Source organism: Bradyrhizobium sp. NC92 (assembly GCF_025200865.1).
GTDB lineage: Bacteria > Pseudomonadota > Alphaproteobacteria > Rhizobiales > Xanthobacteraceae > Bradyrhizobium.
Genome location: NZ_CP104171.1, coordinates 3,806,317 through 3,861,560 on the forward strand (window position 1 = coordinate 3,806,317; position 55,244 = coordinate 3,861,560).

Below are 55,244 nucleotides of genomic sequence, written 5' to 3' on the forward strand. Positions count from 1 at the left end.
CCGGAGCAGCTCGTCACGCTGGCGTCCATCATCGAGAAGGAAACCGGCAAGCCCGACGAGCGCAGCCGCGTCGCTGCGGTGTTCGTCAACCGGCTGAAGCAGCGGATCAAGCTGCAGTCCGATCCGACCATCATCTACGGCCTCGTCGGCGGCAAGGGCACGCTGGGCCGGCCGATCAAGCGCAGCGAGATCACACAGCCCTCGCCCTACAACACCTATGTGATCGAGGGCCTGCCGCCGGGCCCGATCGCCAACCCCGGCCGCGCGTCGCTGGAAGCCGCCGCCAATCCGGCCCGCACCCGCGACCTGTTCTTCGTCGCCGACGGCACCGGCGGGCATGCCTTCACCGAGACCTACGACGCGCACCAGAAGAACGTCGCCAAGCTGCGCGCGATGGAGAAGCAGATCCAGAACGACACGGTCGAGCCGGCCGAGGACGCGCAGCCGCCGGCGGCTGCCGGGTCCGGCGCTGCCGACGCGCCGACCGCGACCACGCCAGCGCGGCCCAATCAGCAGAAGAAGCCGCCGGCGGCACGCCCGGCTGGCCCAGCCAATCCCGCACCGGCCCGACAGGGCGCAGTGCAGGGCTCGCCGCCGGTGGTCCAGCGCTAAAGCCCGCGCGCAGACCAGCTGCCGGGCATTGCTGATTCCACTTTCCGGCAAAATAGTCTTAAGATTCGCGTGGCTTGATGGCCTCGCGAATCCCGTGTTCGTGGAGAATCTGAACTGATGGCGCTGTCGTCCATGACCGGCTTTGCGAGATGCCACGGCACGAGCGGGCCGTATACGTTCGAATGGGAGTTGAAGTCGGTCAACGCCAAGGGCTTCGACTTGCGCGTGCGGCTGCCGCAGGGCTTTGACGAGCTCGAGGCCCATGCCAAGAAGCGCGCCGGCGAGCTGCTCTCGCGCGGCACCGTCTACGCCAATCTCAACGTCAAGCGCACCAACGCCGCCGCCACGGTGCGCGTCAACGAGGACGTGCTCAACGCCGTGCTGAAGGCCGCCGCGCTGATCTCGGGGAAGGTCGACGCGGTGGCGCCGAGCATCGATGGCCTGCTCGCCATCAAGGGCGTCGTCGAGGTCGCCGAGCCCGAGGGCGACGAGGAGGAGGACAAGGCCGCGCGCGCCGCGGCCGCCGAGGCCTTCGACAAGGCGCTCGACGAGCTCGTCGCGATGCGCAAGCGCGAGGGTACCTCGCTCGGCCAGATCCTGACCCAGCGCGTCGACGAGATCGAGCAGCTGGCGAGAAGAGCGGAAGCTGCGCCCGGCCGCAAGCCGGAGGCGATCAAGGCGAAGCTCACTGAACAGATCGCAGCGCTGCTCGACACCTCCGACCGTTTCGATTCCGACCGCCTGATGCAGGAGGCGATCCTGATCGCGACCAAGGCCGACATCCGCGAGGAGCTCGACCGGATCGCCTCGCACATCGCGCAGGCGCGCGAGCTGATCGGCAAGGGCGGCCCGATCGGCCGCAAGCTCGATTTCCTGGCGCAGGAGTTTCACCGCGAGGTCAACACCTGCTGCTCGAAGTCGAACGACATCGAGCTGACCAATACGGGCCTCGCCATGAAGAACGTGGTCGAGCAGTTCCGCGAGCAGGTCCAGAATCTGGAGTGATCGATGACGACGGGCGGTCACGGAACTGACGGTGTCGAACGGCGCGGATTGATGTTCGTGCTGTCCTCGCCATCAGGCGCGGGCAAGACGACGCTGTCGCGTCTTTTGATCGAGCGGATGCCCGGCCTGAAAATGTCGGTCTCGGCGACCACGCGGCCGATGCGCCCCGGTGAGGTCAACGGCAAGGATTACACGTTCGTCGACAAGGCGACGTTCGATGCGATGGTCAAGGCCGACGAACTGCTGGAATGGGCGACCGTGTTCGACAACAGCTACGGCACGCCGCGCGGCCCTGTCGAGGCGGCTCTGTCGGCAGGCCAGGATGTGCTGTTCGACATCGACTGGCAAGGGACTCAGCAGTTGAAGCAGAAGGCGCGCGCCGACGTCGTCAGCGTCTTCATCCTGCCGCCCTCGGCGGCCGATCTCGAGAAGCGCCTGCACTCGCGCGCGCAGGATTCCGACGAGGTGATCCGCAAGCGCATGAGTCGCGCCAGCGACGAGATGAGTCACTGGGCCGAGTACGACTACATCGTGATCAACCACGCGGTCGACGAGGCGTTCGCGGAGGTGCAGTCGATCCTGAAGGCCGAGCGCCTCAAGCGCGAGCGGCGGATCGGCCTCGTAGGCTTCGTTCGAAGTTTGCAAGGTCAGCTTCAAGGTTAGGCCGCGACAGTCGCGGCCCTTGCTTGGCCAGCTGTTCCAGCATCGTCGTGATGCCGTCGACGTCGACGGCATCGGCGTCACGACCTGCCGACGCGTCATCGTGATCCTTGCCGATCTCGCCAGCGGCGAGCTTGGGCGCTGCGGCGACGGGCTGGAATATCTTCTCGACCATCTCGACCTTGTTGCTTCTGGTCTCGACGGGTTCTGCGGCCGGAGCGGCGGCACGTTGTCTGCGCGCGTCGATCAGCTCGATCTCGCGGCCGATCGCGGCAAGCTTCGTCGCTTGTCTTGTCGGTTGCGGACGTGCCGCATCGAAGTCGATCGGGCGCGGCGGCTGGGCGGCGGCCGGCGGTGAATCGCGCCAGGGCGCACGGCTTCCCTCCTGGGTCTGCGCCTGCCAATCGTCCCAACGCCCGTGACGGTCCGCCGACCGGAGCCGGACGCGCGCGCCGGCGAAGCGGTAGATGAGGCTGGCCAGGATTCCAGCGAGCGCGAGCGCGCCGCCGATCACGAGCAGCAGCATCTGCAGCGAGCCGGTCGGCTTCTCAGTCGTGCTGTTGTCTGCCGCAGCGAGCGCCACGGGCGAGGAGGATTTCGACGGCTTTGCGCTCGGCTGCGCGGCTGCCGCGACAGCGGTCGGTGCCGGCGACGACGCGGGGGGAGCGGATGCAGTGGAGACATCGGGCCAGGGTGCGGCGCCAGCGGGTTGCTGCGCGTTGCCGTCAGCGGCCTGGTCCGCGGATTGTTGCACCGGCGCCGCAGCGGCGGCTTGCATCGGCACGTTCGCCGTCTTGGCAGCAGCAGTTCCGCGCGGCGTCGGATATTCGGCGCGCGCGTCCTGCACCGGGTTCTGCTGCGGCGCCGGCGCGTCCGCGGTCGATGGATCGCTCACGGCCGGGGCGGCCTGCGCGGTCCTTGCGCTCTCCTTCTCACCGGCGGCGCGCAGATACCAGCATTTCCGCTTCGTCGTGCGATCCAGGCGATAGTACCAGTGCTGGCCCTGCGGCGCGGCATCCTTCGGCGAAGCCAGGCAGTCGGGGGCCGCGTTGGCGGTGCTCGATGGTGCAGGCGCGTTCTGCGACACGGCGGCTAATGGCGCGCCGGCAAGGATGCTGCCAACCAGCGCGGATACGAACTTTGCGGTGCGGTTGCCCATCCTGGTCTCCCGGTTACGCATGACGCAACTCTTAACCACCCCTTTGTCATCAAAGACTTGGGTGGCAATGAGCCGCAAATCCGGAGAGGATGTGGCTTGAATCGGGCCTGCGCGGCGTTCGTTCCGCCGCCGGATGAGACTCTTCAACACCAGGATCAGAGTTCCACGCCCGCGACCCCAGCCGGTTGACTTGATAATTAGTTTATACTAATCATTAGTCACGGCTTATTATGTGGCGAACAGGCGTGGCATCGGGCGGCGAGTTTCTATGGCTAAAGACAGCGCACAACTGGCTGCTCTCGGCGATCCGACCCGCAGGCGGATATTCGAGCTCGTGGGTGCACGGCCACGCACCGTCGCTGAGATCACGCGACAGCTGACCGTGTCCCAGTCGGCCGTCTCACAACATCTCAAGGTGCTGCGCGAATCTCGCTTGGTTCGTGCAGAGCCGAAGGGTGCCAGCAACGTCTATCACGTCGATCCAGCAGGGCTCGGCCAGATGCGCGCGTGGCTCGACCGGTTCTGGAGCGACACGCTGGCAGCCTACAAATTAGCCGTCGAAAAACCATCGGAGGGATCCAAATGAACACACGTGTATCGGCTGCGCCCGTAAAACATTCCATCGTCGTCGAGGCGCCGATCGAGCGCGCGTTCAAGGTCTTCACCGAAGACTTCGGCAGCTTCAAGCCGCGCGAGCACACTCTACTCGCCGTTCCCATTGCGGAGACTGTATTCGAGCCTCGCGTGGGCGGAAGCATCTATGATCGGGGGATCGACGGCAGCGAATGCCGCTGGGCACGCGTGTTGGCGTTTGAACCACCCAACCGAGTCCTCTTGAGCTGGGACATCAGCCCGCGCTGGCAAATCGAAACAGATCCCGCCAAGACGAGTGAATGGGAGGTCCGGTTCATTGCCGAGACACCAAGCCGGACCCGCTTGGAGCTGGAGCACCGTCACCTCGATCGGCATGGCGAGGGCTGGGAAGGCGTCCGCAGCGGCGTTGACAGTGATCAGGGTTGGCCGCTCTATCTGCGGCAGTTTGCCGAGCTGATGGCCGGCAAGGGTTGACGCGCCTTTCCAACGCCGCGTCATGATGAGCTGGCGAGGCCCTATCGAGCCTTGCTCCCGATTGGGCCTGGAAACTTCTCACCTCCGCAGCCGTTATGTCGCGGCTGAGGAGACGTCATGCCGGTCAAGGATCAGATCAAGAATTTCGCCAAGAAGCTGGTGGAGGAGCAGCCCGATGCGGCGACCCTGCGGGCGGTGGTGCGTGCCCGAAAGCCGACCGCCATGCACTTTCGCGACGACGGCATCGTGCCGAACAATCCGCGCTTCCCGGCGCTGCTCTATCGCCGGGCGGTGAAGCTGAACGGCCGGCGCTTTCCGCCGGAGGTCGTCATCGACACGCTGTTCGACACGAACGGCTGGGGCCGGTCGTGGCGCGACACCGTGTACGACTTCGTCCACTATCATTCGCAGATCCATGAAGTGATGGGGGTGGCGCGCGGTGCGGCGCGGATCGAGTGCGGCGGGATCAAGGGCCGCATCCTGAATGTGAAAGCCGGCGACGTTCTGGTCCTGCCCGCGGGCACCGGCCACCGGCTGATCGAGTCCAGCCGGGACTTTCTGGTCGTCGGAGCCTACCCGCAGGACGGCACCTATGACGAGTGCACCGACACGCGCCAGCGTCCTGACGCGGTCAAGCGCATCGCCAAGGTCCGCAAGCCGAAGACGGATCCCGTGCTGGGGAGCGACGGGCCGCTGCTCGCCGCGTGGCGGAGCGCTCAGCTCAGATAATCCGGCGTGAAATCCGCCAGTCTGCGCAACTCGTCGGGCTGCAGCAGCTCGATCTCGCTGCCTTCCCAGGCGATGAACCCGCGATGCCTCAGCTCCTGGATGGTACGATTGACGTGGACGATCGACAGTCCGCAGGCGTCCGCGACGTGCCGTTGCGTCATCGGCATCTGGAAACCGTTCCCTTTGACGAGGCCGACGACCGCCAGCCTTGCGGCCAGCTCGCAGATGAGGTGCGCAACCTTGGGCAACGCCGCCTGCGCGCCGAGGCGGGCGATCCATTGCCGGGAGATCGCCGCGTCGACCAGCGTCTCGCGCCAGAAGGCGCGGGTCAGGTGGATCGAGCTGTCGAGCAGCTGGCGGAGCTGGCTGTGGGCGACGGTGCCGACGATGGTCGGGCCGAGCCCCACCAGGTCCGCGTCCGTCGGCGAGACCAGCAGCGTGTGCAGGCACGGCATGTCGCCGGGAACATGGAAGGCGAGGGTCTGGCTGCGATCGCCGACGATGCGCGACTGGTACAGGAAGCCGCTGACGACGAAGACGCAGCGGGTCGCGGCCTCGCCCTGGTGCAGCACGATCTCGCCATCCGAGACCTGGCGCAGCGTGGACGGCAAGCCCGCGATCTGTCGGCGCTCGTCCTCGGACAGGCCTTCGATCGCTTGCAGACGGGCGATGAACTTCGGATGCGGCATGGGCCTCGCGTGCCGCTTCAGCCGTCCCGCGGCCCCGGCGCCTCGGCCAAGCGACGCGACAGTTTCGCAAGTGTCCCGTCGGAAACCGGCGCGGATCGGAACTCGAGGATGGCGCGGGCGAGCTCCTGATCCGACATCGGCCGGACCGGCTCCTTCAGCCCCTTCAGCAAGGCATCGTTGATGCTGTCCAGATGCTCGCCCGCCTCGGATGCGAACAGGCGGCGGATGCGCTCCAGCAGAGTGGTACTTTTCATAAGGCCGGCTCGTCCGAAATCGGGGGGATTGGCGTGGCTGCGATCGGTGCGTCGCAAGCCGGTTAGCAACCTGTGCTTCCGATCTGCGTTCTAGTCCGCTGAACGCAAGCCGGACGTATCATTTGATAGAACCGGCGCGATTATTGGCGGCCCCATGGAAAAAGCTCACGACGTGCTGATACGGAACCTCGGCGAGCACACCGCGCTCGCAGATGAGGATATGGCCGAGATTCGCGCGCTGACCTTGTTGCTGCGCGATTTCGCGCCCAACGAGGATTTCATCCGCCAAGGCGACGAACCCGAGCATTCCGCTTTGGTCGTCTCCGGCATGGTCGCCCGCTACCACCTGCTCGGCAGCGGGCGGCGGCAATATCTGGCGTTCCATCTCACCGGCGATCTCCCGGACGCGCAGGGGCTGTTCATCGACCAGATGGATCACGGGCTCAGTGCGCTCGGGCCGGCGTCGGTCGCGTTCATCCCGCACCGCGAATTGTTCATCGCGTTCCGGCGGCGGCCGACCTTCAGCCTCGCCGTCTGGCGCGAGACTCTGCGCGATGCCGCGATCTTTCGCGAGGCCATCACCAACAACAGCGCCCGGCCGATGCAGGCGCGCATGGCGCACCTGTTTTGCGAGCTGTTCTACCGCGCCCGCGCGGCGCAGCTGGTGCGCGGCAATCGTTGCCGCGTGCCGATCAGCCTCGCGCAACTCGGCGAGACGCTCGGCATGGCGATCGCGACCGTGAACCGGACCCTCGGCGATCTCAGGCGCAGCGGAGCGATGGATCTTCGTGACGGCGAACTGATCGTGCTGAAATGGCGCGAGCTGCAGCGGCTCGGCGATTTCAGTCCGGCCTATCTGCATCTGAAGCGGCAGTCGCCGCCGCTTGGGTGAGTCGGAGGCGTCAACCCTCCGCGGTTGCCGCTCCACCGCGCACCTCGTCAAAATGCTTCTTCACCCAATCGTTGCAGCAGCAGGCCCTTGCTTCGAGCGCTGCTGCATCGAGGATCAGGATGGCGCCGCGGCGGGTCGCGAGGATGCGCCGCGCCTTGAACATCTGGATGACGCGGCTGGCATAGCTGCGGGAGACGCCCAGCATGCCGGCGAGCTGCTCGTGCGTGAGGGGAATCTCAGCTCCGCCGATATGTTCATGCGCGGAGATGATCCACTTGGCGGCACGCTGCTCGATCGAATGTGCAGCGTTGCAGGCCGCGGTCTGCAGCAGCTGCGCGAACTGGCAGTCGGCATAGCGCGCGAAGGCCTCCTGGAGTGTCGCCGACCTCTGCTGCGCCTGCTCGAGCGCGCGCAGCGGCAGCCGCACCAGGGTGCCGCCAAGCTTCACGATCATGCGCGAATAGGCGAGCGAAGGGCTGCGACCGGCGGCGATCCCCACCGCGCCCTCGCGCCCGACCAGCAGGCTTTCCACCTCGCGATCGTCCTCGACCGGCACGGCGAACGACACCAGCGCGGGCCCGCATGGAAAATGGACCGCGGCGACATCGTCGCCGGCGTGATGCAGGACGTGGCTCGCCTCGAGTTCGACCGGCTGGAGGTGAGGCGCGAGCAGCTCGAAATCCGGATCATTGAGCTGCCGGAGCAGATCGTTCTGGGGCCGACCGGTCACATCGTGTTCTCTTGGGCGGGCCGGGAATCGGCGCCAGCGGCAAACCTACGTTTCCGCGGCGGAACCGACGGTTCCAAAGTGCACACAACGGGCGGTCGGGCGTTGAAAACTACAGCACGACGTCGTGTGCTTCAGCTGGCTGGACGGCAGCGAGGATCGTCAGCCGCAGCGGACTTCGCGATCCCCCGCCAGTCGGCCTTGTGCCGCAGCCGCGCGGTAAGCGTCGATCGCCTTGTTGGCGAGCATCAATTGCCGGCGCTCACCGGTTCGAAGCTGGGCCTCGATGGCGTCGAGCAGGAAGTTCGCGCTCGCGTCCGGCGGCCCGAGCTCGCCGCTCTTCTCCAGGCAGCTCCAGGCGATGAAGAACGCGCTTTCGACGGTGCAACGGATCGACATGCGCAGCCAACGCGGCGCGGCCGCAGGCGTTCCGTGCGGCGGGCGAGACTTGCGTCGGACCCGCCGCGCTGTTGTCAGTTCTTCAGCACGATGCGGCCGACGACCTTGCCGGCGCGCAATTCGTCGATCCATTTCTGCACGTCGCCCATCGGCTCCTCGCGCATCGGCGTCGGCTTGATCTTGCCGGCGCGGGCGAGCGCCATCAGCTCGTGGGCTTCGGAGAGCGTGCCGACCATGAAACCTTCGATGGTCATGCGCTTGTACACCCATTGCACCATCGGCAGCGTGAACTGGCCGCCCATCAGGCCGGACACCACGATCTTGCCGCCGCGCGCGGCAACCGCGACGGCAAAGGCCATCGACTTCTCGTTGCCGGCGAAATCGACGATCTCGTCGAAGCCGCCCTCGGTCTCCTTCAGGATGCGCTTGATGACGTCGGGCTCGGCCGGATCGTAGGCCACCGCGGCACCGTTCTTGAGTGCGGTCTCGCGCGCGGCCGGCGAGAGGTCGGCGACCGTGATCGGCTGCTTGAACATCGCCTGCGCGAACGACAGGCCCATCATGCCGACGCCGCCGAGGCCGATCAGCAGCAAATTGCGTTGGCGTGGCCGGTCGACCAGGCGCTTGAGCGCGCCATAGGCGGTGACGCCGGAGCACATCAAGGTCGCGGCCTGGTTGACGGGCAGGGGATCGTAGTCGAGCAGGTACTTTGCGTCGGGGACCAGAACGTGGGTGGCGAAGCCGCCGTCGATGGAGACGCCGAGGAAGCGTTGCTTCACACAAAGGTTCTCGTCGCCATTGGCGCAATCGCGGCACTGACCGCAGCCGATCCACGGAAACACCGCCTTCCTGGCGCCGACGAGGCTGGAGGGAACATCGGGGCCGACCTCGTCCACGACGCCGGCGATCTCGTGGCCGAGCGTGAAGGGCAGCGTTATGCCGCGCGTGGTGTCGAGCTTCCTGCCGCCGCCGAGATCGGCATAGCCGTCCTGGATGTGGAGATCGGAGTGGCAGAGGCCGCAGCGCTCGATGCGGACCAGAACCTCGGCGCCTTTCGGCTTCGGCGTGTCGACGATGGTCTCGCACAAGGGCGCATCGAACTTGACCAGGGACTGCCGACGCATCAACGCCATTTTCTTTCCTCCGGAATTCTTGGTTACTCGGCTTCGCTGCGTATATCCGCCAATTCACGGGCCATGGCAACAAAGCCGGAGATGGGAATGGTCTCGGCGCGCCGCGTCGCATCGACGCCGGCGGCCTGCGCAAGCCGTGCCGGATCGACGCCGAGCGATTTGAGGCTTTGCCGCAGCATCTTCCGGCGCTGGCCGAACGCGGCGGCGGCGACCTGCTCGAGCAGCCTGCGATCACACGGCAGCGGCTCCGGCCGCGGCTTGAGGCGCACGACGGAGGAGGTGACCTTCGGCGGCGGCACGAAGGCCGACGGCGCAATGTCGAACAGGATCTTGGTCTCGCAGCGCCAATTGGCGAGCACGCCGAGCCGGCCATAGGCCTCCTCGTCCTCGCGCGCGACGATGCGCTCGCCGACCTCGCGCTGGAACATCAGCACCATCATCTCGTACCAGGGCGGCCAAGGATCGGTAATGAGCCAGTTGATCAGAAGCTGGGTCGCGATGTTGTAGGGCAGGTTGGCCACGATCTTGGCGCGTTCGCCCGCTAGCAGCGGACGCGGGTCGAAGGTCATGGCATCGCCATGCACGATTTCGAGCCTGTCGGGATAGCGCGCGGCAATATCCTGCAAGGCCGGGATCGCGCGCTCGTCGTGCTCGATGGCGATGACGCGCCTCGCGCCGAGTGCGAGCAGCGCGCGCGTCAGCCCGCCAGGACCCGGGCCGATCTCGACGATGGTGGAATCTTCCAGCGGTGCCGCCGCACGCGCGATGCGGGCGGTGAGATTGAGGTCGAGCAGAAAGTTCTGGCCGAGCGATTTGCGCGCCGATAGCGCGTGCTGGCGAATGACCTCGCGCAGCGGCGGGAGGTCGTCGATCGCGCTCATCAGCTTTGCGAGGCCGCCATGCGGCGCGCAAGCTTGAGCGCGGCGATCAGGCTCGCCGGATTGGCCTTGCCGGTGCCGGCAATGTCGAAGGCGGTGCCGTGATCGGGCGAGGTGCGGATGAAGGGCAGGCCGAGCGTGACGTTCACCGCGTCGTCGAAGGCGACGGTCTTGATCGGGATCAGCGCCTGGTCGTGATACATGCAGACCGCGCAATCATAGGTCCGTCGCGCCGCCTCGTGGAACATGGTGTCGGCAGGCAGTGGGCCTCTGGCCTCGATGCCGTCGTTGCGCAGCATTTTCAGCGCCGGGGCGATGACGGTCTGCTCCTCGTGGCCGAGCGAGCCGTCCTCGCCGGCATGGGGATTTAGTCCGGAGACCGCGATGCGCGGCGTTGCGATGCCGAAGCGCGACTTCAGCTCGGCAGCGACGATGCGGACGGTCGAGACGATCAGCTCGCTGGTGAGCTCTCCCAGCGCATCGCGGAGCGAGACGTGGATGGTCACCGGCACGACGGCGAGCTGCGGCGACCACAGCATCATCACCGGCTGCGGCACGCGGCCGCTCTCCGCGGCGAGCTCGGCGAGGAATTCGGTGTGGCCGGGATGACGGAAGCCGGCGCGGTAGAGCACGCTCTTGGCGATCGGGTTGGTGACGACGGCGCCGGCACGGCCTGCGCGCACGTCGATGACCGCCTGCCGGATCGAGGCGAGTGCGGCCGGCGCGCTGGATGAATCGGGCTTGCCGGGCTCGGCGGTGGCGCGCTCGCCGGTCGCGACCACGGGCAGGGCATCCTTGAAGGCGGACGTCGCCTCTCCGGGGCTCACCGTGGCGATCCTGATGTCGGTGCCGAGTGCCTTGGCGCGGCGCGCGATCAGCGCCTCGTCGCCGAGCAGATAGAAGGCGGGCAGGTTCAGCTCGCCCCGGCTGCGCCAGGCTGCGATCGTGATGTCGGGACCGATGCCGGCGGGCTCTCCCAGGGTGAGGGCAAGGGGCTTGGCTGCGGACCTGGTGGAGGGCTCTGGGTGGGGCTTGGCCATCAGCGGTTGCGATATTCGATCATCGCCGCCTTGCGGAGCTCGTCGAGATAGGCCTTCTGCGTCTTCTCGTACTTCTCCTGATACATCTTCTCGCGGACCTCACGCTTCTTCGGCGTGTCGATCATGGTCGGCTTGCGCGAGCACAGCACCACCATCTCGATGCCGTTCTTGGTCATCTCGGGCGCGGTCAGGTGGCCGATCGCGGTGTCGTCGAGCACCTTGCGCAGCGGCTCGGGCAGCTCGGCGGTGGTCTTGGTGACGGCGTCGCGGATGGTGGCGTTCGGGGTCGAGCGGAACAGCGAATTGGCCTCCTCGCAGCTCCCGACGCGGGCGCGATAGGACTCGGCTTCTTTCTTCCGAGTTTCCAGGAACGCCGCCGACGAGCCGCGCGGCACGATCAGCACGATCGGCTGCATCTTGTACTCGATGCCCTCGACCTGCAGCTTATCGCCGGTCTGCGCCTGCACGGCCTGCGCGACGTCGCGCTCGCCGACCAGCAGCTTCTCCTTGAAGCGGCCGCGCACGAGGCTGCCCCAGACCATCTCGGCCCTCATGCGGCTCTTCAGCGTCTCCGAGCGGACACCCTTGGTTTCGAGCGTCTTGGTGAGCTGGTCCGGTGTGATGCGCATGCGCTGCGCCATGCCGTCATAGGACTGGTTGATGTCGGACACGCCGGGATCGACGCCGTACTTCTTGCCTTCCTTGATCTTCACCTTGTCGTCGATCAGCTCGTTGATGACCTCCTGCCGGCTCGGGGTCTTCTGCGTCGTCAGCTGGTCGAGCTTGGTGCGCTGCTCGATGTCGAAATCGGTGATGGGATCGCCGTTGACCATCACGACGATGTTTTGCGCGCGCGACGGTGAGGGCAGGGCGGCCAACATCAGTCCGGCACCGATGGCGAGAAGGAGGCGGAAGATAGGCAATGGCGTCGTCATGATGTCGCTCGCATGTCGACCGCGTTGAGATAGGGCAAACGCGGCCGACACTTTAAACTGTTCACTGGAGGCCGGCGGAACTGCTGCTCGTCGACGAGTTCGCCAGCGTGCGCAGGCCGATTTGGAACATGAACGCGTGGCTCAGCGTGGGCGGTGCGGTGCCCGCGGAATAGCTATACGAAGTTACGTAATTGGCCGCCAGCACGAAGCAATCGTCGACATAGCCGGCACCGAGCACATATTGGTTGATCTTGTTGGCCTCGAGGTCCCAGCGCGCCGAGCCCGACACCACCCAGTTGGTCGCGACCTTCAGCGAGCCCGTCGTCAGGATGCCCTCGCGGCGGGTCAGATAGCCCAATTCCGGCTGGGCTGCGTAATTGCCGTACAGCACGCTGACCGACCAGCGATTGAAGTTGGCGCGGCCTTCCGCCTCGAAGCGCTGCACGTTCCAGGTTTGCTCGTCCATGCGGGAGCGGACGCTGAACGTGTAGGTGCTGTTCGGCGAGTAGCTGGCGCTGGTGACGTAATCGGACCGCGGCTTGTCCAGGCCGGAGTTCAGGCCGGTGTTGATGGCATCCTGGACCGCGAAGGAGTTCAGGCCGAACAGGTGGTAGGACTGGCCGAACAGCACCTTGACGGCGCCGCCCCTGTCGAACTGCGTGGTGGACTGCACGCCGACATTGGCGCGGCCGCCGCCCTCGACACGGTCGTAGCCGGAGAACTTGTCGACGTTGAACAGGTTCGCGGCGTCGAACACCAGGCTCTGGGCGTCCTCGTTCGGCAGCCTGCCGGCATAGGTCTCGTTCGGGCGGATGATGATCTGCGCGATCGGCTCGAGCGTGGTCGAGCCCCAGGGCTGAACGTTGATGAACGGATAGCGGTACTCGAGGCCCACGGTCGGCATCAGGCGGAACGCCTCGGTGTCGCCGACGGGCAGGTAGTTCGACACGCCGGGCTGGTTGGAGACCGAGGATTTGATCGCGTCGGCGCGCAGGCTCGCGAACGGCGTCCAGATCTGGCCGAACGGGTCGGTGAAGGACTTGCGCCACTGCGCTTCCGCCGAGAGGCGGGTGTAGGTGCCGGGGAAGCCGCGCAACAGGCACTGCGAGGGCATCCGCGCCAGCGGATCCGCCGATGCCGTGGTGCACAGGCCGTTGGTGTTGGCGAGCGTCGTGATCGGGTCGAACACCGCATCGTCGCGCGACAGGTTCACGAAATTGGTCTTGTAGCTGAACTCGCCGCCGAAGACGGGATAGTTGAGCACGTTGGAGTAGTCGATCACCGGGTAGACGATCGGCACCTGGCTCTGGTTGCCCGAATAGCTCAGCCAGTACATCGTGCGCGCATCGAAGAAGCTGCGGTTGCCGACGCCGGTCAGATAGAGCTGCGACAGCGCTTCCGTCGGCAGCAACAGGAACGAGCCGAGCGGATCGCGGTATTGATAGAGCCGATAGTCCGAGAAGAAATAATAGTCGGACATCAGGACGCCGTCCCAGCCCCAGACCCATTTGTCGTTCAGCGCGAACTGACCCTTGGTGTCGATGGCGCCGCGGAACTCGCGGTCGCCGGGCTGCCCGGCGAATGCTCCGGGATCGAGCTGGTAGATGCCGTAGGCGCGGATCTGGTAGGCGCCGTCGATCAGGCGCTGGCGGAATTCGCCCTGCAGCAGCGCGCCTTGCCGCGACAAGAAGCGCGGGGTGATGGTTGCGTCCATGTCGGGCGCGATCGCCCAGTAATAGGGAACCTCGACGCCATAGCCCGTGTTCGTCGTGCCGGAAATATAACCCGGCATCAGGAAGCCGGATTTACGCTTCACGGTGGGGTCGGGGGTCGAGAAATAGGGCATGTAGGCGAGCGGCACGCCGAAGAATTCGAGCTGCGCCGTCTCGAAATACAGCATCTTCTCCTGCTGATCGTGGATGATGCGGGCACCCTTGACCTGCCACAGCGGCGGCTTCTTCGGATCCTCCTTACACGGCGCGCAGGCCGTGTAGACGCCGTTCTCGAACACCGTGTAATTGCCGCTGGAGCGGTCGGCGCGGCTCGCGGCCATACGGGTTTGATCGGCCGTGTCCACGCGCAGCGAATCGACGAAACCGTCGCGGTAATCGTCGGAGAGATCCATGATCTCGGCATAGGTGATCTTGCCGTCGGCATCCGTCATGCGGATGTTGCCTTCGGCATGCAGCCGCTTGGTCTTCTGGTCGTAGATGACCCGGTCGGCCTCGACGCTCGTGCCGTTGTAGAACAGCTGCACGTTACCGACGGCGGAGACGCGCGAATTGTTGTAGTCGTAGTCGACCTCGGTGGCCTGAACCAGCATCTGGTTGTCGTTGGGGGCCCTCGGCGGCTTCGGACGCGGCGGCAGCGGATTGTAGGTGAAGCTCTGGGCCTTAGCCGGCGCCACGGCAGCGTCGATCAAGCCGCCCAGCGAGGCAGCCGCGACGACGGCAAGCAGGAGCCTGCGGACGGACAAGCCGCACCCGTTCGCGCGCACCCATGTGCGCCGCGTCAAACGAGACACGAGCCCTCGGCGGACGGCAGTCACTATCCGTCCTCCTGATAGAGCAAGGCCAAAAAGCCGGTGAGGCCGCCCACCACAACGGGCAACCACGCCGCAGCGATCGGATGCATCAACTCAGCCTTGCTCAAGTCCTCAGTTACTTTCGACAGAACGTAGAGCAGAAAGCCTGCGCCCACGCCACTCAAAACCATCTTCTGCACGCCGCCCATCCGGAAGAAGCGCAACGACACGGAGGCCGCGAGCATCACCATGGCTGCGAGCAAAAACGGCTGTGCCAGAAGCTTCTGATACTGGAGTCGGTATCCGGCTGTCGCGAAGCCCGAGCTCTCGGAGGAGCGGATGTAGCTCGGTAGTTGCCAAAAGGACACAGTCTCGGGGGTGGAAAAGCTGTTGCGGACCTGCGCCTCGGTCAGCGTGGTCGGTATCTCAAGAACGGGCTGGTCGATCGGCGGTCCGTCCAGCGAGAAGCGGCGGACGCTCTTGAACAGCCAGCGGCCCGACTCCAGCGTCGCCTCGCGCGCCTCGACCCGCTCCTTGAAGTGCTGGTCCTGGTCGAACCGGAACAGCGTCAGCCCGGTGAGCCGGATGCCCTGCTGCTCGCTGCGCGCCGCATTGATGATGGTCTGGCCGTCGTTGGTGAGCTGGTTGAGCCAGAAGCCAGAGGCGTCCTGAATGCCGCCGCCGGGCGCCGAGCCGAACAGCTCGGCCTCCATGCGCTTGGACAGCTCGCGCAAATTGGCCGACATCGGATTGTAGGCGACGGTGGCGATCACCCCGATCAGCAGCGCACTGCCGAGCGCCGGCGAGATGAACTGCCAGGCGGAGATGCCCGCCGCGCGCGCCACCACGAGCTCGAGCCGGCGGGAGAGGGCGAGATAGCAGGTCATGGCGCCGATCAGCATGCAGAACGGCGTCAGCTTCTCCAAAAGCTGTGGTACCCGGAACAGCGAGGTCTCGGCCACCATGATCGCGGAGGCCGAGGCAAGGCCCGAGGTCTTGCGCACCATCTCGATGTAGTCGACCAGCACCAGCAGCAGGAAAATGCCGCCGAAGACGCCGAGCGCGGCGACCACGAAGCGGCCGGCGAAATAGCGCCCGAGTGTGTTGGTGAGCATGCTCATGCGGTGGCCGGACGTCCGAACAGCCGCGCGATCCGTGCGTTCGACCTGTTGATGGCCTCCATCAGGCCGGGAGGCGCTTCGACCACGACGCCGCCGATGATCATCCACAGCCCAGCGCCGATCGCGCCGAAGACCATCGCATATTGGACCAGCACCGGGCTCGGCGACTTCACCGCCATCACCGAGCAGGCAAAGCCGGCCATGCGCAGGCCGAACACCGCGACGATCGACGAGGCGATCGAGAAGTTGCGGCTCTGGCGGGTGGTGCGCGGCGCTCCGAGGAAGGCAAAGGTCAGCACCGCAAAGGCGAAGGGATAGATCGGCGCCAGCAGGCTGTCGTGCAGGGCCGCGCGGAACTGCCCGGGAATCTCCTTGTAGACGGGATCGGTCTCGGATGGCCAGAGCAGCTCCCAGAGATAACGCTCGCGGATGCCGAGGGTGACGTCGCGGCCCTTCGAGAATTTCGACATGTCGAAGCCGTAGCGGCCGAAGGCCACCAGCGCCGGATCGCGCTTGCCCGCCTCGAAGCGCTGGAGATTGCCGGTCTCCAGCACCAGGAACGAGCCGGTCTCGTTCTTCACGACCTCGCCGCGCTCGGCGACGATCGAGACGCGCTCGTTCCGATCGCGCCGGTCGTCGATAAAGATGCCGGCAAGGATGCCGCCCGGCTGGCGTTCGCGAATCCGGATCGTGAGGTTCTCGTCGAGCCGGGCGAAGCGGCCGGGCTGCAGGATGTTGGTGAGCACGTCGGCGGTGATCTCGGCATCCCACTGCTTGATCCGCCGCATGCCGTCCGGGGCGAGATAGGCCGCGATGAAGGCGACCAGCAGGGCCACCACGCAGGTGGCGTAGAAGAACGGATAGAACAGCCGGAACGGCGAGAAGCCGGCGGCATTCATCACGATGATCTCGGAATCGGTCGCGAGCTTGTTCAGCGTGTGCGAGATCGCGATCATCAGCGCGATCGGCGAGATGATCAGGACCAGGGCCGGGATCACGAGGCTGGTGATGCCGAGGAAGGTGAGAATGGTCTGACCCTGGCTCGTCATCAGGTCGATGCCGCGCAACGCCTGCGTAATCCAGATCACGCCGGTGAGGCTGACCAGGACCAGCGCAAACGACGCCAGCGTCGTGCGGAAGATATACCTATCGATCGACCCCATGCGCTACCGCACGAACCCACCCAAGTCCCCAATGTCGACCAGAATTCCGGCGGTCCAACCAATCCCCGTCAGGGGATCCCCAAGGTCGGCCGACAGCTCTTCCGGCGGTTCATTCTCTCACTACCATCCCTTTGATCCGTCAACAAAATGGCTGCCCCGTGGCACCCTCATTATATGGTTAATATTTCGGGCGTTGTGGCCCCGCGGCCACGGCGGCGCTTGGCATCGGGCTGGCCGCTGGCCCATAGTGGGGGAAGCCTCAGTGAATCGCCGTTCAGCTCCGGCTTGTGCTCGGACCCCCGAACGACGAAAAACCCCATGTTTTGGAGGAGTTATCCATGTCCGATGCCATCAAGGTCGGCTTTGTCCCGTTGTCTGCCGCCCCCCGTGGCATCCTGGTCGTGTTTTGCGACGACGGCCTGAAGCTCGGCCCGGCGACGGCCAAGGCGCTGGGTGGCGCTGCCGACATCGTGAAGCGCGCGGCGGCCGCGGCCGCCTTCAAGGGCAAAAGCGGGGCCGCGTTGGACATTCTGGCACCGGAGGGGGTGAAGGCGACCCGGCTGATCGTGATCGGCGCCGGCAAGGCGACCGGCCTCAAGGCGAATGATTTCCTCAAGTTCGGCGGGGTGGCCGCCAGCAAGCTGCCCGTCGGCACCAGCGCCATGACCGTCCTCGCGGAACTGCCGGGTGGCTCTATGACGAGCGAGCAGGCGGTTGCGATCGCCTCGGGCCTGCGCTTACGCGCTTACAAGTTCGATCGCTACAAGACCAGGAAGAAGGATGGCGAGGAGGGCGGCGCGCGCGCCGACGTCTCGGTTGCGGTCGGCGATGCCGGTGCGGCGAAAAAGGCGTTCGCTGCGGCCGGCCACGTCGTCGACGGCGTGATCATCGCTCGCGACCTCGTCAACGAGCCGCCGAACGTGCTTTTCCCGGAGGAATTCGCCCGCAGAGCCGGTCAGCTGCGCAAGCTCGGCGTCAAGGTCGAGGTGCTCGACGTCAAGGCGATGCAGAAGCTCGGCATGGGCGCGCTGCTCGGCGTCGGCCAGGGCTCGGCGCGGCCGAGCCGCACCGTGGTCATGCGCTGGGACGGAGCCAAGAAGGGCGAGGCCCCGGTCGCCTTCGTCGGCAAGGGCGTCTGCTTCGACACCGGCGGCATCTCGATCAAGCCGGCCGGCAGCATGGAGGACATGAAGGGCGACATGGGCGGGGCGGCCTGCGTCGTCGGCCTGATGCATGCGCTCGCGGCGCGCAAGGCGAAGGTCAACGCGGTCGGCGCCATCGGCCTGGTCGAGAACATGCCCGACGGCAACGCGCAGCGGCCGGGCGACATCGTCACCTCGATGTCCGGCCAGACCATCGAGATCATCAACACCGATGCGGAGGGCCGCCTCGTGCTCGCCGACGTGCTCTGGTACGTCGCCAAGAAGGTGAAGCCTAAATTCATGGTGGATCTGGCGACGCTGACCGGCGCGATCATGGTGGCGCTCGGCACCGAGCATGCCGGCATGTTCTCCAACAACGACGAATTGGCCGACCGGCTGCTCACGGCCGGCATCGAGAGCGGGGAGAAGGTCTGGCGCATGCCGCTCGGCCCCGAATACGACAAGCTGATCGATTCCCAGTTTGCCGACATGAAGAACACCGGCGGCCGCCATGGCGGCTCGATAACCGCCGCGCAATTCCTGCAGCGCTTCGTCGACGGTGTGCCCTGGGCCCATCTCGACATCGCCGGCACCGCGATGGGCGCGCCGAAGACCGACATCAACCAGAGCTGGGGAAGCGGCTACGGAGTCCGCCTGCTCGACCGCCTGGTCGCCGACCATTACGAGCGCAAATGATCCGACATGACTGAAGTGCTGTTCTACCATCTGCAAAACATGACGGTGGAGAATGTGTTGCCGCCGTTGCTCGAGAAGTCGCTCGAGCGCGGCTGGCGCGTCGTGGTGCAGTCGACCTCGGAGGAGCGCGCCGACGCGCTCGACTCGCATTTGTGGACCTATCGCGACGATTCATTCCTGCCGCACGCGACATGGCGGGTGAACGATGTTGCCGACCAGCCGATCGTGCTGGCGATCGAGGGCGGCAATCCCAATGGGGCCAATGTCCGCTTCCTGATCGACAACGCCGCGCTGCCGGAGGACGCACAGGGCTACGAGCGCATGGTCCTGCTGTTCAACGGCGACGATCCCGACGCGCTCGCGCTCGCCCGCACGGCCTGGACGGATTGCAAGGCGCGGGGATTTGATGTCACCTATTGGCAGGCCGACGACCGGGGCCGGTGGCAGAAACGCAATTAGCCGCAATTAATGATAATTTGCACTTTTCGGGCGATGCTGGCTTCGGCCACCTTCGTGCCGCAAAGGGATGTTGGGACAAACGCTTAGGGCTGGTCCTTCACGCGGGGAATTAGTTTATCGTGCGACATCAAAAGCTTCCCGGCTCGCTCATGATTGCGCTCGTTGCCGTAGCACCGCTGGTCGCGGGCTGCTCGGGCGGCACCGACCTGCTGTCGAAGGACGCCGAATGGTTCCAGAAACCCGGCCGTCTCTTCATCAAGAACATCTCGATCGAATCGCCGCCGCTGACCCCGGACAAGCCGGTCGGAGCTGAGGATCTCGTCAGCGCCGACGGCGCCTGTCCCGGCATGGCGCCGCCGCCCGGACCGGCCGATGCCAATGCCTCGACGACCGCGCCGATGGGCGGCACGGTCGCGCTCGGCCACACCGAATGCGACGTGGTGCGCGGCATCGGCGCGCCCTCGAGCATCAATCTCTCCAACGATGCCGCCGGCCGCCGCGTCGCCGTGGTCACGTGGACGACTGGTCCGCGCGCGGGCGTCTACACGTTCACCGCTGGACGTCTGTCCTCGATCGAAGGCAATCCGGACCCGCAGCCGATGCCGAGGGCGGCCAAGCCGAAGAAGAAGCACGCGTAGTCGGGGATCGCCTGCGCCGCAGTGAAACGGAAGAGTCTCCGATCCAGGAGGTGAGCGGGGCGGACCCGATGCAAAGCAGGCTTGGCGGCGCGCTCAGAGGATCGGCTTGGTGTTGGAGCGATCGGGCTGGCGAGCGCGGAAACGGCCCTTCATCTTGAAGCCGTCGCGCATATTGAGGCCGAGAAGGGCGATGTTCATCGCGCCGGCAAACAATTCGAGAGTCTGCACCGCGTAGAACGTGGTGTCGAACTCCGCGGCCTTCGCCTTGGAGGCAAGAAACAACGCGGCGGGAATCAGAACCAGGATGCCGTTGCCGGCGATGAACGGCATGCGCTTGATCTTCGCACCGATCAGGCCGGCGAGCCGCTCCTGTGCCAAGACGAATCCCGAACCTCCCGTCGCCGCGAGCATCGGAATGAGCAACAGGAAGCCCCACGGTATGGCGGTCTTCACCATGGCGATGGTCTGGTGTGACGCAAATAGCTCGGTGAGAGCCGTGGAAAGCCAGAAGGTCGCAATGGTCGTCAGTGCGACCGCTCCCGCGATTGGGTGGATGATCCTGGTCATCGGGTCTGCCGTTCTCGAAGCGAGCTACGCGACGCAAATGCCGGGCACCGCGACCTTCTCGAAAAGGTGCGGGGAGGCGACGGCGGATGCGGGGTAGGCCGAGATCTTCGACCTGAACTCGGGGTGCGTGAACGCAGCCCGGAAGTCGGCGGTCGTCTGCCAAACCGCATAGTTCAGATACGTGGGGCTTTCGCCAATTGCTCGGTGAAGCTGGGTGGAGATGAAGCCCGGCTGCCGCTTCATGAAGGCGGCATCGTCTTGCCAGATCCGGAGAAAGCTTTGTTCATCGGCCTTGTCGAGCGTGAACAGATTCACCAGCACCACGGGGCCGGTGTCGATGCCGAGCTGGCGCTCGATGGGACAGTCAGGGTCCAGTGGGCGTAGGCGCGCCATGACGAACTCCGTCGAGATGGTTTTATGATGTCAATCTGGTACTATGGATAATCTAGCGATTTGACATCATGATGTCAATAACTGTCTATGGTGACGGATGCGAAAATCCCAACGAACGCCGGCCGGCGATGCTCTGACCGACCTCATGCTTGACTTGTTCCGGCTGAACAGCCTGCTCTTGACCGCTGGCGACCGCTTGGTGGCCCGGCTCGGGCTCACCAGCGCCCGCTGGCAGATTCTCGGCGCCATCGTGCAGGCGGAGCGGCCCCAGCCGGTGGCCTGGCTCGCCCGCGATCTGGGCGGCAATCGTCAAAACGTGCAGCGGATCGTCAACGACCTCCACGGGGAAGGCCTCGTTGCTTTCGAGGCCAATCCGCACCACCGCCGAGCGCAGCTCGTCGTCCTGACCGACAAGGGGCGCCGTGCTTTCGATGCCGCCATGGCCCTGCAGATGCCGTGGGTCAACAGCCTTTCCGAAGGGGTTGCGGTCAAGGATCTGCAAACGGTTCATCGCATCGTCGCGGCACTAAGGACGAAGCTCGAGAGCGAAGCCGAGGCGCAGACGTAGTGCTGGGCAAGCGCCAAGGTCACGCGCGGTCGCACCGAATGCGATGTGCTCGGCCTCGGCGCGCGCTCGACCGCTGCAAGGTTCCTGCTGACGTCGCTTTCGTGATGGCCGCGCGCCCCTGAATGCGCTTTGATGGCGCAAACAACAATCCGGAGGAAACTATGCGGTTCATTGCCCTCGTATCGGCGCTGCTTCTGACGCTCAGTGCGGCATTCGCCCAGGACTATCCGACCAGGCCCATCACCATGCTGGTGCCATTCGCTGCGGGCGGGCCGACCGACACCATCGCCCGGCTGACCGCGGCGGGCATGGCGAAATCCCTGGGACAGCAGGTCATCGTCGAGAACGCGACCGGCGCCGGCGGCACCATCGGCACGACCCGGGCCGCGCGCGCCCAGCCGGACGGCTACACGCTGCTGATCCATCATGTCGGCATCTCGACCGCCGCGACGCTCTACCGCAATCTCAGCTACGACACCAAGACGGCCTTTGCGCCGATCGGGCTCGTCACCAACGCGCCGATGACCATCATCGCGCGGCCCGATTTTCCGGCCGACACGCTCAAGGACCTGGTCGCCTACGCCCAGCAGCAGGGCGACAAGCTGACCTATGCCAATGCCGGCCTGGGTGCGGCCTCGCATCTGTGCGGCATGCTGTTCATGACCGCGATCCAGAAGCAGCTCACCACGGTGCCTTACAAGGGTAACGGCCCGATCATGAACGATCTGCTCGGCAAGCAGATCGATCTCACCTGCGATCAGGCGACCAACACCACGGGGCCGATCACGGCCAAGCAGGTCAAGGCCTACGCGATCACCACCAAGGAACGGCTGAAGAGTCTGCCGGATCTGCCGACCGCCGACGAGGCCGGCCTCAAGGGTTTCGAGCTTGGTGTCTGGCACGGCATCTATGCGCCCAAGGGCACGCCGCCGGCGATCGTTCAGAAGCTGACCGCGGCGCTGCAGACCGCGCTTAAGGATCCCGCGCTGATCGCCCGGTTCAACGACATCAACACCGAGCCGGTGCCGCAGGACAAGGCGACGCCGGAGGCGTTAGGTGCGATGCTGACGAGTGAGATCGACCGCTGGGCCCCGATCATCAAGGCGGCCGGGCAATACGCCGATTGAGCTTTTGCGCCCCGCGAGGCTTGCCGCCGAGCGGGTAAAAAGCAGCTTGTTCAAAGGCTAGTTCGCCGGTGCCATAATGCCGGTACTGTGCATGGGGTTGTTTTACACGTTTGGCTGGAGCGCGGTGGAGGCGCTAACCCGCCGCCTCGTCGAATTGCGCGCTCGCCTCCAGCCATTGCTCCTCGGCGCGCGTCAGCGCGTCGGCAGCATTGGCGCGCGCCTTTGACAGCTGCGCCGCCTGCTTGGGATCGCGCGTGAAGATGTCGGGCAGGGCCAGCGCCGTGTCGATCTTGGCGATGATGTCGCTGACGCGCGCGATCTCGGCCTCGGCTTCGGCGATGCGCTTCTTCAGCGAGCCGCGATTGTCCGATTTCGGGCGCTGCAGTTTCTCGCTTGGCGCGCTGCGCTCGCGCGGGGCTTCGGCGTTGCGCGTCGACAGCACCAGGCGGCGATACTCGTCGAGATCGCCGTCGTAATTGGTGACGGTGCGATCGGCGACGATCCAGAGCCGATCGGCGCAGGCCTCGATCAGATAGCGGTCGTGCGAGACCATGATCACCGCGCCGGGAAACTCGTTGATCGCTTCCGCAAGCGCCCCGCGGCTGTCGATGTCGAGATGGTTGGTCGGCTCGTCCAGGATGATCATGTTGGGGCCGAAGAAGGTCGCAAGCCCCAGGAGGAGGCGCGCCTTCTCGCCGCCTGACAATTGGCCGGCCTTGGTGTCGGCGGCCTTGCCGGAGAAGCCGATCGCGCCGGCGCGGGCGCGCACCTTGGCCTCGGGCGCATCGCCCATCAGCTTGCGGACGTGATCGTAGGCGGAAGCGTCTTCATTGAGCTCATCGAGCTGATGCTGCGCGAAATAGGCGATCGACAGCTTGTCGGCGCGCGTCACTTTTCCCGAGAAAGGCGCGAGCCGTCCGGCGAGCAGTTTCACCAGCGTCGACTTGCCGTTGCCGTTGGCACCCAGCAGCGCGATGCGGTCGTCATTGTCGATGCGCAAGGTGACGCGGCCCAGCACCGGGCTCGCCGGATCGTAGCCGACCGAGGCGTTGTCGACGGCAATGATCGGCGGCGACAAGATCTTCTCCGGCGTCGGGAAGCTGATCTCCCGCACGTCCTCGGTGACCAGCGCCGTGATCGGCTTCAGCCGCTCCAGCATTTTCACGCGAGACTGTGCCTGCCGGGCTTTCGATGCCTTGGCCTTGAAGCGGTCGACGAAGGCCTGGAGGCGGGCGCGCTCGGCCTCCTGGCGCTTGACCGCCTTGGCATCGAGCAGCTCGCGCGCGGCGCGCTGCTCCTCGAACGAGGAATAAGACCCCTTGTAGAGCGTGAGCTTGCCGCGCTCCAGATGCAGGATCTGGTCGACCGAGCTTTCCAGGAGGTCGCGGTCGTGGCTGATCACGATCACCGTGCGCGGATAATGCGCGAGGTGATCCTCTAGCCACAGCGTGCCTTCGAGGTCGAGATAGTTGGTGGGCTCGTCGAGCAGCAGAAGGTCGGGCGCCGCGAACAGCGTTGCGGCGAGCGCGACGCGCATGCGCCAGCCGCCGGAGAATTCGGCACAGGGGCGGAGCTGATCGGCGGCGGAGAAGCCGAGGCCGGAGAGAATCGCGGCCGCCCGGCTCGGCGCCGAGTGGGCGTCGATGTCGACGAGGCGGGTCTGGATCTCGGCGATGCGGTGCGGATCGGTCGCGTGCTCGGCCTCGGTGAGCAGCGCGTCGCGTTCGAGGTCGGCCTTGAGCACGACCGAGATCAGGCTTTCGGGGCCGTTCGGCGCTTCCTGCGCCAGGCTGCCGATGCGCCAGCGCGGCGGCAGGGTCACCGAGCCGTGCTCGGCCGCAAGTCCGCCGCGGATCACCTTGAACAACGTCGACTTGCCGGTGCCGTTGCGTCCGACCAGGCCGACGCGCGATCCGGGCGTGATCTGCACGGAACTCTGGTCGATCAAAAGGCGTCCGGCGAGGCGGATGGAGAGGTCGTTGATGGCGAGCATGCGGCCTTGTCACCGCAAGGCGCGTCGAACGCAACCCGTTTTTCCGTCAGTGCGTCTCGCGTTCACGCCGCCGCAGCTCGTTCAGGAGCTGCTCGAGATGGGTCGGAAGGCGCGGCTCGGGCCGGAGGCTCTGCTGCAGCCGTTCGCCCACGGCATCGCAAATCGAGCGGCTGGTGCGCCGGTCGATCTGTTCGCTGTCACTGGCAAAAGGCCCAGCCATCGCAAGGTTCCGTGTTCTCGAAGTAAAGACACGGTACCAAGTCATTGCCGGCGAAATGGTTTCGCCGGCTGCAGGGAATGCCGGACATTCTCGTAAAAATTGTATGAGCTGCGCATTGTCCGCTCAAGGCAAAGCCCCGGCGAGGGGGCGCCGGGGCTTCTCTTGGCAGGTACCTTGGGGGGCTTAGGTACCCTTCGAAAGGTGCTGACGGGTTCAGTAGCAGCGGTTGATCAGCCGCCAGCGGGGTCCCCAGGGGGTCGGGACCAGCCGGCGCACATAGCAGCCGCCATAACCGTAGGAGACGGGGGCATAGTAGCGCGGACCGCCCCAGCGGTAGCCGCCGTGCCAGCCGCCACCGCCATGCCAGCCCGGGCCGCCGCCATGCCAATGAGCGGAGGCCGAGGTCGGCGCCAGCGCGGCACCGAGCGCAACCGCGGCGACAGCGGCAAGCGAAAGTTTCCTCAACATGGTGATCTCCTCAAAACTGCCCGGCGCGGGGGAATCCGCGTCGATGGAAAGGCCTCCGAAACGGTCCGCCTGACGATCAGGCTTCGGTTTCGATGGAGCCACCCTACGCTGGCGAAGCTGAACCGGACCCTCACGGCGGTTTCAGATTGGGTTCATCTGGGTGAAATTGTTGTCATCCAAGCCGAAATCGGACGCCGGCCGCCTGCGGCGAAGCGCCTGTGAGGCCGTTTCGGCGGTCGCTTGCCGTCCGGCAAAGGCGCCGATATAAGCCCCGCAACTCGACAACCACCCGCCTTCTTCCCCAAGGACAATATTATGGCCATCGAACGCACGTTCTCGATCATCAAGCCCGACGCGACCGAGCGTAACCTGACCGGCGCGGTCAATGCCGTGATCGAGAAGGCCGGCCTGCGCATCGTGGCGCAGAAGCGCATCCGCATGACCAAGGAGCAGGCCGAGACCTTCTACGCCGTCCACAAGGCGCGCCCCTTCTTCGGCGAGCTCGTGGCGTTCATGACCTCCGGCCCGGTCGTGGTTCAGGTCCTGGAAGGCGAAGGCGCGATCGCCAAGTACCGCGAGGTGATGGGCGCGACCGATCCGTCCAAGGCCGCCGAGGGCACCGTGCGCAAGCTCTATGCCAAGTCGATCGGCGAGAACTCGGTGCACGGTTCGGATGCGCCGGAGACCGCCGCGATCGAGATCGCGCAGTTCTTCTCGGGCAACGAGATCGTCGGCTGATCCAGCCGGCAGGTTAGAAATAACGGGCGAAAGGACTCATTGTGGACTGGCTCTGGCAGATCTTCGATCCCGCTACGATCGGGGCATTCTTCACCCAGTTCCGCAACGAGATGGCTGCGCCGACCTTCTGGATCGCGGTCGGCAAGATCATCTGGATCAACATCCTGCTCTCCGGCGACAATGCGCTGGTGATCGCGCTCGCGTGCCGCGGCCTCTCGCCGCGGCATCGGCTGTGGGGCATGATCTTCGGTGCCGGCGCAGCGGTGATGCTGCGGATCATCTTCACCGGCATCGTCGCCACGCTGATGGAGTTGCCGTATCTCAAGCTGGTCGGCGGCCTTGCGCTGATCGTGATCGCGGCCAAGCTTCTGGTGCCGGAACACGATGACGATGACGACGTCGACGCTGCCGCGCATCTGTGGCAGGCGATCCAGATCGTCGTGGTCGCCGACATCGTCATGAGTCTCGACAACGTCATTGCGGTCGCCGCCGCGGCCAATGGCAGCGTGCCTCTGCTGATCCTCGGCCTTGCCATCAGCGTGCCGCTGATCGTCGCCGGCGCGGCGCTGATCATGGCGCTGCTGGAAAAGCTGCCGGTCCTGGTCTGGGCTGGCGCGGCATTGCTCGGCTGGATCTCGGGCGAGGTGATCGCGACCGATCCCGGCGTCGCGCCGCGACTGCACGCGCTGTTCGAGGGCCCGTTCGGCGCCTCGCTCGACGCCATGCTCGGGGTATTCCGCATCCCGCCGCAATTCGGCCATGGCGGGGCCGGCCCCGAATTTCTCTGCGCCGCACTCGGCGTCCTCGTCGTGCTGGTGGTCGGCACCATCTGGCGCCGGCGCAGGCTGACCGCCGTCGCGCTGGCATCCTCCGAGCAGCACGCCAAGGCTTCAGCGGAATAGAGTTTTCCGAGGATTGCTGTTCAGCTCTCCCGCAGGGAGAGGCGAGCACTCGCCGCCATTGTCAGCGCCGCACGATCGATCCCGAGCGGCCGATCAGGCGGGCGAGCTGACGGAAGCGGCTGCCGACGCGATCGGCGACGAGGTCGCCGAGCCGGTGCTCGAACACCAGCATCAATTTGCGGCCCTGGCTGCGGAAATGCGTGGCGGGCAGCACGCCGGGACGTGCAGCCGAGATCAGATGCGCGACGCGGAATGCAGCGCCCAGGAGGCGCGCGCGTTCGAGTTGCGCCGGCGTCAGCAGCTCCTGCATGGTGGCCGGCGGCTGGTTCTCCTCGCTGAGGCCGGCATAGCGATAGAACACCGACAGGCCGACGAAGGCGCGTTCGGTGTGGGTGATCGCGCCGAAATTGCCGTTGACGACGAGGCTGAGCGTCTGTTCGCCGCGATGATCGGGATGCACGCGCCAGCCGATGTCGGAGAGCAGGCAAGCGGTGTGGCGGAGGCGACGGTCCTCTTCCGTCTCGCGCAGCTTGACGACGCGCACCAGGCGGTCGGTCCAGGCGATCAGCTCCCGCGCGTGTTTGGCTGAACGCGACAGCAGCTGGTTCAGCTCCTCGGCCGCGCAGATCAGCCCGTCCTTGGTCCGTTCGGACTCCGACAGCTTCTCGTGCAACAGGCCCTCGCGCACGCCGAAGGTCGAGAACACGATCGTCTTGGGTTTTGCGACCCGGATGATGTGCTCGAGCACCAGCGCCGCATAGGTGAGGAGAGGGCGCCGCGCATCGGCGACGATCTCGATGTCGGCAAGCATGTTGGCGGCGGCGAGGCGCCGCAGGCGGCGCGAGAAGTCGAGCGCTTCAGCAGCCGGGATGGAATAGCCGTGCATCACCTGGAGCGGATAGCCGCTCTGGATGATGTGGATGCGCGCGAGCGCGCGCCAGGTGCCGCCGACGGCGTAGAAGGTGCGGCCGCGGCCTGCCGTCAGCTGCGGCACCTCGTCGATCTCCTCGCGCACGATGCGATCGGCACGCTTGAGCGATTTGTGCGCGAGATCCTGGAGCGCGAGACCGCCGAGCGGCAACGTCACGCCGCTGCGCACCGCGTTCCTGCGCACGTCGATCAGCTCCAGCGAGCCGCCGCCGAGGTCGCCGACGATGCCGTCGGGGAGGTGGATGCCGGAGATCACGCCGAGCGCCGAGAGCCGCGCCTCCCGCGGGCCCGACAGGATCTCGATCTTCACCGCGCAGATGCGCTCGGTCTTGGCGATGAAATCGGGACCGTTGGAGGCGTCGCGGCACGCCGCGGTCGCGATCGCGAACACGCGTCCGACCTGCATCACCCGGCAGAGCGCGCGAAACCGTTTCAGCGAGGTCAGGGCCTTGTCGACGGCGTCGGGCGCAAGCAGGCCCGTGCTCTGCACCTCGCGTCCGAGGCCGCACAGCGTCTTCTCGTTGAAGATCGGGATGAGGCTGCGCGCCAGCGCCTCGTAGACGACGAGGCGGACCGAGTTGGAGCCGATGTCGATAACCGCGACGCTCGAGCCGCGCTTGCGCGGCCGCTTCACGTCGCAAATCCCCGATCAGGATTGATGGCGTTCGTTCCGGCGCGTGAGACGACGCGGCGAGGATTCCTTGAGCGACTTTCCACGGCCAGACAGACTCGGATTCGTCATGAAGTAGTTGTGGACGTTGAAAGGCTCCTCGCCCTTCGCGGTCTTCATACGCGTTGAAGACCCATCCGGCAACAACTGCCAGCTCTGCTCATTGTCCTTCAGGTTCGCGACCATGATCTGTTCGAGAACCTGCTGATGCACCGTCGGATTTTGCAGCGGACACAGCACCTCGACGCGGCGGTCGAGGTTTCGCGGCATCATGTCGGCAGAGGAGATATACACAGCCGCTTTCGCGCTCGGCAGGCCCTGGCCCATGCCGAAGCAGTAGATTCGGCCATGTTCCAGGAAGCGGCCGATGATCGACTTGACGCGGATGTTCTCCGACAGGCCGGGAATGCCGGGCCTGAGGCAGCAGATACCGCGCACCACGAGCTCGACCTGGACGCCGGCCTGGGACGCCTCGTAGAGCGCATCGATGATGTCGGGGTCGACCAGCGCATTCATCTTCATCCAGACCGCGCCCGGACGGCCGTGCCGCGCATGCGCGGTCTCGCCCTGGATGTGCTCGATGATGCGCTTGCGCAAGGTCAGCGGCGACACGGCCATCTTTTCCAGATCGCTCGGCGCGGCATAGCCGGTGATGAAATTGAACACGCGCGCGGCATCGCGGCCGATGGTCGGGTCCGAGGTGAAGTAGGAAAGGTCGGTGTAGATGCGCGCGGTGACCGGGTGATAGTTGCCGGTGCCGGTGTGGACGTAGGTCGTCAGGCTGCCGCCCTCGCGGCGCACCACCATCGAGAGCTTTGCGTGCGTCTTCAGTTCGAGGAAGCCATAGACGACCTGCACGCCGGCGCGTTCGAGATCGCGCGCCCAGCGGATGTTGGCTTCCTCGTCGAACCGCGCTTTCAGCTCGATCAGTGCCGTGACGGATTTGCCGGCTTCGGCCGCTTCGGCGAGCGCGCGCACGATCGGTGAGTTGTTGGAGGTCCGGTAGAGGGTCTGCTTGATCGCGACGACATCAGGGTCGCGCGTGGCCTGCTGCAGGAACTGCACGACGACGTCGAACGACTCATAGGGATGATGGACGATCAGGTCCTTCTGCCGGATCGCGGCAAAGATGTCGCCGCCATGCTCGCGCACGCGTTCGGGATGGCGCGGCACGTAAGGGGTGAATTCGAGGTCGGGGCGGTCGAGCCGGGTCAGCTGCGAGAGCTCGTTCATCGCCTGCACGCCGTCGACCAGGAACACCTCGTCGTCGGCGGCCGAGAGCGCGTGCTGCACGAAGCTGCGCAGCTCCTCCGGCATCTTGGCGTCGATCTCGAGCCGGATCACCGATCCGCGGCGGCGGCGCTTCAGCGCGGTCTCGAACAGGCGGACGAGGTCTTCGGCCTCTTCCTCGATTTCGAGCTCGGAGTCGCGAATGATCCGGAAGGCGCCATGGCCGTGCAGATTGTAGCCGGGGAACAAGCGGTTGATAAACAGGGCGGTGGCCTGTTCCAGCGAGATCAGGCGCACCGTGCCCTCCGCCGGCAGGCGGATGAAACGGTCGATCTTGCCGGGCATGCGGATCAGCGCGTTCATCTGCTTGCCGTCGGCGGCGCGCGTGAGGTGCAGCGCGATGGTGAAGCCGAGGCTCGGAATGAACGGGAAGGGGTGGGCCGGATCGATCGCCAGCGGCGTCAGCAGCGGGAACACGTTGTTGAGGAAGTAGTCCTCGATCCAGGTCCGTTCAGCCTTGGTGACGTCCTTGCCGTCGACCAGCACGATGCCGACATCGGCCAGCGTGCCGCGCAGGTCGCGCCAGATCGCCTGCTGGTCGGAGGCGAGCTGGGAGACGGTGCGGTTGATCAGCGCGAGCTGCTCGGACGGCGTCAGGCCGTCGGGGCTGCGTTCGGCAATGCCCTCGCGCACCTGGGCCTTGATGCCGGCAACGCGGACCATGAAGAACTCGTCGAGGTTATTCGCCGAAATCGACAGGAATCGCACCCGCTCCAGCACGGGGTGGCTGGGGTTGACCGATTCCTCCAGGACGCGGCGGTTGAAATGCAGCCAGGACAGCTCGCGGTTGATGAACCGCTCGGGGCTGGACGCGATTGCCGGGAGGCCCTCGGTTTCCGGGGCTTTCTCTTTGGTTTCAAGAGCTTGCGCAGAGTCCATCAGAAGTCGGTCCATCCAGTTCACCCAATTGCGACTTAAGCGCAAAATCGGCGGGAGCATGTGTTAGAGCGATGACGTTTCGATGACATTGATGTTCCGCCGCCGCCCCGCGTCAAGCGGGCTTCAGGGAGGCCTGCGAGCCGGTCAGGCGTCCCGGAGCAGCTCGGCGGCCAGCGCCCGGGTGACGGGACGGCCGAGCCGCAGGGCTTCGCTGTCGAGCAGCTCGATGGCGCGGCGGGCGGCGGCCGAGGACCGTTCCAGGCGGGTGGCGAGGTAGCCGACCACGCTCTCGTCCACATTGAGCTGGCGGTCGGCGCAGAACTTGACGATGAGGCCGCGGAACAGCTGGTCGTCGGGCGGCAGCAGCGTGACCACCGGAACGGCGCGCAGGCGCGAGCGCAGGTCGCGCAGCTCGATCTGAAGCGCGGCCGGTGCCTCGCGCCCGGTGAAGAGGACGTAGGCGCCGTCCTCGCGGGCGAGATTCATCAGGTGAAACAGGGCGCGCTCGTCGAAGTCCCCAGCCTTGAGATCCTCGACCACCAGCGCGCCGGTAGCGAGCGCGCCGGGCACGGCCGCCGCGGTCAGCGCACTGGCGGTGGTCGAACGGGCGCCAGCGTCCTCGGCCCAGATCGCGGCGAGATGGCTCTTGCCGCTGCCCTCCGGGCCCGCCAGCCACATGATCCGGTTCGGCCATTCCGGCCAGCTGTCGATCAGGCCGAGACCGGCCGCGTTGGCGGGGCCTTCGAGGAAGTTGTCCCGGCTGAGGCTCTCCGCATGCGGAAGTGCAAACGCCAATTGTCGGGGATGAACGCGGCCTGCCACGCTTGCTTTGCTCCATGCCGGCGCGCCGGCCGGTTCGAAGAGAATTCGATTTGATCGAGCGGAGATGGCCTTTACGAGGCCGCTTCCACTTTCATTTGGCCTCGATCGTGCTCATGTGCCGCAGCCACTCGACGAGATAGAGCGACACGGAGGAGAGCGTGAGGACCGTGACGAGACCCATCAGGATGATATCATAGGGCGCGGGCTTGAAGCCGAAGGCAAGCGCCGCCAGCACCAGGGCTGCGAACGCCACTTGCGCGACCGTGTTGAGCTTGGACACTTTCGACGGCTTCATCTCGACCGGCCGGTCGAACAGCCAGGACACGATCACGGCGGCGACGATCATGATGTCGCGCGAGACCACCAGGATCACGATCCAGCGCGGGATCGCGCCCCAGATGCCGAGCGCCATGTAGATCGAGACCAGCAGCGCCTTGTCGGCGAGCGGATCGAGCAGGGCGCCCAGCTCGCTCGTCATGTTGAAGCGCTTGGCCAAGAACCCGTCCACGGCATCGCTGATGCCGGCGATGAGGAAGACGGCGAACGCGACCTCCATTTGGCTCGATACGATGGCCCAGACGATGATCGGGACCAGCATGATGCGGCCCAGGGTAATGATGTTTGGAATACTCACGCAGCGCTTCCCGGCACCGGTTCTGACCTCAAATCCGGCCCGTTGCAGGCTGAACCGGTTGATATGTCTACATAGTATAGCGGGGAGCGCCATGCGAGCCATTGCGCGTCCCCGGAATTCGACGTAACCAGCCGCAAACCCACTGGAAATCGGGCATGACCGACCGCAAAAACGGCCTCACTTACGCCGATTCAGGCGTCGATATCGACGCGGGCAACCGCCTGGTCGACCTGATCAAGCCGATGGTGCGCGCCACCGCACGGCCGGGCGCCGATGCCGAGATCGGCGGCTTCGGCGGCCTGTTCGACCTCAAGGCGGCCGGCTTCAAGGATCCGGTCCTCGTGGCCGCGACCGACGGCGTCGGGACCAAGGTCAAGATCGCGATCGAGACCGGGCTGCATGGCGGCATCGGCATCGACCTCGTCGCCATGAGCGTCAACGACCTCGTGGTGCAGGGCGCCGAGCCGCTGTTTTTCCTGGACTATTTCGCCTGCGGCAAGCTCGACCCCGAGGCCACTGCGGCGATCGTCGCAGGCGTTGCAGAAGGATGCCGCGAATCCGGCTGCGCGCTGATCGGCGGGGAAACCGCCGAGATGCCCGGCCTCTACAAGGACGGCGACTACGACCTCGGCGGCTTTGCCGTCGGCGCCGCCGAGCGCGGTACGTTGCTGCCGCGAAAGGACATCGCCGCGGGCGATGCCGTGATCGGTCTCGCTTCGTCCGGCGTGCATTCCAACGGCTTCTCGCTGGTCCGCAAGATCGTCGAACAGTCGGGCCTCAGCTTCGAGGCGCAGGCGCCGTTCGCGCCGGTGATGACGCTCGGCGGCGCGCTGCTGACGCCGACCAGGCTGTACGTCAAATCCTGCCTGCGCGTTATCCGGGAGACCGGCGCGGTGAAGGGGCTCGCCCACATTACCGGCGGCGGCTTCACCGACAACATCCCGCGCGTGCTGCCCAAGCACCTCGGCGTCGGCATCGATCTGGCACGCCTGCCGGTGCTGCCGGTGTTCAAATGGCTGGCCGCGCAGGCCGGCATTGCCGAGCTGGAAATGCTGCGCACCTTTAATTGCGGCATCGGCATGATCGCGATCGTCGAGCCCGACAAGGTCGACAAGGTGATCGAGGTCTTCACCGACGCCGGCGAGACCGTGGCGCAGCTCGGCACCGTGATTCCGGCCGAGGGCGAGCACCGCGTCGTCTATAACGGCCATCTCGACATGGCGCTGTGATGAAGCGCCGCGTCGCCATCCTGATTTCCGGGCGCGGCTCCAACATGGCCGCGCTGATCAGGGCAGCCGCTGCCGCCGATTTTCCGGCGGAGATATCGCTCGTCATCTCCAACAAGGCCGATGCGCTCGGCCTCGAACGTGCCCGGGCGGGCGGCGTGACCACGGAGGTGATCGAGAGCAAGCCGTTCGGCAAGGACCGCGCCGGCTTCGAGAAGGAGCTGCAGGCGGCGCTCGACAAGCACGGCATCGAGCTGATTTGTCTGGGCGGCTTCATGCGCCTGTTCACGGCCGAGTTCACAAAAGCCTGGTATGGGCGGATGCTCAACATCCATCCGTCGCTGCTGCCGTCGTTCCCCGGCCTCGACCCGCACGGCCAGGCCCTGCGCGCGGGCGTCAAGCTGTCCGGCGCGACGGTGCACTTCGTCATCCCCGAGACCGATGCCGGCCCGATCGTGATGCAGGGCGCGGTTCCCGTCAGCGACCACGACACCGCGGAGACGCTGTCCGAGCGAATCCTCGAGGTCGAGCACCGCATCTATCCCGAGGCGCTGCGGCTGCTCGCGACCGGCAAGGTCCGGATCGAGGGCGATGTCTGCAAGACGGCGGGAAGCGCGGCGTCGGAGAATTTCTTGGTTGCGCCGGTGGTGCGCTGAAGAGCCGCCCCGTCCCGTCATTGCGAGGAGCTCTTGCGACGAAGCAATCCAGAATCGCTCCGCGGAAAGATTCTGGATTGCTTCGCTTCGCTCGCAATGACGGAATATGTGGCGCGTGCGAGCCGAACCATGAACCTACGCGCAACGGGCGAGCCCCAAACAAGATCCCCCGGCAGAGCCGGGGGCAACGTCATGATCGCTCGCTTGCCGCGAGAGACATCAGGAAACCTTGAGGTTCTCCGCGGACGACTTGCCGCGGTTCTCCACGAGGTCGAATTCAACCACCTGGTTCTCGTTGAGGGTGGAGAGTCCGGCACGCTCGACCGCGGAGATGTGGACGAACACGTCCTTGTCGCCGCCGTTCGGCTTGATGAACCCATAGCCCTTGGTCGGGTTGAACCATTTGACGGTGCCCTTTTGCGGCATCGCTCGTCTCCTCCACTAGATATAAAAAAGACGCGGCCGCTTTTCGCGTGCCACGCCACAAACGGTCTTCCGGAAGTCTGTTCGAGTCTTGAGGCGCAATGTCGCGAAACGCACAGCCAAGCGGCCAATTCCGATTGTGACCGATATTGCAACATGAAAATCGTCGCCTAGCAAGCCACGCGGGGATTTCAAGACCAGGCCAGCTGCCTTCAAGCGCAATTTGCGACCTGTGGCAGCAGAACCACAATCAGTGCAATAGCCTTGGCCGTCATGCGCCGACCGGTTGACCCCTCGTGGCAGTTCGGCACAAATCGCCGCTAGCGCCGCAGACCGTGTTGCATTTTTGCGCGCCGCCACTTCGCTACGGGATTCATGGTCATGCGCTGCGCCGCGCAGCTCTCCGGGACACGGCAGGCGATCGGGCTGGACCGCGTCCGCCGGATCGCCGCTGCGCTTGCGATGGCGTTTGCGCTGGTCGTGACCATGGCGGCGGTGAGCCCCAGCTTCGCGCAAAGCCCGACGCCGACACCCACCCCGACGCCCACGCCGTCGCCAACGCCGATTCCGTCGCCGACCTCGACCAATCAGGATCGGTCAGCCGGCAACAGCGCGCTCAATCTCGGCTCGGGCTTTCTGGAGCGGCTCGGCAACCAGGCATCCGGCGGCGTCAACCGGGCGTTCCGCACCAATCCGGGCGGCGGCGGTGCCTCGGCCGGCACGGAAGATCCCCGCTACCGCACCTGGTTCGAGGGCTACGGCCTCTCGGTCCGGACCGATGCGCAAGGCGATTTCGTCGGCGACAAGCGCAAGACCTTTGGCGGCGTCGCCGGTTTCGGCGCGCGGCTCGCACCCGGCGTCAACATCGGATTCTCGGTCGACCACAGCCACACCGACATCGACGTGCCGCTGGCTCTGCAATCCGCAACGCTCGACCTGACCCAGCTCGGCTTCAGCGGCTCGGTCGACAGGGGCCCGTGGACCTGGGCCTTTGCGGTGGTGCACGGCTTCGGCAAGGTCCATTCCAGCCGCGACACCGGCCTTGGCCTTGCGACCGCGGGCTATCGCGCCGCCGTCGACGGCGCGCTGACCGAGATCAGCTATTACTGGACCAAGGACCAGATGCGCATCGTGCCGAAGGGCGCGCTGGAATATGTGCGCGCCACCAGCGCCGCGTTCAGTGAGTCCGGCGGGCTCGATCCGCTCAGCGTCGGCGCGACGGCGCTCTCGCGCGCGCGCATCATGATCGGGGCGGAGATCGGCCGCTACTTCATTATCGACCAGAAGATCCTGGACCTCTCGGCCTACGGCAAGTTCGTCGACAATTTCCATCAGGACCTGGGATCCATCCAGGTCAGCCTGGGCGCCCAGAACATCATCGTTCCCGGCATCGGCGAGAGCCGTTACGGCGCGGATGCCGGTGCCTCGGCTTCGCTCAGCCTGACCAACGTGGCTCGGCTCTACGTCAATTACGACGGCAAGTTCCGCAACGAGCTCACCTCGCACCAGGGCACAATCGGCTTCGAATACAAATGGTGAGCTGACGCTCGCCTGCGTTCAGGTCGGCGCCGTCGCCACATATCCGGTCAAGCCAAAGCCCTCGCGCGCCGCCGTCATCATCGGCACCAGCGCGTTCGGATGGATGAACTCGTCGCGGAAGCAGGGATAGGTCCTGGGATCGAAGATCTTCTTCAGCCAGTCGACCACGATCTTGTGGCGCTCGGAGGTGCGAAACTCCTTGTGATAGGTGAGCCAGAGATCGGCGTGGTGGCTGACGCCGAGGTCGACGGCAACGAGCGGCGCGCCGAGCGCAGTCGACACCGTCGGCAGGAAGCCGATGCCGGCGCCGCGCTCCACCGCATAGAGCACGCCCACCGACGAATTGGTCTTGATCCCGACGATGCCCTCGAGCGACTTCAGCCCGAGCACGCGGGCATAGGCGCCGTCGTCGACCTGCGGCGCGCTCTGCTTGATGATGCGGTGGTTGTTCAATTCGGCGAGCGTTGCCGGCACGCCGTAGAGGCTTTCATATTCCTTGGAGACGAAGGGATAGATATGAAGGCGGCCGAGCTTGGCGACGATCAGATCCGGATTGGTCGGCGGCTCGAGCTGGATTGCGATGTCGGATTCGAGCCTCGCGACGTCGGCCTGCTCCATTGCGCAGCGCAGATCGACGGTGATCTTGCGGTAGGTCTTCTGGAAATCGATCAGCCGCGGCAGGATCCAGAAATTGCCGGGGCCTTCCGTCACGGCGACGCGCACGGTGCCCGAGGTGTCGTTCGATGTCCGGGCGGCGCGGCGGAAGACGTTGAAGGCGTGACGCTCCATATGCGTGACGTCGGCGATCATCGCGTTGCCTTCATCGCTGAGCGTAAGCCCGCTCTGGTCGCGCAGGAACAGCTTGCAGCCGATGCTCTCCTCGAGCCGGTCGACGCGGCGCATCAGCGTTGTGGAGGTGAGGCCGAGCTCTTCGGCGGCATTCCGAAAACTTTTATATTTTGCGCACGCTAAAAACAGCTTCAAATCATCCCAGGACGTGCCCAGGGCTTCTTCACGGTGCTGCATCATCGCAGCACCCCGGTGCAATAACTGCTGCATACTCCTGATCCCCAACCGCTAAGCTCGTCGTCATAGCGGGGCATGAAAGCCTTGAACGATAGAGGCGTGATATGAGTATGGAAAGGGGCTCGTTTGCCGCAAGACACGATTTCGATGCCCTGCCTCTGAGCCCGGACATCGACGTCCGCTGTGCGCAATTTTCCGAAATTGAGGCGCTTTCGGAGATGGCGCACCGGCTGGTGCCGGGCGTGCAGATTGGGACGGCGGAGCTTGCCAAATATTACCTTTTCGATCCCCAGAGCATCCTGACATTCAGCCGCAAAGGCAAGCTCGTCGGCGGCATGGCGTTCCTGTTCCTCAATGATCGCGGACACGACGCGCTGCTGCTCGACGAGATTTGCCTCACTGCGCCGGAGACGCGCTATCTCGCAGCGGCGGACGACGACGTCGCCGCCATCTACATCTGGGCGATCGCGGCGACGGGCCGCGGCATCGTCGGTCTCGGCAAGGCCGCGGCGCATCTGCGGCAGATAAGGTTTCGCAGTGCGGACTGCTATGCGCAGCCGTCAACGGTGGCTGGACGCGACATCATGAAGGCGACAGGCTTTGCACCTGTTCCGAGCTTTCAACCCGACCTTTGGTGCTACGAGCGGCCCTGGCATCGACGGCCGCTGCGCATGCCGGGTGCGATCATCCAATCAAGGAGCTTTGCAGATGCACGGTACTAGGATTCCTGTCGCCACGCCCTGTTCCCGCGCCATCACCATCCGCCTCGCGCGCGACCCAAGCGATCTCATGCTGGTGACCGCCATCCGCTCGGCGGTCTATCTCGCCGAGCAGGATTGTCCGTTCGAGGAGGAGTTCGACGGCAACGACATGGTCGCCGCGCATTTCATCGGCTTCGTCGGCAACGAGCCTGCGGGCTGCCTGCGGGTGCGCTTCTTCGGCGATTTCGCCAAGGTGGAGCGGCTTGCGGTGCGTCACCAATATCGGCGCTCCCGCGTCTCCTTCAAGCTGGTGCAGGCCAGCGTCGATTATGTGAAGCGCAAGGGCTTTCGCAAGATCTACGGCCAGGCGCAGGACCGGCTGGTCGATTTCTGGGCCCATTTCGGCGCCAAGCCGCTCGGTCACAACCGCAAGATCACCTTCTCGGATTTCTCCTACACGGAGATGCTGCTGGAGGTCGAGCCGGGCCCGGACGCCATCACGCTCGACAGCGATCCCTATGTGATCATCCGTCCCGAGGGCGATTGGGACCGGCCTGGCGTGCTCGATGCGTCGGCCGGGCGGGCAGTGACCTCACCGCTGCGGGACCTCGCTCTCGCCGACCGCTGAAATAGGTGCAGCTGCGCGCAACACGATGCTGGTTTCCATGCACGATGATCCGCCGATCCTGGTCTGTGCGGATCTTCAGGTCGAGTACCTGACCCCCGGCCGCCGCCACGTCATCCGTGACGGCGATGCGACGATGGCGCGCTGCCTGGAACTTCTGACGCTGTGGCGCAGCAATCTGTGGCCGGTGATGCATCTGAAGCGCATCGCGCAGGCGGCCTGGTTCAATCCGTCATCCAGGCTGACCGATTGGATCGCAGAGGCCAGGCCACGGCCGGGCGAGATGACGTTCGAGCACCCGCTGCCGTCCGCCTACAGCTCGTCGCGGTTTGTCGGCCACATGTCCGCTATCGGCGCCATGCGCTGCATTCTGGTCGGCTTTTCCCTGGACGAGACCATCCTGGCCACCGCCGTCGAGGGGTTTCACCGCAGCCATCGCTACCATGTGATCGATGACGCCGTGGCTTGCCGGCAGCCGGGCACGGACGATGCCGCCGCCTACCGGCATGCGGTAGTGAATGTCATCGCGAATTTTGCTACAATCCAGTCCAGCGCCGAACTGATCAGAACCAGCGGCGCCGTCGCGGTGTAGGCGTCCGCGGCCGGTCGATGGGGTTGAGAATTGTCGCGGGGAGACGAGCTCAAGGAGCTGGTGAGCGATCTGTCGCATGCCGCCGAGAAGGCGCGCAGGCTGGGGCTGCCCACGACGGTCTACTTGCTCTCGATGGCGCTGGTGGAGGTGAGGGAAGCCGTTGCCGCCAGCGACGAAGGGGACGACGGCGGCGCGGCGTGAAAGCTGCCCGGCCCGGCTTCTGCGATCCGTGGTGCCGTCATGTGCGGCTTTGTGCATCCCTGCTGAGCGCTTGCCGCCGACGAATTGGCGTTGCAAGTTTCGCGTCGTGGCAATAGCCACGTACTCAAGACAAGCAGTTGCCATCGAGTGATGACGCCGGCCGAGCCGGCGGCGTGACGCTTTCAAGGATCTTCGCAAATGTCCATGCTGCCCAATTCGCAAGAGGCCCGGGATGTAGCCTATCAGCTCCATCCCTACACCAATGCGCGCACCCATCAGCAGGCCGGTCCCCTGGTGATCGAGCGCGGCGAGGGGCCCTATGTCTTCGACGCGTCGGGCAAGCGCTATTTCGAAGCGATGGCGGGCCTGTGGAGCGTCGGGCTCGGCTTCAACGAGAAGCGGCTGGTCGAGGCGGCGTACAAGCAGATGCAGGCGCTGCCGTTCTACCACACCTTCTCCGCCAAATCGCACGGTCCCTCGATCGACCTCGCCGAGAAGCTGGTCGCGCTCGCGCCTGTACCGATGAGCAAGGTGTTCTTCACCAATTCCGGCTCGGAAGCGAACGACACGGTGTTGAAGCTGATCGCCTATCGCTCCAATGCGCTTGGCCAGCCCCAGCGCAAGAAGGTGATCAGCCGCCTGCGTGCCTATCACGGCGTCACCATCGCATCCGCCAGCCTGACGGGCCTGCCGAACAACCACCGCTCCTTCGACCTGCCGCTGCCGAACATCCTGCATACGGGCTCGCCGCACTTTTATAAGGACGGTGCCCCCGGCGAGAGCGAGGAAGCCTTCGCCACGCGCCGGGCCGAGGAGCTCGACGCGCTGATCCAGAAGGAGGAGCCGGATACGATCGCGGCTTTCTTCGGCGAGCCGGTGATGGGGGCGGGCGGCGTCGTCGTGCCGCCGGCGACCTACTGGGACAAGATCCAGAAGGTGCTGAAGAAGTACGACATTCTCCTGGTCGCCGACGAGGTAATCTGCGGCTTCGGCCGCACCGGCAAGATGTTCGGCTGCGAGACTTACGGCATCGAGCCGGACGCGATGGTGGTCTCCAAGCAGATCACCTCGAGCTATTTCCCGCTGTCGGCGATCATCCTGAACGACCGCATGTTCGAGCCGATCGCGGACGAGAGCAACAAGATCGGCGTGCTCGGCCACGGCTTCACCGCCGGCGGCCATCCCGTCGGCTCGGCGATTGCGCTGGAAAACCTCAAGATCATCGAGGAGCGCGGCCTTGTCGCCCACGCGGCCGAGCTCGGCGCCTATATGCAGGGCCGCTTGCGTGAGCTTACGAGCCACCCGCTGGTCGGCGAGGTCCGCGGCGTCGGCATGATCGCCGCGCTCGAGCTCGTGCTCGACAAGGGGCGCAAGACCGCCGCCAGCACGCCGGGCGCCGTCGGCGGCATCGCCAGCCGCATGCTCCAGGAGCGCGGCGTGATCTCGCGCAACATGCTCGATGCCATCGCCATCTGCCCGCCGTTGATCACGACCAAGGCCCAGATCGACGAATTGGTGGACGCAATCTCCGGCGTGCTGAACGACATGAAGAGCGAAGTGGCGAAGCTGACGCCGGCGTAGGGGCTCTCTCCCCGTCATTGCGAGGAGCCCTTGCGACGAAGCAATCCAGACTGCCACTGCGGAAAGATTCTGGATTGCTTCGCTGCGCTCAATGACGCTGTGGAAACAGCGGCCGCCTACGCCCGCTGCACCCCGATCACGCGGCCCTTCTCGATCGCCAGCGCCAGCTCGCCGCGCTTGAGCTTCAAGGCGGCGTCGCCGAACAGCTCGCGGCGCCAGCCGCGCAAGGCGGGGACGTCGGCCTCATCGTCCGCCGCGATCTCTTCGAGATCGTCGACGGTCGCGATCACCTTGCTTGCGACTGCGTGGCGTTCGGCGGTCATCCGCAAGAGCACCTTCAAAAGCTCGACGATGGCCGCGCCGTTGGAATTGTTGCGCGGTTTCTCCAGCTTGGGCAGCTTCGTGAAGTCCCTCGCGAGCCCACGCTCGACCGCGGCGATGATGTCCGCGCCCCATTTGGACTTCTCGAACCCCTTCGGCACCGAGCGCAGATGCGCGAGCTTCTCCAGCGTGGTCGGCGCGTGGGTCGCGATGTCGGTGACGGCTTCGTCGCGCAGCACGCGGCCGCGCGGCACGTCGCGGCTCTGCGCCTCCTGCTCGCGCCAGGCCGCGACCTCCATCAGCACCGCGAGGTCCTTGGGCTTGCGGACCCGCGTCTTCAGCCGTTCCCAGGCGCGCTCGGGGTGGAAGTCATAGGTGCGGGGCGAGGTCAGGACCTCCATCTCGATGGAGACCCATTCGCTGCGGCGGCGCTTCTTCAGGTCGGCGTCGAGCGCGGCGAAGACGTCGCGCAAATGGGTGACGTCGGATACAGCGTAATGCATCTGCTCCTTGGTCAGCGGCCGGCGCGACCAGTCGGTGAAGCGGTGGGTCTTGTCCGGGCGGTGGCCGGTGACCTTCTCGACCAGCGCGTCATAGGCGATGCTGTCGCCGTAGCCGAGCACCATCGCAGCGACCTGGGTGTCGAACACCGGGTGCGGGATGATGCCCGCCTGGTGCCAGATGATCTCGATGTCCTGGCGGGCGGCGTGAAACACCTTCAGCACGCCCTCGTTGCCCATCAGCTCGAAGAACGGCTTGAGATCGATCCCCTCGGCCAGGGCGTCGATAACCACGGCTTCCTCGGCGCTGGCCATCTGCACCACGCACAGCAGCGGGTAATAAGTGGTCTCGCGCAGGAACTCGGTATCGACTGTGATGACGGGGTGCTTGGCCAGCCGGCTGCAGGCAGCCGCGAGGTCAGCGGTGGTGGTAATCAAATCCATGAACGGCCCATGACACTGAATACAGCCGTTCTGCCGAAAGTGCTGTGATGTCAAGGGGCTCTAAGCGAATTCGAGCCTTGCATCGGGCCGGAATCGTCCCTTTCCGACCAAATTCCTATTCGTAACGGACCCGCTGCGAGGGTTTTCGCGCGCAGGGCAGCGCCACCACGATCACGCACATGGCGACCAGCGCCAGTCCCAGGAACTCGAAAACCAACAGATCCACGGCGAAATCTCCAGAAACATGGATAGATTTGTCGGGGCTGCGTTGAGGGTCTGTTAATTGCGATGGTTACCGGCGGCGGGCCGGGAGCGGATGGTGGATGGAGGGTTAATGGCGCGCCGCAGCCATGGTCATGCCATCAGCTTCGGCAGGCCGGCCGCGAGCATGTCCACGGCCGCGCGCACCTTCGGCGGCAGCCGGGGCGAGCGCGGCCAGAGCGCGTGGCACTCGTAGAGGAATTGCGGCTGACGGCTGAAGAGACTGACGAGCGCACCAGTATCGAGGCGCTCGCGGACCAGCCAATAGGGTAGCCACGCAAGGCCCATGCCTTGCGCCGCGGCATCGGCAATCGCCTCCAGATCGTCGAACCTCAGCCGGCCCGATGGCATGATCTCGCGCGGAATGCCGCCCTCCTGCGGAAACAGCCACGGCCGGACACGCCCCGAGCCGCGATAGATGATCGCTTGATGGTTGGCGAGATCGTCGAGCGATTTCGGCTTGCCGCTCGTGCGCAAATACGACCGCGCACCACACACCACCATGCGCTGGCTTGCGATGCGCCGCGCGATCAGACCGGACTGGTCGTCGAGATCGCCAGTCCGGATTGCCAGATCGTAGCCGGCCTCGACGATGTCGGCGATCGGATCGCCGAACGAGAGGTCGAGCTCGAGATGCGAATGTTTCCGCGCCAGCCTCACCAACAAGGGCGCGATGCAGTGCCGTCCCAGCAGGGCCGGCATGGTCACACGCAGTCGGCCGCGCGGCTCCGACAACTGGTCGGCAACGACGCTATCTGCGGCTTCGGCCTCGCTCAGCACCGCGCGGCAGCGTTCGTAATAGGCCTGGCCGGCGTCGGTCAGGCTCTGGCGCCGCGTGGTGCGGTTGAGGAGCCGTGCACCGAGGCGTTCTTCGAGGAAACGGACGTGCTTGCCCACCATCGGCCCCGACATCTCCAGGGCGTCGGCCGCGGCCGCGAAAGAGCCGAGGTCGACGGCCCTGACGAACACGGCCATGCTGGTCAGGCGGTCCATGATTGAAAACTCCTGGTTTCGACTGTTCAGTTGTTTGAGCGATTTATTCCTTTCGCGCGGACCGGCATAGCTCCATTCGGTTCAACTGTTTTGGAGTGCATCCATGGCCCGCGCCGTTCGCTTTCATCACCATGGTGGTCCCGACGTGCTGCGCATCGAGACCGTCGATGTCCCGCCGCCGGCATCGGGCGAGGTGCAGATTAGGGTCAGGGCACTCGGCCTCAACCGCGCCGAGGCCCTGTTGCGAAGGGGGACCTATATCGAGCGCGCGACTTTTCCGTCGGGGCTGGGCCTGGAGGCGACAGGCATCGTCGAAGCGGTCGGGGATGATGTGACCAGCTTTGTGCCAGGAGATGTCGTGAGCATCGTGCCGCCTCTGTCGATGGTGCGATGGCCGGCCTATGCCGAGCTCGCGACGTTTCCGGCCGAACTCGTCGTGAAACATCCGCCGGAGCTCGGCTTCGAAACGGCGGCTGCCGTGTGGATGCAGTATCTGACGGCCTACGGCGCTTTGGTTGATATCGCCCGACTTGGCCGAGGCGACGTCGTTGCCATCACCGCGGCATCCAGCAGCGTCGGAATCGCGGCCATTCAGATTGCGAACCGGGTCGGCGCGACGGCGGTCGCGCTGACACGGACCTCGGGCAAGATTGGGCCTTTGCGCGATGCCGGCGCTGCCCATGTCGTCGCCTCGGACGAAGACGATATTCGGGCGCGGCTGGAGGCGATCGCCGGATCAAACGGGGTCCGCGTCGTCTTCGACGCCGTCGGCGGTCCCGCGTTCGAGCCGCTGACCGCGGCGATGTCGCCGGGCGGAATCCTGATCGAATACGGCGGATTGAGTCCCGAGCCGACGCCGTTTCCGCTTCTCAACGTGTTGACCAAGAGCCTGGTGTTGCGCGGCTATCTCGTGCACGAGATCACCCGCGATCCCGTGCGCCTTGCGCAGGCAAAGGCGTTCATTCTCGACGGGCTGTCGGATCGCACGTTGCAGCCGGTCATCGCCAGGACGTTCCGGTTCGAGGACATCGTCGAAGCGCATCGCTTCCTGGAGTCGAACGATCAGTTCGGCAAAATCGTGGTGACGATCTGATGAGGGGACCGTAGAGCCTGTGAGCCAATTCGTTTTGTTTCGGCTTCGGCATCAAGGGGTGGTATCGCCCCTTGATGGGGGAAGCCGGCGGCGTCAGGCTGTTGGTTATCTATGCTTTTGCGAGACGATGCCCTTGCAGGATGTTGTTGGTGAGGGCGTACCAGAGCACGACGGCACGGACCTTCTCGATGCCGCGCACGGTCAGTTGCCTGAGGTCCCAGTTGCGCCAGCGGGCATGGATGCATTCGCAGATGGTACGGGCCTGGTACTGTGCCTTGCCGGCTTCGCTGGCCATGCGAGCACGCCAGGCCGCTATGCCAGGACCGTCGCTGCTCCGGGGTAAGAAGGGATCGACACCGCTCCTGGATTGGGGCGGTGGACAGTAAACCTCGATGCCCTCGCCATGCGCCCATTCGATGTCGTCGCCAGTGCAGAACCCGCCATCGGCGAGGTAGCGGCGTGGCAAGCGCTTCAGCCGAGCGCGCGTTCGCTCCAGCATCGGGCGCATCAAGCCACGATCTGAGCCGCTGTTGTCGACATCGATCGCGACCACGATCAGTTCGCCAGCCGCGCTAGCCACCTGCACATTATAGGCCGGACGGAAGCCGGCATCGGCCATCTTCATCACCCTGGCCTGCGGGTCGGTGGTGGAGGCCCGAGGCTCCTTCGGCTTCTTGCCATTGCCGCCCTTGTCGTCGAGCTGTTTTCGCTTGCGCTTGATCTCGGCCAGCGCGGCCTGCGCGGCTTGCACCCGCTCGCTGCGTTCGCGCGCCGCCCGCTCTTTGGCGGCCCGGATCCGCCGATTGCTGGCTTCCGGGTCCGCATCGACCTCGCGCTTGAGCTCTTCCACAATGGCCTCGGCCTGCGCCATCTGCCGATCCAGCGTCGCCTCCCGCCGGAAAGATCCGGTCCCGGCATTCGCTCGTATCCGCACCCCGTCCTGGGTCAGCTTCTCCAGATCGACCAGCCCTGCCTCGTTCAGGGCCACCAGATGTTCAACCAGCAAACGGTCGAGCAAGTCGGCACAGCCGACCCGGAAGTCCGACAGCCCGTGATGGTTCAACGACACGCCACCGCAGAGCCAGCGGTAGACGTCGTGGCTGTCGCAGAGCCGGTCCAGCGCCCGCGCGCTGCCAACGGCATCGCTCGCGGCGTACAGCCAAAGCGCCAGCAACAACCGTGGCGATGGCGCCGGATGGCCCGGCCTGTTTTCCCGTGCCTTGACGCGATCTTCCAGCTCGCTCAGGTCCAGCCCTTCGACATAAGCCCAGATCACCCGCGCTGGATGATCCTGCCCGATCAGGCTGTCGATATCGACCGCTCGCAATTCGACCTGATTGCGCACAGGCTCGCGCAGCCGAGGTGCGCCTTGCGGCACCGCTTCGGTTCGTGCCGACTGCTCCGGCAATTCACCAAAAAGTCCGTCGTCAGCCATCATCCTCTCCAGCAGATCAGTCTGCCCAGAGAATCACATTCGTCTGACGCGCGGTACAAAAGATTCACAGTCTCGTAGGGTGGATTAGCCGAAGGCGTAATCCACCGCTGTCCATATCCGCAGACGCGGAAGAGGTGGGTTACGCTGCGCGAACTGCGCTTCGCGCCTCGCGCAGCTAACCCACCCTACGACGAATCAGGGCAGCTTCAGCGACGTCTCCGCATTGTACGGCTTCAGCGTCTCGTCGGCGGCCTTCTGGGCGGCGGCGAGGGCTTCCTTCGGCTGCTTCTTGCCGTTGAGGACCAGCATCACCTCGTCCTCGAGGTTCTTGCGCACCGGGACGGTCTTGTAGGTCGCAAACCACGGCTTTGCGACGTCGAGCTGCTCGACAGCGGTCTTGGCGTCCGGGTTCTTGCCCAGGAATTCGACCATCTCGGGCGTCTTGTAGGCGGCCATGTTTGGCGCGAAATAGCCGGTGGCGCGGCTCCACCAGCCGCTCTTCTCCGGCGAGGTCATCCACTTGATCAGCGTCCAGGCGGCCTTCTGCTTGTCGGCCTCGAGGCCGGCCGGCATGATCAGTGAGGCGCCGCCGATCGGCACCGCGTTGCGGACGTTGCGCGGAATGAAGGCGACCTTGTAGGCGAACTTGGCGTTGTTGCGCACGTAGGTGAGCGAGCCCGTCGACAGCATCATCATCGCGGCATTGCCCGAGATGAAGGAGGTGCTGACGGCAGGGCCGGGCGTGGCGCCGGGCGTATGCACCTTGTGCTTATAGATCAGGTCGTTCCACCAGGAGAGCGCGCCCAGCATCGAGGGCGTGTCGTAATAGACCTCGCCGCCGAACTCCTCGTTGTAGTAGCGCCCGCCATTGCTCATGGTGAGCGTTTCCATCATCCAGCCGCAATAGTCGTAGGCGCAGGGGATCGCGATGCCCCATTGGGTCACCTTGTCGCCCTCGCGCTTGGTCAGCTTCTTGGCCCAGTCGGTGAGCTCGGCCCAGGTCTGCGGCGGCTTGCTCGGATCAAGGCCGGCTTCCTTGGCCTTGTCGGCGTTGATGTAGAGCAGCGGCGTCGAATTGTGGAAGGGCACGCCGTAGACCGAGCGGTTGATCACCGCGTTGCCTTGCAGCGCCGGGAAGAACTGGCCGAGGAACTGCTCCTTGGTGATGCCGTCCGCCTTGATCAGCGCATCGAGGTTGGTGAGCTCGTTCTCGATCTGCATGTCGAGCAGGAAGTTCGCCGACATGATCACGGCTGCCGGCGGCTTGCCGGCCTTGATCGCGGCGCGCGTCTTGATCAGCGTGTCGTCGTAGGAGCCGGTGTAGACCGCGGTCGCCTTGACGTCGGGATGGGTCTCGTTGAACTCCTTGATCAAGGTGCCCATGTCGCGGGCGAGCTTGCCGTCGACGGGGACGGGGAAGAACAGGTCGACCTCGGTCGGACCTTCGCCGGCGAGAGCCGGAAAGGCGAGGGCGCCTGCCATTGAGCCGGCCATGGCGAGGCCAAGCACGATCCTGCGGGAGAACAGCATCGGAAAATCTCCTATTTGATGCCTGAGGTGACGAAAGAGCTGATGAAGCGTTTCTGGAAGATCAGGAAGGCGACGAGCAGCGGCGCGATCACCATCAGCGTACCCGCGGCGATGGTGCCCCAGGCCTGCGTGCCTTCGGCGGTCTTGGTGAAGACGGAGAGGCCGACCGTGAGCGGCCGCTTGTCCGGCGAATTGATCACCATCAGCGGCCACAGGAAGTCGTTCCAGTGGCTGGTCACGGAGATGATGGCGAAGGCCGAGAAGCTCGGCATCGACAGCGGCACGTAGATGTGGCGGATGCGCTGGAACAGGCCGGCGCCGTCGATCAGGGCGGCGTCTTCCAGCTCGGTCGGAATGGCTTCGAACGCCTGGCGCATCAGGAAAGTGCCGAAGGCCGAGGCGAAGAACGGCATCATCACGCCGGTGAGCGTGTCGTATAGGCCGAGCTGCGCCACCAGCGACAGGTTCGGCACGATCAGCAGCACCGGCACCAGCATCAGCTGCATCAGGAACAAATAGAAGATCAGCGTCTTGCCGGCGAATTCCAGGCGCGCGAAGGCAAAGCCGGCCAGCGTGATCGCGACGAACTGCACCAGGAGGATGCCGGTGCAGATGATCGTGGTGTTGATCGTGTAGCGCGGGAAATCGCCGATTTCCCAGGCATCCCTGATATTGTCGAGCGTCGGCTTCAGGCTCGGCATCAGTTCGGCCATCGTGTTGATGCCGTCGGAGGCCGGGCGCAGCGTCGCAACGCCCATCCACAGGAACGGGATGAGCCAGACGATCGCGAGCAGCACTGTCAGCGCAAAGCCGAGCTTGGGCGTGATCTCGCCGCGGGTGGCGAGCGGAGCGTCCTTCCACAGCGTATCGATCAGCTTCATGGCCCGCCCTCGCGGTTGGCCATCGTGCGGAAGGACAGCGCGGTGAGGCCCATCAGCGCGGCGAGCGTCAGCAGCGTCGCCGCCGAGGCCTTGCCGATGTCGTAATGCTCGACCGCCTGCTGGTAGATGTAGAACAGCACGAGGTTGGTCGCGTTGGACGGCCCGCCCTGGGTCATAACGAAGACGTGGTCGACCTGCGTCACCGCGTTCAGCGTGGCGATGACGGTGACGAACAGGAAGGTGGGCTTGAGCTCCGGCAGGATGATGTGGCGCAGGCGCATGTAAGGCCCGGCGCCATCGAGATGCGCCGCCTCCATCACATCCTCGGGCACGGCCTGGAGGCCGGCGAGGAAGAACAGCATGTAATAGCCGGCATTCTTCCAGATCGTGATGACCATGATGGCGTAGAGCGCGATGTCGGGGTCGCCGAGCCAGTTCGGCAGCACCGGAAGCAGCCGGCCGATGTAATAATCGAGCAGGCCGACATTCGGCAGGAAGATGAACAGGAACAGCGCGGAGGCTGCGACCATCGGGATCAGCACCGGCAGGAACAGCGCGGCGCGCAGCGCGCTGTTCACGGCGTGGGTGCGTGACAGCGCCAGCGCGAACAACAGCGCAAGTCCGATGCTCGGCACCGCCGTGCCGACGGCGTAGATCAAATTGTTGACGACGGCGCCGGTGAAGGCGGGGTCGGCGAGCACGGCGCTGATATTGTCGAGGCCGACGAAACGCACCGGCGCCTTGGGCGTGGCGCGCTGATAGAGCGCGTCGATGAGGACGCGTCCCATCGCGCCATAGGTGAACAGCGCGAGGAAGACCAGCGAGGGCAACAGCAGCAGATAGGCCGGCAGCGAGGTCTTGAAGCGCTCCATGAACCGCTTCAGGACGTTGAGACGCGGTGCCGCCGACGTCGCGACCGGGAGAGCCGCGGGTTCAGCGAGGCTCATCTCATCGCGCCGGGAAATTGAGTGCATAGTCGCGGCCGTCCACTCCTGCCGGTGGTTCGAAGGGGAAGCGCAGACTTTCGTCGAGGAAATCGTGGCTGTGCACGACGAGGTTCTCGTCGTCGATCAGCACGACGCCATAGGCCGGCGGCTCGTGGCTGGCGAGATGCTCGCTGGCCGCAACGTCGAGCTCGAACCAGACCTGGTGGTTGGTGCCGCGCAACGTCGAGAACGGGATCTTGCCGTAGCTGCCGAAGATCGGCCGGTGCACATGGCCGAAGAACAGGTGGCGGATGCGCGCGCGATAGGGCGCTATCACCTCGGCGAATTCGGCGCTCTGCTTCAGCGCGATTTCGTCCATGGCGTGGACGCCGACCGGGAAGGGCGGATGGTGCATGAACACGACGAATTCTTGCTCGGCGGGGGCGGCCGCGAGCGTATTCGCCAGCCAGCCGAGGCGCTTTGCGCACATCTCGCCGGCATGGCTGGTCTCGTCCAGCGTGTCCAGGAAGACGAACAGGCCATGTTCGGTGGTGCGCGTGCCCTGCACGAAGCCGTTGGCATCGCGCGGCGCGGCCTTCAGCGCGTCGAGGCAGATGACGCGCTTGTCGTGATTGCCGACCATCGCGATGTAGGGAATCTTCAGCGCCGCCATCGCCTCGGCGAAGTTGGCGTAGGACTCAGCCTCGCCCCAATGGGTGAGGTCGCCGGTCACCACGGCGAACGCAGCGTCGGACTGGTGCTTGTTGATGTCGGCAATCGCCGCATCCAGCCGGGCGCGCGGATCGAGCCCGTAGAGCGTCAAGCCGGGGTTCGCGAGGTGCGTGTCGGTGAGGTGGATGAACTTGAAGGGCATGGCGCGCCTAAATCGGGACGGTTGGAGGATCGGCGCCTCCGGCAAGACGGCGCTGCCAGCCCGTTAGAGCGCGTGTGTTTCAGTTTGATGACAGCGGTTCCCGTGTCCACAAGCGCCCGTGTCGTAGGGTGGATTGGCCGAAGGCGTAATCCACCACTGTGAGCCAACCTCAAGTTGTGCTATCGATGGTTGATGCCTGACTATCGCCGCGCATTCATCCCCGGAGGACGCTGGTTCTTCACCGTGAACTTGCTTGATCGGCGGAAATCTCTTTTGACCGAGGAGATCGAGAGCTTGCGGGACGCAGTCGCCGCTACCCGCCGGAGCTATCCTTTCGAGATCGATGCTTTCGTGGTCCTGCCGGATCATCTCCACGCGATCTGGAAGCTGCCGCCGGGCGATGCCAATTTTTCTGGGCGTTGGCGATTGATCAAGGCACGGTTCGTCAAAGCACTCCCGGCGACCGAGCGTCGGAGCGCAGTCCGTGCCGCGCGCAACGAACGCGGTATCTGGCAACGCCGGTTCTGGGAGCATGTCATTCGCGATGAGGCCGACTTCGCTCGCCATGTCGAGTATTGCTACTACAATCCCGTCAAGCACGGGCACGTGTCGAAGGTTTGCGACTGGCCGTACTCGTCGTTTCATCGCGACGTGCGGGCGGGATTGTTTCCGGAGGATTGGGGCGGGGACGTCAGGATCGCAGGCGAGTTCGGTGAGAGGGCATGATCAGCGTCAGTCTGTAGGGTGGATTAGTGAAGCGTAATCCACCTCTTCACTTTCTGCTCGGTGGGAATGTGGTGGATTACGCCTTCGGCTAATCCACCCTACGCACCGAGTTTGTCGCTACGTCCCGCAGAACGTCTGCAGCACCCGCTGGTCCGGCAGCGGCGGATCGGCGTAGGCCGCATACTCTGGCTGATCCTCGTAGGGTCTCGCCAGCACCTTCACCAGTTCCTCGAACGGCGCGTAATCGTCGTCGTTCACGGCGGCCTGGATCACGGCCTCGACGCGGTGGTTGCGCGGGATGAACATGGGATTGACCGCGTGCATGGCCGCTTGCCGCTCGGCGGCGCCTTGCTGTTCCAGCGCGATGCGCGCGCGCCAGCGGCCGGCCCATTCGTCGAAGGCTCCGGGCTCCATGAACTGCGCGCGCACGTCCGCAGCCTCATCACCGGCGGCATCACCCAGCTTGCGGAAGGTGAGGGTGAAGTCGGCCTGGTTCTTGGCCATGGCATCCAGCAGGTCCTGGATCAGCGCTTCGTCGCCGTCACGCTCGGTGAACAGGCCGACCTTTTTGCGCAGGCCGGCCTGATAGGCGGCGCTGAACTGATCGGAGAACGCGCCGAGAATATCCTGCGCCTCGGCGACCGCCTTCTCCTGCTCGTCCGAAAACAGCGGCAGCAGGCATTCGGCGAGCCGGGTCAGATTCCACAGGCCGATGCGCGGCTGGTTGGCATAGGCGTAGCGGCCCATCTCGTCGATCGAGGAAAAGACCTGCGCCGGGTTGTAGGCGTCCATGAAAGCGCAAGGGCCGTAGTCGATGGTCTCGCCCGAGATCGAGCTGTTGTCGGTGTTCATCACGCCATGGATGAAGCCGACCAGCAGCCAGCGCGCGATGAGCTCGGCCTGGCGCGCGACGACTGCGGCGAGCAGGTCGTGATAGGGCCGCTCCGCATGCAGCAGGTCCGGGTAGTGGCGCGTGATGACGTGATCGGCGAGCCGGCGGATCGCCTCGGTGTCGCGGCGGACGGCGAAGAACTGGAAGGTGCCGACGCGGATGTGGCTGGCGGCGACACGGGTCAGCACCGCGCCGGGCAGCGCGGTCTCGCGGATGACGTGCTCGCCGGTGACCACCGCGGCGAGCGAGCGCGTGGTCGGGACGCCCAGCGCATACATGGCTTCGCTGACGATGTATTCGCGTAACACCGGCCCGAGCGCCGCGCGGCCATCGCCGCGGCGGGAGAACGGGGTGGGGCCCGAGCCCTTGAGCTGGATGTCGCGGCGGACGCCGTCCTTGTCGATGACCTCGCCGAGCAGGATTGCGCGGCCGTCGCCGAGCTGCGGCACGAACTGCCCGAACTGGTGGCCGGCATAGGCCATGGCAATGGGATCCGCTCCGGCGGGAACCGTCTTGCCGGCCAGGATCTCGGCACCATCAGGGGTCTCCAGCAGATCGGGATCAAGCCCAAGCTGGACCGCCAGCGGCCGGTTCAGCTTGATCAGCCGGGGCGCGGCGACCGGGGTCGGCGCGACGCGCGCGAAGAAGTTTTCCGGCAGCGCCGAATAGGAGTTCTGGAAGGGGAAATGCACCGTCATGACCTCAAGATAGGGCTGGAACGGGCATCGGCAAAGGCTCCGGGCCCGATAAGCCAAAAATGGGCCCCTGAGGTCCAAATCAGGGCGTTCCCTTGGTTGCCGCCCCCGTCCTGCCGGGGTAAACCCTGCCGCAACTTCGGACCGGCCATCACGGGCCGTTCGATTCGCTTCCTTCAGACATCGATTTTGGGACGACCATGCATCGCTACCGGTCACATACATGCGGCGCGCTCCGCGAGAGCAACATCGGCGAGACCATCCGCCTCTCCGGCTGGGTCCATCGCGTCCGCGACCATGGCGGCGTGCTGTTCATCGATTTGCGCGACCATTACGGCCTGACCCAGTGCGTGGTCGATCCGGACTCGCCGGCTTTCTCGCTGGCCGAAAAGCTGCGCTCGGAATTCGTGGTCAAGATGGACGGCAAGGTCCGCCGCCGCCCCGAAGGCACCGACAACGATGATCTGCCGACCGGCAAGGTCGAGGTCTATGTCAGCGAGATCGAGGTGCTGGGACCGGCCGGCGACCTGCCGCTGCCTGTGTTCGGCGACCAGGAATATCCCGAAGACATCCGCCTGAAGTACCGCTTCCTCGACCTGCGTCGTGAGAAGCTGCACCAGAACATCATGACCCGCGTCGAGATCATCAAGTCGATGCGCCGGCGCATGGAGGGGCAGGGCTTCTTCGAGTTCAACACCCCGATCCTGACCGCGTCCTCGCCGGAGGGCGCACGCGACTTCCTCGTCCCGTCGCGCATCCATCCCGGCAAGTTCTACGCGCTGCCGCAGGCGCCGCAGCAGTACAAGCAGCTGCTGATGATGTCGGGCTTCGACCGCTACTTCCAGATCGCGCCCTGCTTCCGCGACGAGGACCCGCGCGCCGACCGTCTGCCCGGCGAGTTCTACCAGCTTGACGTCGAAATGAGCTTTGTCACGCAGGAAGACGTCTTCGCGGCGATGGAGCCGGTGATCACCGGCGTGTTCGAGGAGTTTGCCAAGGGCAAGCCCGTCACCAAGGGCTGGCGCCGGATTCCGTTTGCGGAGGCCTTGCGCAAATACGGCAGCGACAAGCCGGACCTGCGCAACCCGATCGAGATGCAGGACGTCTCCGAGCATTTCCGCGGAAGCGGCTTCAAGGTCTTCGCCCGCATGCTCGAAGATCCCAAGAACCAGGTCTGGGCGATCCCGGCGCCTGGCGGCGGCAGCCGCGCCTTCTGCGATCGCATGAACTCGTGGGCGCAAGGCGAGGGCCAGCCCGGCCTCGGCTACATCATGTGGCGCGAAGGCGGCGAGGGCGCCGGTCCCCTTGCGAACAACATTGGGCCCGAGCGCACCGCCGCGATCCGCGCACAGCTCGGCGTCAAGGAAGGCGATGCCGCCTTCTTCGTCGCCGGCGATCCCGACAAGTTCTGGAAGTTCTCAGGGCTTGCCCGCAACAAGGTCGGCGAGGAATTGAACCTCACCGACAAGGAGCGGTTCGAGCTCGCCTGGATCGTCGACTTCCCGATGTACGAGTACAACGAGGACGACAAGAAGGTCGACTTCTCGCACAACCCGTTCTCGATGCCGCAGGGCGGCCTGGAGGCGCTGAAGTCGCAGGATCCGCTGACCATCAAGGCGTTCCAGTACGACATCACCTGCAACGGCTACGAGATCGCCTCGGGCGGCATCCGCAACCATGTGCCCGAAGCCATGGTGAAGGCGTTCGAGATCGCAGGTTACGGCGAGCAGGAAGTGGTCGAGCGTTTCGGCGGCATGTACCGCGCCTTCCAGTACGGCGCGCCGCCACATGGCGGCATGGCCGCGGGCGTCGACCGCATCGTGATGCTGCTCTGCGGCACCACCAATCTGCGCGAGATTTCGCTGTTCCCGATGAACCAGCAGGCCATGGACCTCTTGATGGGCGCACCGTCGGAAGCGACGACGAAGCAGCTCCGCGAGCTGCACATCCGGGTGAACCTGCCGCAGAAGTGAAGCTCTTACCTCTCCCTGCTTGTCCCGCCGAAGCTTCAGCGAAGGCGGATGCAGGGAGAGGCCACGCCCTCTCCACATCGTCATTGCGAGCGCAGCGAAGCAATCCAGAATCTTTCCGCGGAAGGACTCTGGATTGCTTCGCTGCGCTCGCAATGACGGGGAGGGATTTTCGCCAGGCCAGCTGCCGCCACTTTTCGCAGCAAAACAGGCCTACAGCCCCGTCGAGGCCTCGATCCTGAACTGCGCCAGCGCGATGATCGGTTCGTGGTCGAGGACATCGACCAGCTGAAGCACCGGCAGCTTGCCGAGCGGTGTCAGCCTGATGCTCAGCGTTTGCCCTGAGGTCTCGACGAAGCCGGCGAGGGCATCGACCGCGACCTTGGCATCGAGATTGGAGGCCGCGATCTTCTCGCCCTGGGCCCGGATCATCGCGACGATGGCGCTGCGCGCGGCGTCGCGGCTGACATTCTGCATGCGCGCGAACTGGGCCACGACCAGATCGACCACGCCGCGATCGCGCAAGGAGAGCTCGATGGCGCCGGTCTCGACCTGCGCCAACTGCTCCATAGCCTCGGACGGGTCCGTCGTGGTGAAGAGGTCGCGCGGCACCTTGGCAAGGGCCACGCTCAGCTGGGCCTTGGCGAGGTTGCCGAGATCGAGCGTGGCGGGGGCGAGCGCGAACGCGCCCGACGATTCCGTCCAGGCCGCGCCGAGATCGAGGTCGATCGCGAGCTTGTCCACGCCTGCCACGATCAGCGGCTGCAGCGCCGGATTGGCGGGATCGGTCGGCGTGACCATCTTCACGACCAGACTGGCCCTGCTCGGGATCGATCCGACCAGCTGGCCCCAGTTCATGCTGATCGTGTCGACGGTGATGGGCTGCCGCGCGTTGTTATGGGGAGCCACCACGCCCTTGATCTCGGCGCCTTCGAGCACCCGGAACAGGCCCAGCATCTGATCGGGCGAGGGCGGCTGACCGTGCTTGCTGAGGCCGGCCGCCCAGCGC

The 55,244-nt window shown here is 65.3% G+C and carries 57 protein-coding genes (2 of these 57 only partly in view); 25 read left to right on the top strand and 32 right to left on the bottom strand.

Annotation, left to right across the window (positions count from 1 at the left end; all coding sequences use genetic code 11):
- The 3 genes from mltG to gmk form a co-directional block, all read left to right on the top strand.
- Positions 1-612, top strand: the 3' end of a protein-coding gene (gene mltG / locus N2602_RS17650; protein WP_260383413.1) for an endolytic transglycosylase MltG. The gene continues 672 nt to the left of window position 1, outside the view; the window shows 612 of its 1,284 coding nt (coding positions 673-1,284); the start codon falls outside the window, past its left edge; it ends in the stop codon at positions 610-612.
- Between the two features lie 117 nt (positions 613-729).
- A complete protein-coding gene (locus tag N2602_RS17655) occupies positions 730-1,617 on the top strand; it encodes a YicC/YloC family endoribonuclease (protein ID WP_260383414.1) in 888 nt (295 codons plus the stop codon).
- A gap of 3 nt (positions 1,618-1,620) precedes the next feature.
- Positions 1,621-2,280, top strand: a complete 660-nt coding sequence (gmk, locus tag N2602_RS17660; protein WP_172786453.1) for a guanylate kinase — start codon at positions 1,621-1,623, stop codon at positions 2,278-2,280.
- On the opposite strand, the gene N2602_RS17665 is transcribed toward gmk, so the two are convergent.
- Entirely contained in the window at positions 2,213-3,436 is a 1,224-nt protein-coding gene (locus N2602_RS17665) for a hypothetical protein (RefSeq protein WP_172786454.1), read from the bottom strand. The two genes, gmk and N2602_RS17665, sit on opposite strands and share 68 nt — an antisense overlap.
- A gap of 268 nt (positions 3,437-3,704) precedes the next feature.
- On the opposite strand from N2602_RS17665, the gene N2602_RS17670 reads away from it, so the two are divergent.
- From N2602_RS17670 to N2602_RS17680, 3 genes are all read left to right on the top strand, one after another.
- On the top strand, positions 3,705-4,022 hold the full coding sequence (locus tag N2602_RS17670; RefSeq protein ID WP_172786455.1) for a helix-turn-helix transcriptional regulator: 318 nt from the start codon (positions 3,705-3,707) through the stop codon (positions 4,020-4,022).
- Positions 4,019-4,504, top strand: a complete 486-nt coding sequence (locus tag N2602_RS17675) for an SRPBCC family protein (protein WP_260383415.1) — start codon at positions 4,019-4,021, stop codon at positions 4,502-4,504. Before N2602_RS17670 ends, N2602_RS17675 begins: the two co-directional genes overlap by 4 nt.
- Positions 4,505-4,621: 117 nt before the next feature.
- On the top strand, positions 4,622-5,233 hold the full coding sequence (locus N2602_RS17680) for a cupin (RefSeq protein WP_172786457.1): 612 nt from the start codon (positions 4,622-4,624) through the stop codon (positions 5,231-5,233).
- Here the strand turns inward: N2602_RS17680 and N2602_RS17685 are convergent.
- Together N2602_RS17685 and N2602_RS17690 are read right to left on the bottom strand one after the other, a co-directional pair.
- Positions 5,221-5,922 carry a Crp/Fnr family transcriptional regulator gene (locus N2602_RS17685; RefSeq protein ID WP_260383416.1) on the bottom strand — a complete coding sequence of 234 codons (702 nt, stop codon included), beginning with the start codon at positions 5,920-5,922 and terminating at the stop codon, positions 5,221-5,223. The genes N2602_RS17680 and N2602_RS17685 overlap by 13 nt on opposite strands.
- Positions 5,923-5,939: 17 nt before the next feature.
- Positions 5,940-6,176: a hypothetical protein gene (locus tag N2602_RS17690; RefSeq protein ID WP_260383417.1), complete on the bottom strand. Its 237-nt coding sequence runs from the start codon at positions 6,174-6,176 to the stop codon at positions 5,940-5,942.
- Positions 6,177-6,330: 154 nt separating this feature from the next.
- Between N2602_RS17690 and N2602_RS17695 the strand changes: the two genes are divergently transcribed.
- Complete coding sequence (locus N2602_RS17695; protein ID WP_260383418.1) at positions 6,331-7,068, top strand: Crp/Fnr family transcriptional regulator; 738 nt, start codon at positions 6,331-6,333, stop codon at positions 7,066-7,068.
- A 10-nt stretch (positions 7,069-7,078) separates the two neighbouring features.
- Here N2602_RS17695 and N2602_RS17700 read toward each other — a convergent pair whose 3' ends face one another.
- The 9 genes from N2602_RS17700 to lptF all read right to left on the bottom strand — a co-directional run bounded on the left by N2602_RS17700 (position 7,079) and on the right by lptF (position 16,988).
- Positions 7,079-7,798 (bottom strand): Crp/Fnr family transcriptional regulator, encoded by a 720-nt coding sequence (locus N2602_RS17700; RefSeq protein ID WP_260383419.1) that lies wholly within the window; start codon positions 7,796-7,798, stop codon positions 7,079-7,081.
- Between the two features lie 159 nt (positions 7,799-7,957).
- The gene (locus N2602_RS17705; protein WP_172786462.1) at positions 7,958-8,194 is read right to left on the bottom strand and encodes a hypothetical protein; all 237 of its coding nucleotides are present in this window, start codon (positions 8,192-8,194) and stop codon (positions 7,958-7,960) included.
- Between the two features lie 74 nt (positions 8,195-8,268).
- A complete protein-coding gene (locus tag N2602_RS17710; protein ID WP_260383420.1) occupies positions 8,269-9,327 on the bottom strand; it encodes an alcohol dehydrogenase in 1,059 nt (352 codons plus the stop codon).
- Positions 9,328-9,350: 23 nt separating this feature from the next.
- Entirely contained in the window at positions 9,351-10,208 is an 858-nt protein-coding gene (gene rsmA, locus N2602_RS17715) for a 16S rRNA (adenine(1518)-N(6)/adenine(1519)-N(6))-dimethyltransferase RsmA (RefSeq protein ID WP_260383421.1), read from the bottom strand.
- Positions 10,208-11,245 (bottom strand): 4-hydroxythreonine-4-phosphate dehydrogenase PdxA, encoded by a 1,038-nt coding sequence (gene pdxA, locus N2602_RS17720; protein ID WP_260383422.1) that lies wholly within the window; start codon positions 11,243-11,245, stop codon positions 10,208-10,210. Before pdxA ends, rsmA begins: the two co-directional genes overlap by 1 nt.
- Complete coding sequence (locus N2602_RS17725; protein ID WP_172786466.1) at positions 11,245-12,180, bottom strand: peptidylprolyl isomerase; 936 nt, start codon at positions 12,178-12,180, stop codon at positions 11,245-11,247. The genes pdxA and N2602_RS17725 overlap by 1 nt, the downstream gene beginning before the upstream one ends.
- A gap of 61 nt (positions 12,181-12,241) precedes the next feature.
- On the bottom strand, positions 12,242-14,728 hold the full coding sequence (locus N2602_RS17730) for an LPS-assembly protein LptD (protein WP_260383423.1): 2,487 nt from the start codon (positions 14,726-14,728) through the stop codon (positions 12,242-12,244).
- Complete coding sequence (gene lptG / locus N2602_RS17735; protein WP_172786468.1) at positions 14,728-15,825, bottom strand: LPS export ABC transporter permease LptG; 1,098 nt, start codon at positions 15,823-15,825, stop codon at positions 14,728-14,730. Before lptG ends, N2602_RS17730 begins: the two co-directional genes overlap by 1 nt.
- Positions 15,822-16,988, bottom strand: a complete 1,167-nt coding sequence (lptF, locus tag N2602_RS17740; RefSeq protein WP_172786469.1) for an LPS export ABC transporter permease LptF — start codon at positions 16,986-16,988, stop codon at positions 15,822-15,824. Before lptF ends, lptG begins: the two co-directional genes overlap by 4 nt.
- Before the next feature lie 338 nt (positions 16,989-17,326).
- On the opposite strand from lptF, the gene N2602_RS17745 reads away from it, so the two are divergent.
- From N2602_RS17745 to N2602_RS17755, 3 genes are all read left to right on the top strand, one after another.
- Positions 17,327-18,826, top strand: a complete 1,500-nt coding sequence (locus tag N2602_RS17745) for a leucyl aminopeptidase (protein ID WP_260383424.1) — start codon at positions 17,327-17,329, stop codon at positions 18,824-18,826.
- Positions 18,827-18,832: 6 nt separating this feature from the next.
- Positions 18,833-19,285 (top strand): DNA polymerase III subunit chi, encoded by a 453-nt coding sequence (locus N2602_RS17750; protein WP_260383425.1) that lies wholly within the window; start codon positions 18,833-18,835, stop codon positions 19,283-19,285.
- Between the two features lie 149 nt (positions 19,286-19,434).
- Entirely contained in the window at positions 19,435-19,923 is a 489-nt protein-coding gene (locus tag N2602_RS17755) for a hypothetical protein (RefSeq protein ID WP_212257555.1), read from the top strand.
- Between the two features lie 93 nt (positions 19,924-20,016).
- On the opposite strand, the gene N2602_RS17760 is transcribed toward N2602_RS17755, so the two are convergent.
- Complete coding sequence (locus N2602_RS17760) at positions 20,017-20,490, bottom strand: hypothetical protein (protein ID WP_260383426.1); 474 nt, start codon at positions 20,488-20,490, stop codon at positions 20,017-20,019.
- A 24-nt stretch (positions 20,491-20,514) separates the two neighbouring features.
- Positions 20,515-20,883, bottom strand: coding sequence for an antibiotic biosynthesis monooxygenase (locus tag N2602_RS17765; protein WP_260383427.1), 369 nt, complete (start codon positions 20,881-20,883; stop codon positions 20,515-20,517).
- Between the two features lie 97 nt (positions 20,884-20,980).
- Here N2602_RS17765 and N2602_RS17770 point away from each other — a divergent pair, with 97 nt between their 5' ends.
- On the top strand, positions 20,981-21,451 hold the full coding sequence (locus tag N2602_RS17770; RefSeq protein WP_260383428.1) for a MarR family winged helix-turn-helix transcriptional regulator: 471 nt from the start codon (positions 20,981-20,983) through the stop codon (positions 21,449-21,451).
- Between the two features lie 161 nt (positions 21,452-21,612).
- Positions 21,613-22,578, top strand: coding sequence for a tripartite tricarboxylate transporter substrate-binding protein (locus N2602_RS17775; protein ID WP_260383429.1), 966 nt, complete (start codon positions 21,613-21,615; stop codon positions 22,576-22,578).
- A 133-nt stretch (positions 22,579-22,711) separates the two neighbouring features.
- Here the strand turns inward: N2602_RS17775 and N2602_RS17780 are convergent, their stop codons facing one another.
- From N2602_RS17780 to N2602_RS17790, 3 genes are all read right to left on the bottom strand, one after another.
- Positions 22,712-24,571 carry an ABC-F family ATP-binding cassette domain-containing protein gene (locus N2602_RS17780; RefSeq protein WP_260383430.1) on the bottom strand — a complete coding sequence of 620 codons (1,860 nt, stop codon included), beginning with the start codon at positions 24,569-24,571 and terminating at the stop codon, positions 22,712-22,714.
- 46 nt (positions 24,572-24,617) lie between these two features.
- On the bottom strand, positions 24,618-24,791 hold the full coding sequence (locus N2602_RS17785) for a hypothetical protein (RefSeq protein WP_172786477.1): 174 nt from the start codon (positions 24,789-24,791) through the stop codon (positions 24,618-24,620).
- Between the two features lie 213 nt (positions 24,792-25,004).
- Positions 25,005-25,259 carry a sulfur globule protein precursor gene (locus tag N2602_RS17790; protein ID WP_172786478.1) on the bottom strand — a complete coding sequence of 85 codons (255 nt, stop codon included), beginning with the start codon at positions 25,257-25,259 and terminating at the stop codon, positions 25,005-25,007.
- A 315-nt stretch (positions 25,260-25,574) separates the two neighbouring features.
- Here N2602_RS17790 and ndk point away from each other — a divergent pair, with 315 nt between their 5' ends.
- Together ndk and N2602_RS17800 are read left to right on the top strand one after the other, a co-directional pair.
- The gene (ndk, locus tag N2602_RS17795; protein WP_025035862.1) at positions 25,575-25,997 is read left to right on the top strand and encodes a nucleoside-diphosphate kinase; all 423 of its coding nucleotides are present in this window, start codon (positions 25,575-25,577) and stop codon (positions 25,995-25,997) included.
- A gap of 41 nt (positions 25,998-26,038) precedes the next feature.
- Positions 26,039-26,899 (top strand): TerC family protein, encoded by an 861-nt coding sequence (locus N2602_RS17800; protein ID WP_172786479.1) that lies wholly within the window; start codon positions 26,039-26,041, stop codon positions 26,897-26,899.
- 61 nt (positions 26,900-26,960) lie between these two features.
- On the opposite strand, the gene ppx is transcribed toward N2602_RS17800, so the two are convergent.
- The 4 genes from ppx to N2602_RS17820 form a co-directional block, all read right to left on the bottom strand.
- Positions 26,961-28,463: an exopolyphosphatase gene (ppx, locus tag N2602_RS17805; protein ID WP_260383431.1), complete on the bottom strand. Its 1,503-nt coding sequence runs from the start codon at positions 28,461-28,463 to the stop codon at positions 26,961-26,963.
- A gap of 15 nt (positions 28,464-28,478) precedes the next feature.
- Complete coding sequence (locus N2602_RS17810; protein WP_172786517.1) at positions 28,479-30,668, bottom strand: RNA degradosome polyphosphate kinase; 2,190 nt, start codon at positions 30,666-30,668, stop codon at positions 28,479-28,481.
- A gap of 144 nt (positions 30,669-30,812) precedes the next feature.
- Positions 30,813-31,490, bottom strand: coding sequence for a DnaA ATPase domain-containing protein (locus tag N2602_RS17815; RefSeq protein ID WP_260383432.1), 678 nt, complete (start codon positions 31,488-31,490; stop codon positions 30,813-30,815).
- Between the two features lie 91 nt (positions 31,491-31,581).
- Positions 31,582-32,124, bottom strand: a complete 543-nt coding sequence (locus N2602_RS17820; protein ID WP_172786482.1) for a CDP-alcohol phosphatidyltransferase family protein — start codon at positions 32,122-32,124, stop codon at positions 31,582-31,584.
- A 155-nt stretch (positions 32,125-32,279) separates the two neighbouring features.
- On the opposite strand from N2602_RS17820, the gene purM reads away from it, so the two are divergent.
- Both purM and purN read left to right on the top strand, forming a co-directional pair.
- Complete coding sequence (purM, locus tag N2602_RS17825) at positions 32,280-33,353, top strand: phosphoribosylformylglycinamidine cyclo-ligase (RefSeq protein WP_172786483.1); 1,074 nt, start codon at positions 32,280-32,282, stop codon at positions 33,351-33,353.
- Positions 33,353-34,006, top strand: a complete 654-nt coding sequence (gene purN, locus N2602_RS17830) for a phosphoribosylglycinamide formyltransferase (RefSeq protein WP_260383433.1) — start codon at positions 33,353-33,355, stop codon at positions 34,004-34,006. Before purM ends, purN begins: the two co-directional genes overlap by 1 nt.
- Before the next feature lie 219 nt (positions 34,007-34,225).
- On the opposite strand, the gene N2602_RS17835 is transcribed toward purN, so the two are convergent.
- Complete coding sequence (locus tag N2602_RS17835; protein WP_024338088.1) at positions 34,226-34,432, bottom strand: cold-shock protein; 207 nt, start codon at positions 34,430-34,432, stop codon at positions 34,226-34,228.
- 378 nt (positions 34,433-34,810) lie between these two features.
- On the opposite strand from N2602_RS17835, the gene N2602_RS17840 reads away from it, so the two are divergent.
- Positions 34,811-35,968, top strand: coding sequence for an autotransporter outer membrane beta-barrel domain-containing protein (locus N2602_RS17840; protein ID WP_260383434.1), 1,158 nt, complete (start codon positions 34,811-34,813; stop codon positions 35,966-35,968).
- An 18-nt stretch (positions 35,969-35,986) separates the two neighbouring features.
- On the opposite strand, the gene N2602_RS17845 is transcribed toward N2602_RS17840, so the two are convergent.
- Positions 35,987-37,027: a LysR family transcriptional regulator gene (locus tag N2602_RS17845; protein ID WP_212257564.1), complete on the bottom strand. Its 1,041-nt coding sequence runs from the start codon at positions 37,025-37,027 to the stop codon at positions 35,987-35,989.
- Positions 37,028-37,098: 71 nt separating this feature from the next.
- On the opposite strand from N2602_RS17845, the gene N2602_RS17850 reads away from it, so the two are divergent.
- From N2602_RS17850 to N2602_RS17870, 5 genes are all read left to right on the top strand, one after another.
- A complete protein-coding gene (locus N2602_RS17850) occupies positions 37,099-37,716 on the top strand; it encodes a hypothetical protein (RefSeq protein WP_260383435.1) in 618 nt (205 codons plus the stop codon).
- Positions 37,703-38,323, top strand: a complete 621-nt coding sequence (locus N2602_RS17855; protein ID WP_172786488.1) for a GNAT family N-acetyltransferase — start codon at positions 37,703-37,705, stop codon at positions 38,321-38,323. The genes N2602_RS17850 and N2602_RS17855 overlap by 14 nt, the downstream gene beginning before the upstream one ends.
- A gap of 25 nt (positions 38,324-38,348) precedes the next feature.
- A complete protein-coding gene (locus N2602_RS17860; protein WP_172786489.1) occupies positions 38,349-38,912 on the top strand; it encodes an isochorismatase family protein in 564 nt (187 codons plus the stop codon).
- 30 nt (positions 38,913-38,942) lie between these two features.
- Complete coding sequence (locus N2602_RS17865; protein WP_212257567.1) at positions 38,943-39,113, top strand: hypothetical protein; 171 nt, start codon at positions 38,943-38,945, stop codon at positions 39,111-39,113.
- Between the two features lie 198 nt (positions 39,114-39,311).
- Positions 39,312-40,694, top strand: coding sequence for an aspartate aminotransferase family protein (locus N2602_RS17870; protein WP_260383436.1), 1,383 nt, complete (start codon positions 39,312-39,314; stop codon positions 40,692-40,694).
- A 116-nt stretch (positions 40,695-40,810) separates the two neighbouring features.
- Here the strand turns inward: N2602_RS17870 and rnd are convergent, their stop codons facing one another.
- Positions 40,811-41,959, bottom strand: a complete 1,149-nt coding sequence (gene rnd / locus N2602_RS17875; protein WP_172786492.1) for a ribonuclease D — start codon at positions 41,957-41,959, stop codon at positions 40,811-40,813.
- Between the two features lie 354 nt (positions 41,960-42,313).
- Positions 42,314-43,213, bottom strand: coding sequence for a LysR family transcriptional regulator (locus N2602_RS17880; RefSeq protein WP_260383437.1), 900 nt, complete (start codon positions 43,211-43,213; stop codon positions 42,314-42,316).
- 103 nt (positions 43,214-43,316) lie between these two features.
- Here N2602_RS17880 and N2602_RS17885 point away from each other — a divergent pair, with 103 nt between their 5' ends.
- A complete protein-coding gene (locus tag N2602_RS17885) occupies positions 43,317-44,306 on the top strand; it encodes a zinc-dependent alcohol dehydrogenase family protein (protein WP_260383438.1) in 990 nt (329 codons plus the stop codon).
- Positions 44,307-44,415: 109 nt separating this feature from the next.
- Here the strand turns inward: N2602_RS17885 and N2602_RS17890 are convergent, their stop codons facing one another.
- The 5 genes from N2602_RS17890 to N2602_RS17910 all read right to left on the bottom strand — a co-directional run bounded on the left by N2602_RS17890 (position 44,416) and on the right by N2602_RS17910 (position 49,952).
- On the bottom strand, positions 44,416-45,744 hold the full coding sequence (locus tag N2602_RS17890; protein ID WP_212257604.1) for an IS1182 family transposase: 1,329 nt from the start codon (positions 45,742-45,744) through the stop codon (positions 44,416-44,418).
- A 192-nt stretch (positions 45,745-45,936) separates the two neighbouring features.
- Positions 45,937-47,271 (bottom strand): ABC transporter substrate-binding protein, encoded by a 1,335-nt coding sequence (locus N2602_RS17895; RefSeq protein ID WP_260383439.1) that lies wholly within the window; start codon positions 47,269-47,271, stop codon positions 45,937-45,939.
- A gap of 11 nt (positions 47,272-47,282) precedes the next feature.
- Entirely contained in the window at positions 47,283-48,152 is an 870-nt protein-coding gene (locus tag N2602_RS17900) for a carbohydrate ABC transporter permease (RefSeq protein ID WP_260383440.1), read from the bottom strand.
- Positions 48,149-49,099 carry a carbohydrate ABC transporter permease gene (locus N2602_RS17905; RefSeq protein ID WP_260383441.1) on the bottom strand — a complete coding sequence of 317 codons (951 nt, stop codon included), beginning with the start codon at positions 49,097-49,099 and terminating at the stop codon, positions 48,149-48,151. Before N2602_RS17905 ends, N2602_RS17900 begins: the two co-directional genes overlap by 4 nt.
- A gap of 1 nt (position 49,100) precedes the next feature.
- On the bottom strand, positions 49,101-49,952 hold the full coding sequence (locus tag N2602_RS17910) for a phosphodiesterase (RefSeq protein ID WP_172786498.1): 852 nt from the start codon (positions 49,950-49,952) through the stop codon (positions 49,101-49,103).
- A gap of 192 nt (positions 49,953-50,144) precedes the next feature.
- Here N2602_RS17910 and N2602_RS17915 point away from each other — a divergent pair, with 192 nt between their 5' ends.
- Positions 50,145-50,678 carry an REP-associated tyrosine transposase gene (locus tag N2602_RS17915; protein WP_260383442.1) on the top strand — a complete coding sequence of 178 codons (534 nt, stop codon included), beginning with the start codon at positions 50,145-50,147 and terminating at the stop codon, positions 50,676-50,678.
- 117 nt (positions 50,679-50,795) lie between these two features.
- On the opposite strand, the gene N2602_RS17920 is transcribed toward N2602_RS17915, so the two are convergent.
- A complete protein-coding gene (locus N2602_RS17920; RefSeq protein WP_260383443.1) occupies positions 50,796-52,268 on the bottom strand; it encodes a YdiU family protein in 1,473 nt (490 codons plus the stop codon).
- 197 nt (positions 52,269-52,465) lie between these two features.
- Here N2602_RS17920 and aspS point away from each other — a divergent pair, with 197 nt between their 5' ends.
- Positions 52,466-54,238, top strand: a complete 1,773-nt coding sequence (aspS, locus tag N2602_RS17925) for an aspartate--tRNA ligase (protein ID WP_212257576.1) — start codon at positions 52,466-52,468, stop codon at positions 54,236-54,238.
- A 210-nt stretch (positions 54,239-54,448) separates the two neighbouring features.
- On the opposite strand, the gene N2602_RS17930 is transcribed toward aspS, so the two are convergent.
- Positions 54,449-55,244 carry the 3' portion of a hypothetical protein gene (locus N2602_RS17930; RefSeq protein WP_260383444.1) on the bottom strand. 1,178 nt of this gene lie beyond the right edge of the window, so the window shows 796 of its 1,974 coding nt (coding positions 1,179-1,974); its start codon lies beyond the right edge, outside the window — the gene reads right to left on this strand; the stop codon is at positions 54,449-54,451.

Excerpts from the sequence above, each read along its gene's own strand:
- N2602_RS17655 (WP_260383414.1), top strand. The coding sequence starts at position 730 with ATGGCGCTGTCGTCCATGACCGGCTTTGCGAGATGCCACGGCACGAGC.
- gmk (WP_172786453.1), top strand. The coding sequence starts at position 1,621 with ATGACGACGGGCGGTCACGGAACTGACGGTGTCGAACGGCGCGGATTG.
- N2602_RS17665 (WP_172786454.1), bottom strand. The coding sequence starts at position 3,436 with ATGGGCAACCGCACCGCAAAGTTCGTATCCGCGCTGGTTGGCAGCATC.
- N2602_RS17670 (WP_172786455.1), top strand. The coding sequence starts at position 3,705 with ATGGCTAAAGACAGCGCACAACTGGCTGCTCTCGGCGATCCGACCCGC.
- N2602_RS17675 (WP_260383415.1), top strand. The coding sequence starts at position 4,019 with ATGAACACACGTGTATCGGCTGCGCCCGTAAAACATTCCATCGTCGTC.
- N2602_RS17680 (WP_172786457.1), top strand. The coding sequence starts at position 4,622 with ATGCCGGTCAAGGATCAGATCAAGAATTTCGCCAAGAAGCTGGTGGAG.
- N2602_RS17685 (WP_260383416.1), bottom strand. The coding sequence starts at position 5,922 with ATGCCGCATCCGAAGTTCATCGCCCGTCTGCAAGCGATCGAAGGCCTG.
- N2602_RS17690 (WP_260383417.1), bottom strand. The coding sequence starts at position 6,176 with ATGAAAAGTACCACTCTGCTGGAGCGCATCCGCCGCCTGTTCGCATCC.
- N2602_RS17695 (WP_260383418.1), top strand. The coding sequence starts at position 6,331 with ATGGAAAAAGCTCACGACGTGCTGATACGGAACCTCGGCGAGCACACC.
- N2602_RS17705 (WP_172786462.1), bottom strand. The coding sequence starts at position 8,194 with ATGTCGATCCGTTGCACCGTCGAAAGCGCGTTCTTCATCGCCTGGAGC.
- N2602_RS17710 (WP_260383420.1), bottom strand. The coding sequence starts at position 9,327 with ATGGCGTTGATGCGTCGGCAGTCCCTGGTCAAGTTCGATGCGCCCTTG.
- rsmA (WP_260383421.1), bottom strand. The coding sequence starts at position 10,208 with ATGAGCGCGATCGACGACCTCCCGCCGCTGCGCGAGGTCATTCGCCAG.
- pdxA (WP_260383422.1), bottom strand. The coding sequence starts at position 11,245 with ATGGCCAAGCCCCACCCAGAGCCCTCCACCAGGTCCGCAGCCAAGCCC.
- N2602_RS17725 (WP_172786466.1), bottom strand. The coding sequence starts at position 12,180 with ATGACGACGCCATTGCCTATCTTCCGCCTCCTTCTCGCCATCGGTGCC.
- lptG (WP_172786468.1), bottom strand. The coding sequence starts at position 15,825 with ATGAGCATGCTCACCAACACACTCGGGCGCTATTTCGCCGGCCGCTTC.
- lptF (WP_172786469.1), bottom strand. The coding sequence starts at position 16,988 with ATGGGGTCGATCGATAGGTATATCTTCCGCACGACGCTGGCGTCGTTT.
- N2602_RS17745 (WP_260383424.1), top strand. The coding sequence starts at position 17,327 with ATGTCCGATGCCATCAAGGTCGGCTTTGTCCCGTTGTCTGCCGCCCCC.
- N2602_RS17750 (WP_260383425.1), top strand. The coding sequence starts at position 18,833 with ATGACTGAAGTGCTGTTCTACCATCTGCAAAACATGACGGTGGAGAAT.
- N2602_RS17755 (WP_212257555.1), top strand. The coding sequence starts at position 19,435 with ATGATTGCGCTCGTTGCCGTAGCACCGCTGGTCGCGGGCTGCTCGGGC.
- N2602_RS17760 (WP_260383426.1), bottom strand. The coding sequence starts at position 20,490 with ATGACCAGGATCATCCACCCAATCGCGGGAGCGGTCGCACTGACGACC.
- N2602_RS17765 (WP_260383427.1), bottom strand. The coding sequence starts at position 20,883 with ATGGCGCGCCTACGCCCACTGGACCCTGACTGTCCCATCGAGCGCCAG.
- N2602_RS17770 (WP_260383428.1), top strand. The coding sequence starts at position 20,981 with ATGCGAAAATCCCAACGAACGCCGGCCGGCGATGCTCTGACCGACCTC.
- N2602_RS17775 (WP_260383429.1), top strand. The coding sequence starts at position 21,613 with ATGCGGTTCATTGCCCTCGTATCGGCGCTGCTTCTGACGCTCAGTGCG.
- N2602_RS17780 (WP_260383430.1), bottom strand. The coding sequence starts at position 24,571 with ATGCTCGCCATCAACGACCTCTCCATCCGCCTCGCCGGACGCCTTTTG.
- N2602_RS17785 (WP_172786477.1), bottom strand. The coding sequence starts at position 24,791 with ATGGCTGGGCCTTTTGCCAGTGACAGCGAACAGATCGACCGGCGCACC.
- N2602_RS17790 (WP_172786478.1), bottom strand. The coding sequence starts at position 25,259 with ATGTTGAGGAAACTTTCGCTTGCCGCTGTCGCCGCGGTTGCGCTCGGT.
- ndk (WP_025035862.1), top strand. The coding sequence starts at position 25,575 with ATGGCCATCGAACGCACGTTCTCGATCATCAAGCCCGACGCGACCGAG.
- N2602_RS17810 (WP_172786517.1), bottom strand. The coding sequence starts at position 30,668 with ATGGACTCTGCGCAAGCTCTTGAAACCAAAGAGAAAGCCCCGGAAACC.
- purM (WP_172786483.1), top strand. The coding sequence starts at position 32,280 with ATGACCGACCGCAAAAACGGCCTCACTTACGCCGATTCAGGCGTCGAT.
- purN (WP_260383433.1), top strand. The coding sequence starts at position 33,353 with ATGAAGCGCCGCGTCGCCATCCTGATTTCCGGGCGCGGCTCCAACATG.
- N2602_RS17835 (WP_024338088.1), bottom strand. The coding sequence starts at position 34,432 with ATGCCGCAAAAGGGCACCGTCAAATGGTTCAACCCGACCAAGGGCTAT.
- N2602_RS17840 (WP_260383434.1), top strand. The coding sequence starts at position 34,811 with ATGCGCTGCGCCGCGCAGCTCTCCGGGACACGGCAGGCGATCGGGCTG.
- N2602_RS17845 (WP_212257564.1), bottom strand. The coding sequence starts at position 37,027 with ATGCAGCAGTTATTGCACCGGGGTGCTGCGATGATGCAGCACCGTGAA.
- N2602_RS17850 (WP_260383435.1), top strand. The coding sequence starts at position 37,099 with ATGAGTATGGAAAGGGGCTCGTTTGCCGCAAGACACGATTTCGATGCC.
- N2602_RS17855 (WP_172786488.1), top strand. The coding sequence starts at position 37,703 with ATGCACGGTACTAGGATTCCTGTCGCCACGCCCTGTTCCCGCGCCATC.
- N2602_RS17860 (WP_172786489.1), top strand. The coding sequence starts at position 38,349 with ATGCTGGTTTCCATGCACGATGATCCGCCGATCCTGGTCTGTGCGGAT.
- N2602_RS17870 (WP_260383436.1), top strand. The coding sequence starts at position 39,312 with ATGTCCATGCTGCCCAATTCGCAAGAGGCCCGGGATGTAGCCTATCAG.
- rnd (WP_172786492.1), bottom strand. The coding sequence starts at position 41,959 with ATGGATTTGATTACCACCACCGCTGACCTCGCGGCTGCCTGCAGCCGG.
- N2602_RS17880 (WP_260383437.1), bottom strand. The coding sequence starts at position 43,213 with ATGGACCGCCTGACCAGCATGGCCGTGTTCGTCAGGGCCGTCGACCTC.
- N2602_RS17885 (WP_260383438.1), top strand. The coding sequence starts at position 43,317 with ATGGCCCGCGCCGTTCGCTTTCATCACCATGGTGGTCCCGACGTGCTG.
- N2602_RS17890 (WP_212257604.1), bottom strand. The coding sequence starts at position 45,744 with ATGATGGCTGACGACGGACTTTTTGGTGAATTGCCGGAGCAGTCGGCA.
- N2602_RS17895 (WP_260383439.1), bottom strand. The coding sequence starts at position 47,271 with ATGCTGTTCTCCCGCAGGATCGTGCTTGGCCTCGCCATGGCCGGCTCA.
- N2602_RS17900 (WP_260383440.1), bottom strand. The coding sequence starts at position 48,152 with ATGAAGCTGATCGATACGCTGTGGAAGGACGCTCCGCTCGCCACCCGC.
- N2602_RS17905 (WP_260383441.1), bottom strand. The coding sequence starts at position 49,099 with ATGAGCCTCGCTGAACCCGCGGCTCTCCCGGTCGCGACGTCGGCGGCA.
- N2602_RS17910 (WP_172786498.1), bottom strand. The coding sequence starts at position 49,952 with ATGCCCTTCAAGTTCATCCACCTCACCGACACGCACCTCGCGAACCCC.
- N2602_RS17915 (WP_260383442.1), top strand. The coding sequence starts at position 50,145 with ATGCCTGACTATCGCCGCGCATTCATCCCCGGAGGACGCTGGTTCTTC.
- N2602_RS17920 (WP_260383443.1), bottom strand. The coding sequence starts at position 52,268 with ATGACGGTGCATTTCCCCTTCCAGAACTCCTATTCGGCGCTGCCGGAA.
- aspS (WP_212257576.1), top strand. The coding sequence starts at position 52,466 with ATGCATCGCTACCGGTCACATACATGCGGCGCGCTCCGCGAGAGCAAC.